Source organism: Microvirga makkahensis, assembly GCF_009830105.1.
In the GTDB taxonomy this organism is placed as follows: Bacteria; Pseudomonadota; Alphaproteobacteria; order Rhizobiales; family Beijerinckiaceae; genus Microvirga; species Microvirga makkahensis.
Map to the genome: position 1 here is coordinate 1 of NZ_WURB01000023.1, position 54,412 is coordinate 54,412.

The following is a 54,412-nucleotide window of genomic DNA, read 5'->3' on the forward strand; positions in this document are numbered from 1 at the left end:
CAAAACTGCATTACGACGGCTCGAAGGTCGCGGTTGGCAACATCGCAAACGCGTTGCTCTACAAAGGCGATTCGCGTTCGCTCATCGAGAACGCCGTCGGCGGCTCGGGCAACGACACCCTCACCGGAAATGATGCGGCCAACACGCTCAAGGGCGGGGTCGGCAATGACCGACTTGCCGGCGGAAATGGCGACGACGTCCTGGATGGCGGCATGGGAACAGATACCGTTGTATTCAGCGGACTACGCTCGAACTACAGCGTCTCGAAGCTCTCGGACGGATCGTTCCAGGTCACGGATCTGCGCTCGGGCACACCGGACGGCAAGGACAGCGTCTGCGGCACTGAGTGGTTCCAGTTCTCGGACAAAACCTACTCCCTGGCGGATATCAGCGGCAGTGCGGCTGCCCCGCAAAGTCTGACTCTTACCGGAACCGACAGCAGCGATACGCTGTCGGGCGATGTCGGTAACGATAAGCTTTATGGAAAGGGCGGCAACGACAAACTCGATGGCCTCGAGGGCAATGACATTCTGATCGGCGGCGCCGGCCGTGATTACCTCAGCGGCGGTGCTGGGTTCGACTATGCCAGTTACGCGACCGCCACGGCGGGTGTGCTGGCGGATCTGATGTATGCGTCCAAGAACAGCAGCGACGCGTATGGTGACACCTATTCCAGCATCGAAGGTCTCATCGGCAGCAATCATGGAGACTCTCTCCGCGGCAGTGATGCAGCCAACGTGATCCGGGGTGGCACGGGCAATGATTCCCTTTCCGGGCGCGGCGGCAACGATGTGCTGCGTGGCGACGGTGGTGCCGATGTCCTGTCCGGCGGGGCGGGCGCGGATGTGTTCGATTTCAACTCCATCAAGGATTCGATGCCAAGCGCTCCTGACACGATCAGGGACTTCGTGAGCGGGGCTGATCATATCGACCTGCGCACCATCGACGCGAACAGCAAGCTGTCTGGTGATCAGGCCTTTGTCTTCATCGGCAGCAAGGCATTCAGCGGCCAAGCGGGTCAGCTGAAGTTCAGCAGTAGCGTCCTGTCCGGCGACATCAACGGTGACAAGGTCGCCGACTTCCAGATCAAGGTCTCAGGTGTATCAGCCCTTGCCACTGGCGACTTCTACCTCTGAGAGGGCGACAAGGAGGGCACAATGAGCGACTGGGTCGATTTTGAACAGTGGAAGGACTGCGCTCGAATGGAGCGGCCCGGCTTTGTGTTGGAAGTGAGGAATGCGGCGGGTCAGAGCCTGTTCACACCCTGCACGCATTTTCTGCAGACGCCCTGGGACTGGACATCAGCCCCGGTGCAATTCCGGCTTGTGCAAGAGTCCAAGCCGAGCCACTCGGCACCGATCCCAAAGCCGCAGAACAAGTCTTGATACGCTTGGCTCGCATGGAGCTATGTTTGCCGCTTGTTGTGCGCCTGCTCTGAGCTCGAGCAAGTGCCTTTCGCGGCAGAACTCTTTATATATCCGATCTTATGCTCGCGGCCTCCAGAACCAGCTTACTCTACGCGGAGGGGGCAAAGGCGACACTATCTCGAAGCAAGTCTACCGCCTGCCCCCTAGCTTCAGTGGAGCAGCGGGTTGTGCCTTGGATTCTACTCGGCAATTCCCTTGCCTAGCAGGCGGTTGACCGCTTGGACGATCCGCTCGCGCTCCTCCTCCGAGAAGGGACTGAGGCCGTGCATTTCCAGGCTGTTCAGGCCCTCAATGGCCAGCCAGCCCAGAAGCGCCGCATCCAGATCGTCCGAGGTGGCCTTCAGGGTCTCCAAAGTTTCCCTGATGACCTCGCGGACAGGCTCAAGCAGGCGCGGGTTCTCGGCGGAGGCAGCTAGCATGCCATTGGCGACCTTCTTCATCTCGCCCTCGCGAAGTTTGCGCAGGGCCGCCGTGCACAGGCGCGCCTCCAGGTTGCGGCCGGGCTCGGCCTGAGATCGGAGCGCTTCCCGCTCTCCCGAAACCTCGTCGATCATGCGCTGGATCATGCCCTGCAGCAGCGCTTCCTTGGTGGGAAAGTTGTAGAGAAGCCCGCCCTTGCTGAGGCCCGAGCGCTCGGCCACGGCATCGAGCGTCAGCCGCCCTGATCCGATCTCGCTCACGAGTTCCGCGGCCGCGTTGAGAATTCTCTCACGGGAACTCTTGCGGCCTCGAACACATCCTGCCATTCGCGATTTTTGCACTAAACCATCCAGATGGAAATACGTCTACCATACCAGTGTCACTCCAATAGACGTGGAGAGGAGGACATTGTCGGGCCTGAAAGCTTCGCGGCTCTGTCTGCTGAACATTAGCGCTAAGCCGACCCTAGCATGCTCCCAATCGCCACACTATTCGAGCGGCTCATCGCTTTCTGCGCAAAGCCTTGAGGACAATGAGCGACACTCCTCCCTGTTCGATCCCGACTGACAAATTGGCTTCATATCCGAAGGCGATCCGACGCTGAGAAGGCTACCCGGTGTCCGACGTGGAGCACCGGACATAAGGCAGCGGAGCGTCGACCGAGCAAACGAGGCCCTCAGGGGCGTACTCGATTCGCACCTCGCCATTGAGGTCGTGAGCCAGGCTGCGTTCGATCAGGCGTGAACCAAAGCCTTTGTGGGACGGGGGCTTGACCACCGGACCACCCTTCTCCTCCCACCGCAGCAGCAGGAGAGCCGGGATCTCTGTAGGGTCCACCATCCAGCTCAAGTGAACCTCTCCTGACTCATCAGAGAGCGCTCCATACTTCGCCGCATTGGTTGCCAGTTCATGGATTGCCATGGAGAGGGCAAGCGCCATTCTCGGGACGAGGTGAACCTTGCTCCCCCGCCACTGGATCCGGTTTCGATTGTCGTTGTCCTGGTAGGGCTCGAGCACGTCAGAGACGATGTCGTGCAGCGAGGCGCCTTCCCAATTCTCCCGGGTGAGCACATCGTGGGCGCGGGAGAGGGCGAACAGACGGTTTTCCACGGCCTCTCGGGTCTCGCGCTGCGCCTCCGAAGTGCGCAACGTCTGGCTAACGATGGACTGCACGGTCGCCAGGGTGTTCTTCACGCGGTGGTTCAGCTCGTGGATGAGCAACTCGCGGTGTTCCTCGGCCTTCCTGCGCTCGCTGATGTCCCGCACGACGCGGATTCCGTACAGAGGCTGACCGGCCGCATCATCGACCCGGGAGGCCGCCACCTCCACCCATACCGCATGGCCATTCTTGTGGAGGTAGCGCTTCTCAAGGACGTAGGTATCTAGCTTGCCCAGCATCTGCCGAGCGAACTGCGCCAGGTCTGCCTCACGGTCCTCAGGATGGGTCACTCCCCAGAAGGTCTGCCCGAGCAGTTCCTCTTGGCTGAAGCCCGTGATGGCGCAGAGCTGCTCGTTCACGCGCAGGAAATGCCCGCTCCGGTCGACCTCGCCGATGCCCACGAAGGCATGATCGTAAGTGGCGCGCAGCCTCTGTTCGTTCTCGCGCAGCGTCGCCTCGGCCCGCCTGCGGTCGGTCAGGTCGCGCAGGTACGCCGTGAAGTGCGGACGGCCGGCGAGATTGATCGCGGTGATCGTCAGCTCGGCCGGGAACCGCGCGCCGTCGGCCCGCTGCGCCTCCAGCTCGACGCGCCGTCCGAGCACCGGCCCATGGCCTGTGGTCAGGTAGCGAGCCATGCCGCGGTGATGCTGCTCCCTCAGCTCGGGCGGGATGATGAGATCGGCCAAGTCCCGGCCGAGTGCCGCCTCCCGAGCATACCCGAAGGTGCGCTCGGCAGCAGGATTCCATTCGATGACGCGGCTGTCCTCCGTCACCGTCACGACGCAATCGAGCGCAGCCGCCACGATCGCGCTCTTCAGGGCTTCGCTGTCGCGCAGCTCCTTCTCGATGCGGGCCCGCTCGACCGCGTCCCAGGTTCGCTGGGCGACCCGCTCGACCAGTCGCACCTCCGAGGCGGTCCAGTGGCGCGGTGTCGCCTCGTGCACGTAGAGGAGGGCCCTGAACTTCCTGTCCTTGACCAAGGGAGTCACGATCAGGGAGCGGCAACTGATGCCGGCCCAGGTCGACACGTAGGCCTCGTGCCTGGTGCGTGGGTCGCTGAGGCAATCCGCGACGACCACGGTGCGCCCAGCCCGTAACTCGGCGATCACCGCCGGGCCGAACGCATCGAGAATGCGGGTCTCGCCCGCAAGGCTCGCCACGGAAGGATCTCGGGTCCAGTCCTGCTCGACCGAGACCATTTGCTCCGTGTCGTCCATCTCGCCGTACCCGGCGCGGCCTGCGGCGATATGGGTGCCAAGCGCCTCCGCGGCCGCTAGAGCCGCCGCCCGCGGCTCGGACAGGCCGCTCAGGCGTTCGCTCAGCTCGACGTGGAAGTTGGCCCGGCGGTCGGCCTGGACCTTGTCAGTGGTCTCGGTGCAGGAACAGAACATGCCGGCGACGGCGCCGTCCTCCGTGCGGATCGGCGAGTAGGAGAACGTGTACCAGGTGTCCTCCGGAAAGCCGTGGCGTTCCATGACGAGGTGCATGTTCTCATGGAACGTCGCTTCCCCTGCCATGGCCTTGGCAACGAGCGGTCCGACATCGTGCCAGATCTCGGCCCAGACCTCCCTAAAGGGACGGCCGAGCGCGCGCGGGTGCTTCGATCCCAGGATCGGGGCGTAGGCATCGTTGTAGAGGAAGGCGAGCTCCGGTCCCCAGGCGATGAACATCGGGAACTTGGAGGTTAGTACAAGGCTCGCGGCGGTGCGAAGCGACGGCGGCCAGGTGTCGGGGGATCCGAGCGGTGACGTCGACCAGTCATGGGTGCGCATGAGGACGCCCGTTTCGCTGCCATCGGCAAGGGAGGGTTGCAAGGGCGACTCCCGGCTAGCACGCGACGGAGGCGTTGGCAGCGTGCTGCGGCCGTGGATCGAGGAGGGGCTGGAACTTGGGCGGGAGAGGCAAGGAGCGGACTTCCGGATAAGCTTCGGGTAAGGAAGATAGGGATACGATTATTCTGTTCACTCGTCAGTATAGGAAGCGCTGTCGAAAGGATCTGTTTGTCATGGAAATAGGTCCAATGGACAAGGCGATGCAGCGGCATTCGATGGTAGAGCGCGAAGTTCGAGGAATACCGCGCCATGGCACGGGGACCTGAGCAGGCTCCCGGCACGGGTTCAGGGAAGCTTGGCAATGCCATTAGCGCTTACATTGGCAAGCATGTCGGCAACGCTTCTGCCGCCTACGTTCAGCTCAGGAGCGATCTCGGCCAGCGGCAGGAGGACGAAAGCGCGCTCCGCCACATAGGGGTGGGGCAGCGTCAGGGTAGGGGTGCCCACCTGAAGATCGTCGTAGGTGATGATATCGATGTCGATGACCCGTGGTCCCCACCTGACCTCCCGGACCCGTCCGAGTTCGCGCTCCACACGAAGGCACAGGGCCAGAAGGTCACCAGGTGTGAGATCCGTCTCGGCCACCGCACAGGCATTGACAAACCAATCCTGATCGATGGAGCCCCATGGCTCCGTGCGGTAGTCTGCGGAGCAGGCGACAATCCGTGCTCCGCCTTGATCGAGAGCAGCGAGTGCTTTGGCGATGTTGTCGCGCTTGTTACCCAGATTGCTGCCGAGGCTGAGCGCGATCCTAGCCATCGCGCGATCGCCTGATCTCAACCACAACGCCGTCGAGGATGAAAGGAACCGGAGCCTCAGGCTTCTCGACCCGCACGGTCACGGACGCAACCTGCGGGAAACCACTGAGTACGCTGGTGGCGATGGCCTCAGCCAAGCCCTCGATGATGTGGAAGCGGCGGGTGGTGCCGATATCATGAACCAGCTTAGCGAGGCTCGCATAGCAGACCGTTTGCCGATAATCGTCTGACTGCCCGGCGGGCCTCAGATCAAGCGAGCAGGTCAGACTGACATAAAAGCGCTGCCCCATGCGCGCCTCTTCGGCGTGAACGCCATGGTGAGCATAGAGCGCCAGACGGGAGAGCATGATCGTGTCGCTCATGGCAGTTTCCTCAGCAGGATGTCAGCTACCCGGCAGGCCTCGACATGAGCTCTAACGTCGTGAACCCGAACGATGTCGGCGCCGCGGCTCACGGCCGCCACATGCGCTCCCAAGGTGCCGAAGAACCGATCCCGCGGCGGAACCTGGGGATCATAGAAACGGCTCAGGACTGACTTGCGGGAAGCACCTACCAGCACGGGAAAGCCCAACGCCCTCAGGTCCGGCAGCCGGCGGAGGGCCTCAAGGTTCTGATCGGCCGTCTTGCCGAAGCCGATGCCGGGATCAAGGATCAACCGTGCATCCGGAATGCCAGCCTGGCGGGCCAGAGCCAGCGAGCGGTCGAAGAAGCGCAGCATGTCAGTCATGATGTCGAGCGAGGCATCGACCTCAGCCCGGTTGTGCATCACGACCGCGAAGGCCTCGTGCTCCGCCACGACCGCTGCCATCTTGGGATCACGCTGAAGGCCCCAAATGTCGTTCACGATCCTTGCCCCTGCCGCGAGGGCGGCTCGGGCGGTGGATGCCCGATAGGTGTCGATGGAGATCGGCACCGTCACGACAGGAGCAAGATCACGGATGACCGGCAGGATTCGCCGCTGCTCCTCCTCGGCTCCGACCGGTGTATGGCCCGGGCGCGTGGATTCCCCGCCAATGTCGATGATGTCGGCGCCCGTCTGCTCCATCTCTTGGGCATGCTTGACCGCAGCGGCATGATCGCTGAACAGGCCGCCATCGGAGAATGAGTCGGGCGTGACGTTCAGAATACCCATGATCAAGGTACGTGTGCCGAGGTCGTTCAGGATCGCAGTCATGGCTTTCTTCAGGTCAGAACGGGTCTCCTTCTGTCGCGGTTTGCACGAGAAGTCGAGATCTCGTCTGTAAGAGGGGGCGGATCCGTGGGGTGGAATTGGCCGCCTCCACCGCACGCTCTCGGCAATCAGCGACTTCGGACATCGCGTTCCTCAGCAGCCTGGTTGGATCTCTGTCCGGCTCGGAGGAGACACATGGTGGAAAGCATTCTCATTGACATCCGCGTATGTGTTGTCCTTTATGCCGCGCAGAAGCGGATTGGGTAAGCATTTGGTGAGTTCTGTGCTTATCTGTTCCGTCCGTTTTACGTTCATCGGCACGCAAGCCGATCCGGTCGCAGCCTACCCGGTCAAAACAAGGAACCCTGGTGAACACCATCGTCATCTGTTCCGGCGGACTTCATTCCGTCACGCTCGCGCACAAATCCGCCGCGGAGCGAACCCTCACGAGCCTCAGCTCGTCTCACGACGTCGTTCGTATCTCCACCGTAGGACGCCTCTCGACCAGATCGGCTCCGACTGCAGGTGCAGTGTAAATGAGCTACGCAGTCAAAGAGATCTTCCTGACGCTTCAGGGCGAAGGCGCTCACGCCGGCCGAACCGCCGTCTTCTGCCGCTTTGCCGGTTGCAACCTCTGGTCAGGACGAGAGAGCGATCGGGCTGCGGCGGCCTGCCGTTTTTGCGACACAGATTTCGTGGGCACCGACGGCACCTTCGGTGGCCGCTATGCCACTGCCGCCGACCTGTGCCGGCGCATCGAGGAGCTTTGGGGACCAGGGACCGATCATCGGCTGGTCGTGCTGACGGGAGGCGAGCCTCTGCTCCAGGTTGACGCAGCTCTCATCGATGAGCTCCACCGCCGCTCCTTCACAATCGCGGTCGAGACGAACGGCACAGTCGAGCCGCCGCCGGGCCTCGATTGGATTTGCGTCAGCCCGAAGGGCAGCACCGAGCTCAGGATTCGGACCGGCCACGAGCTGAAGCTTGTCTTCCCGCAGGAGGATGCCTTGCCCGAGCGGTTTGCCTCCTTGCTGTTCGAGCGGTTCTCGCTGCAGCCGATGGATGGACCGGATCAGGTCGCGAACACGGCGCGAGCCGTCGAGTATTGCCTGGCTCACCCGCAATGGCGGCTGAGCCTCCAAACCCATAAGTATTTAGGAATCCGCTGATGTGGGAACTCACCAAGTCGTTTAACTTCGAAGCTGCCCATACACTGACCGGCACCACGCTCGGGCCAGCTAGCGAGGAGATCCATGGCCACTCCTTCCGGGCCGAGGTCGCCGTGCGCGGACTGCCCGATCCCCAAACGGGCATGCTGATCGACCTGGGCCTGCTCGAGGGCAAGCTCGCTGAGATGCGTCGGACGCTTGATCACAAGTTCCTCAACCGTATCGAGGGGCTGGAGCGGCCGACTTTGGAGAACATCACCCGGTTCATTTTCGAGCGGGTCCAGCATATCGGACCTATCGCAAGGGTGACGATCTACCGCGATAGCTGCGGCGAAACCTGCACCTACTACGCGCCGGTTGACCATGACCGCCGCTGATTCCTCCGCTCTCGTGGTCTTCTCGGGCGGGCAGGACTCGACCACCTGTCTGGCCTGGGCGCTGTCGCGCTACGAGCGGGTCGAGACCATCGGATTCTCGTATGGCCAGCGCCATGCCATCGAGATGGACTGTCGGGAGCCGATCCGGCAGGCGCTTGCCAGCCTGTCGCCGCTCTGGGCCAGCCGCCTCGGACCGGATCGGGTGATCCCGCTCGACGTGCTGGGCGAGGTCAGTGTGAGCGCGCTGACCGCGGACCTGCCGGTGACCGACAGCCGCGCGGACGGGCTGCCGGCGACCTTTGTGCCCGGTCGCAACCTGGTGTTTCTCACTTTTGCGGCGATCGTCGCCTTCCAGCGCGGCCTCAAGCGCGTGGTGACGGGCGTCTGCGAGACGGACTTCAGTGGTTATCCCGATTGCCGAGACGACACGATCAAGGCGCTCCAGACCGCGCTCAACCTCGGCATGAACGCGCGGCTGGTGCTCGAAACGCCGCTGATGTGGATCGACAAGGCCGAAACCTGGGCTCTCGCACAATCGATAGGCGGGGACGCGCTCGTCGACCTGATCGTGCAGGAGACCCACACCTGCTACAACGGGGATCGCGACATCCGGCACGACTGGGGCTTCGGCTGCGACAGGTGTGATGCCTGTCGGCTCCGGGCAGCAGGATGGCAGCGTTATCTCCGACACCGGAAGCTAAAGGTGGAAGATCACGCTCTGCGTTAAGTCCGAGGCTGAGGATGGGCTCGCATGGCTCAGCGATCGAGCACGGTGCGTCCTGCGGCAGTTCTCGCCTGCCATTTGAGGCCCTCGAGCTCAGGAACCTTACCAGCCTCCTCCGGCCATCCGAGGCAGAGATAGGCGATGAACCGCCAGGATGGAGGCACGCTCAATGCGCTTGTCACTTTGGCAGGATCGAGAATTGAGACCCATCCAAGCCCGAGACCATGAACGCACGCTGAAAGCCACAAAATATGGATGGCACCAACGACCGACCAAGCCAGCGTCTCGGGCATGGTCGCGCGACCGAGGCCATAACCTTGCTCGGTTGCATCTTCACAGAAAACGGCGAGCTGCAGGGGAGCCTGGTCGAGACCTGATAATTTCAGGCCAGCATAGAGCTTGGCCTGTTCACCTTGATACCCTGCAAGTGCCTCCTGATTGCACAGCTCAAAATTGCCGCGAACAGCCCTTCGGACATTCGCGCTTTTGACCCGCACGAACCGCCAGGGTTGGCTATTGCCGACAGAAGGTGCCAATTGCACGAGATCGAGCAGATGTTCCTCTAACTGCTGAGGAACAGGATCATTTCTGAATCGACGAACATCCCGACGCCAGACCAGCAGCTCCTCGAAGCTGATACGGAAATAATCATCGAACACTGGAGGAGAGGAACAGCCGACAGGCTGGGTCATGTGCTTTTCCGGATCAGAATGTTTCGAATGGCTATAGAAGGATGTCCTGCTTGGCTACATGCGGCGGCCGCCAGCCTTTGCGAACCGCTTGTCGTGCGGCTCACGCTCATCGCCAGCCTTGGTCGTGCATGCTCGGCCTCGTGCCGCTCCGCAACGCGGACATCGAACATTCAATGGCAATGGAAGCGATGGATCCTTTTCCCTGGAGAAGTCGTCCGGGCAAGCTCTCAGGCAGTGATGTTCATCCTTGTGAGATTGCATGGAAGAAGCTTCCTGTCGTAAGCCCGATGCGATGGCCCACAATTCCTAGATCGGTGCCTTCGGCATCCGTGATTGAGGCGAAACCGGCTTCCCGGCTTGTGTCACTCCGAGTGATGGAGGCATAGTGAAATTCGTGGCCGATCAGGCGTTGCCCGGCTCGCCCGAGCGGTCCGTCATGGAGAAGCTGCGCGACGCGGTATCCCAGATGGATCTTGCGCTTGGCGTAGCTCGTGCTCACCGGCAGCAGGCCTGCCATGCGATGCACATGGCCGTCGCCGTCCTCAAGCGTTTCCCCTAGTACCATGTAGCCGCCGCATTCGCCGTGAACATGGCGCGTCTGCGCAAAGGAGCGAAGACCCTGGAGAAAGCGTTGTGCGTCCGCGATGCGCCCGGCATGGAGTTCCGGATAGCCGCCGGGCAACCAGCAGCTATCGGCGTTTTCGGGTGGAGGCTCATTTGCGAGCGGCGAGAAGGGGACGATCTCCGCCCCTGCCGCCCGCCAACCGGCAAGCACATGCGGGTAAACGAACGAGAACGCCTGATCCGATGCGAGCGCGATGCGCTGTCCGAGCGGCATCACGGCAGCGTCGGATGCGACAGTGCTGATTTGTGTAGGGCGTCCTAAGGCAAGGAGCTTGTCGATATCGACAGAGATCTCCACCGCGTCGGCCAGGTGATCCAGCCTCTGGTCGAGCTCATCCGTCTCGCCTGCCTGAACGAGACCGAGATGGCGCTCTGGCAGAACCAAGTCGTTGTCGCGCATCAGGGCTCCGAGAGCCGGCAGTCCGATGCGCTCCAAGCCATCTTCCACGAGCTTGCGGTGGCGCGCGCTCGCTACCTTGTTCAGCACAACGCCTGCAATCTCGATGCGCGGATCGAACCGTGCGCAACCCAGCGCCACAGCGGCGGCCGATTGGGCATGACCCGACACGTCGAGGATGAGAATGACCGGCCAGCCGAACAGTGCCGCGATGTCTGCGCTCGCGCCGGTTCGGCCCGTTTCCTGGCGTACGCCATCAAACAGGCCCATGGAGCCTTCGGCGATCACGATGTCCGCTTCGCCTGCGCTGTGCGCCGCAAGCGCGCTTAGGAGCGGCCGACTCATCGCGAAGCTGTCGTAGTTGAAGCTCGGTGCGCCGGTTGCCGCAGCATGAAAGGCGGGGTCGATATAGTCCGGCCCGCTTTTGGCGCCGCGCACGCGCAGCCCGCGCCGCACGAGCGCGCGCTGAAGTCCGAGCACCACCGTCGTCTTGCCTGAACCGGACCTCGGTGCAGCGAACAGCAGGCCAGGAGCGAGACTCATTGCGCGGCCTCGACGCCATAATCCAGAAGGTGGTTTTGAATCGCGCTTCGGAGCGTCGCAATGGCTCCGACGGCGACGATGGCAGGCGAGCGGATCACGCCTTCCTCCACTAGGCGCGGCAGATGCTCGAGGGTGGTTTCCACCACGTTCTCGCGGGAGGTTGTCACTCCATGCACAGCAAGAGCGGAAGTCGAGCCCGGCAGTCCGCCCTCCACCAGTTCCGCGACGATGTCGGGAAGATTGGTGACCGCCATGTAGAGCACGATGGGAACACCGGTGCGTGCCAGCGCCGCCCAATCAGCCTGCTGGTCGGGAGCCCTGTGGCCTGTGGCGAGGATCACGGCATGGTTTGTTGCGCGCATGGTGGCGGGAATGCCGTGGATGGCGAGCGAGGCTAGCCCGCTCGACACCCCGGGGACGATGCGGAATGGAATCCCGGCGCCAGCCAGGGCCAGCGCCTCTTCGCCCCCGCGCCCGAAGATGAAGGGATCACCTCCCTTCAGGCGAACGACCCGACGGCCTTCTTGCGCCAGTGTGATGAGACGTTCACAAATGTCGCTCTGGGCGGCGGAAGGCTGGCCGCCGCGCTTACCCGCATATTCGAGAACCGCGCCCTCGCGGGCTATGGAGAGAATGCCGGGATCGACGAGGGCGTCATGCACCACCACGTCGGCGTTTCTCAAGGCATTCAGGGCATGGATCGTGAGAAGGCCCGGGTCGCCGGGGCCAGCGCCCACAAGCCAGACCGTGCCCGGAAGAAATGAAGGGGACAGACCCGCAAGTGATGTCATGCATGCCTCCATGCATGACCCGTGGCTTCAAAATGGATATATGACGTCATGGCGATGAGTAGTGAGGGTGCATGGACGAACTGAAACCCGCCGGACCGTTGCGCCGCGGCTGGACGACCGGTGCCTGCGCCACGGCGGCGGCGAAGGCGGCCTATTGGGGTTGGCAGACGGGTGAATTTCCCGATTCTGTGGAGATCCTTCTTCCGGGGGGGACGCGGCCTGCCTTCTCCCTGGCTCTCGCCGAAATGTTCGAAGGCGGGGCGCGGGCAGGCGTCGTGAAAGATGCCGGCGATGACCCTGACGTGACCCATGGCGCCCTGGTGATCGCGGCTGTGCGCGCGGGCGCTCCGGATTCGGGCGTGACGTTCCGCGCAGGCGAGGGGGTCGGCACCGTCACCCGGGCCGGGTTGCCCCTTCCTCCTGGCGAGCCCGCTATCAATCCCGTGCCGCGCCAGATGATCCGCGACAATCTCATGGAGGCTGCGCGCGCCATCGGGGGTCCCATGGACATCGAGGTGGAGATCTCCATTCCCGGTGGCGAAGCCATTGCTCGAAAGACCCTCAACCCGCGCCTCGGCATCCTGGGCGGACTGTCGATTCTCGGCACCACCGGCGTGGTGGTGCCCTATTCCTGCTCGGCCTGGATCCACAGCATCTACCGCGGCATCGATGTGGCGCGCGCGGGCGGCGTCGACCACGTGGCGGGGGCGACCGGCTCGACCTCCGAGAAGGCCGTTCAGGCTCTCTACAATCTGCCGGAGCAGGCACTCATCGACATGGGCGACTTCGTGGGCGGCATGCTGAAGTACCTGCGCCGGAATCCGGTGCCCAAGGTGACCGTCGCGGGCGGCTTCGCCAAGATGACCAAGCTCGGGCAGGGCCTGCTCGATCTCCATTCGCGCTCGGGCTCGGTTGATCTCGATTGGCTGTCGCTGCGCCTGGGTGAGGCAGGAGCCGAGCCTTCCTTTGTGGCGGCGGCGCGCAGCGCCAACACGGCTCTGGAAGTTTTGGAAACCGCGCAGGAACTCGGATTGCCGCTCGGCGACGTGGTGGCGCAGCACGCGTGGAAAACCGCCGCCAAGGCCCTGCAGGACTCCGGCATCGCGCTCGAAATCGTCGTGTTCGACCGCAACGGCGTTCTCGTCGGCCGTGTGCCTTTCCATCCGGTCACCTGAGCCCGCGCACATTATCGGCCGCCCTCGCGGGCGCTAGGCCGGAAGCGCCGATCGTAATCCGCTGAATAGAGGGCGCTGTCGCGGAAGTCCCTCGCAGCAAGCGTTTGCCCCACCAGGATCAACGCCGTGCGCTCCAGCTTTTCTGCGCGCACCATGGCGGCCAATGTGCCGAGCGTACCCTTGATCACCCGCTCGTCCGGCCAGGACGCGCGCCAGACCACCGCCGCCGGACAATCCTCGCCATAGAACGGCAGCAATTCCTCGACGACCTTGTCGATCACATGGATAGAGAGGTGAATGGCAAGTGTCGCCTTGGTCCGGGCAAAGACGGCAAGCCGCTCCGTCTCCGGCATAGCCGACGCCCGGCCCGAGGTGCGGGTGAGGACCACCGATTGGCCAATCTCGGGCACTGTCAACTCGCGCCCGATGGCGGCGGCGGCGGCGGCAAAGGCGGGAACGCCGGGCGTGATCGTGTAGGGAATGCCGAGCGCTTCGAGGCGCCGGATCTGCTCGCCCATGGCGCTCCAGATCGAGAGATCGCCGGAATGGAGGCGCGCCACGTCCTCGCCGTTCCCATGCGCGCGCGCATATTCCGCCGTGATCGCGTCGAGATCCAGAGGCGCCGTGTCGACGAGGCGCACGCCGGGCGGGCACCAGGAAAGAATTTCGGATGGAACGATGGAGCCCGCATAAAGGCAGACGGGACAGCGCTCGACGAGCGCGCGTCCGCGCACGGTGATCAGATCGGCGGCTCCGGGGCCAGCCCCGATGAAGTGAACGGTCATGAATGGATCTCCCGTCGCGCCAGGGCGCAGGTGGCGGAGGCTGAAGCGATGCGCTCCAGGATGAGTTCCGATTGCGGCCCTCCCGCCGCGAGCGCTGCGGCTTCCGCCACTGACCCGACCCCATGCGCCGCCAGGGAACGTGCGGAATGCGTGCTCACGCGCGGCGCTGCCTCCATCAGGGCAGGTCCGGTCACGCTGACGGCCGGAATGGACAGGCGGCGGGCCGCTTCTGTGAAGGCCGGCAGGGCAGCAAGGGGCTCGATGGTCGCGAGCCGATCCAAGACATCGCCCATCAAGTCGGCGCGGGCAAGGGCCTGCTCCACGAGGGCCACGATCTCGTCGGCGGCGGCATTGCGCCTGAACCCCACACCGGCCACGATCATGGTTTTATCACCACCCATTGCGTCACCGGCATCGCTCCCCGCCAGCCATGCATGCTGCCGACGCGCTCCAGGCGCGAGAGCGCTAGGCGCCGCATCGCGCCGCCATAACGGGCATGGAGCGTGCCGAGGAGGGTCTCGGTTTCAAGGGTTATCGCATTGATCACGAGGCGTCCGCCGGATTTGAGCGCCGCCCATGCGGCATCGAACACGCCAGGTTCGGACGCGCCGCCGCCGATGAACACTGCATCCGGCGCGGGCAGGCCGCCAAGCGCTTCGGGAGCGCGGCCAAGCCGGATGTCGAGCGCCATCGCGCCAAGCTCGGCGGCGTTGCGCCGTGCGCGCTCGGCCCGCTCCTCGCGCTCCTCAATGCCAATACAGCAGTTTCGCGGATGACGCAGGCACCACTCGATGCCGACGGAGCCCGCACCCGCGCCAATGTCCCACAACAGCTCGCCCGCCTTGGGGGACAGCGCCGCGAGGGTCAGCGCTCGCATCTCCGCTTTGGTGAGCTGACCGTCATTCTCGAACCAGGAATCGGGAAGGCCCGGCGCGAGGGGCACAATCCGGGCATCACCTGCCGCTACAACCTCGATGGCCACCGTGTTTAGCGGGTCGATCTCTGCGAGACCGAAATCGGAGGCCGTCGCATGGCGGATGCGCTCGCGCGGCCCACCCATGGCTTCGAGCACGGTGATCGCTGAAGCGCCGAGCCCGCGCCTCATCATCAGGTCCGCGAGCTTGCCCGGCGTCGAGCCGTCCCACGACAGGGCCAGCAGGCGCGCTCCCGGTTGCAGATGAGGAATAATACGTTCCAGCGCCCGACCATGAAGGCTCACGCACTCGCATTCCGGCAGCGACCAGCCCATGCGGGCAGCGGCCAGGCTGAAGGCCGAGGCATGCGGGAAACTCACGATCTCGTCCGCTGGGATCCGGCGTGCGAGCTCCGCGCCGACGCCATAATGGAAAGGATCGCCGGTTGCGAGCACGCAGGTAGGTTGTCCTCTGCGCGCCAGGATCATGGGATAGCCCTCGGCAAAGGGGCTGGGCCAAACGAGCGCGCGCACGGCAAGCGGTGCCGCGAGCTCCAGGTGGCGCGCACCACCGATCACCAGTTCCGCCCCATCGAGAGCGGCGAGCGCCGCAGCCGAGAGACCCGCGCGCCCATCCTCGCCGATGCCGATAATGGTCAGCCAGGGGCGGCTGGGAGTCGTGCTCGACTTCGGATCAGAATTCAGGGTAAAGGGGCTCATGCGCATTCTCGTTCTGGGTGGCACCACCGAAGCCTCCGCGCTCGCGGCGCGGCTGGCGGGTCGATCCGAATTCAACCCCGTTCTCTCCATGGCGGGCCGCACCAGCGACCCGCGCCCCTTGCCGATTCCCACCCGCATCGGCGGCTTCGGCGGCGTGAAGGGCTTGGCCCGTTATCTCCGTGACGAGCGGACCGAGGCGGTTGTCGATGCGACCCACCCCTTCGCCGGCATCATGTCCCGCAACGCCGCCGAGGCCTGCGCGCAGACCGGTGTTCCGCTGCTCGCCTTGCGCCGTCCGCCTTGGATACGGCAGGCGGGTGACCGCTGGATCGGCGTGCCGAATACAGAAGCCGCCGTAACCGCGCTTGGGGAAGAGCCGCGCCGGGTGTTTCTCACCGTAGGCCGCCTCGAACTCCCGCCCTTCGCAGCCGCCCCGCAGCACACGTATCTGGTTCGCACCATCGAGCCCGTGGGCGACGCGCTGCCCGTGCCGAACCTCCGCGCTATTCGCGACCGCGGGCCTTTCGACGAGTCCGCCGAGCGTAGGCTCATGGAGTGCGAGCGCGTCGAGGTGGTGGTGACGAAGAACTCCGGTGGGACCGCGACCTATCCGAAGATCGCCGCTGCACGCGCTCTGGGGCTGCCCGTCATTCTCGTGGCGCGGCCCGCAAAGCCCGCAGGGGTCGAGGAGGTCACGAGTGCCGAGGAGGCGCTCGATTGGCTCGAACGGCGTCACGGGCGCACTCCGTAGAAGCGGGGCGTATAGACGTAAGGCGTGTCGCCATCGGCCTTTTCGATCAGTCGCGTGGTGCTCGCGCCGATGATCACCACAGTGGACATGTCCGCCATGGAGGCCTCGACCTCGGAGAGCGGCACAATTCTGATGCGCTGGTCGGGCCGCCCCACCGCGCGGGCGAAGATGATCGGTGTATCTGGGCCGCGAATCTCCGCGACGACCTTGAAGGCTGCTCCAAGCTGCCAGGGCCGGGCGGCGGAGATCGGGTTGTAGAGCGCCACCACGAAATCCGCCGTGACCGCCGCTTTCAGGCGCCTTTCCACAACTTCCCAGGGCTTCAGGTTGTCGGAGAGAGATATGGCGCAAAAGTCGCCGCCCAGCGGCGCGCCCACGTGGGCAGCTGCGGCGAGCATCGCCGTGATACCGGGCTCCACGCGAATGTCGATATCGCGCCAGCTCGGGTCGCCGTTTTCAAGCGCTTCGAATACCGCTGCCGCCATGGCGAATACGCCGGGGTCGCCGCCGGAGACTACTGCAACCTGTCCGCCCTTCGCGGCAAGGTCGAGAGCTAGGCGCGCGCGGTCGAGTTCAACCCGGTTGTCGGATCCATGGCGACGCTGACCTGGCCTCTCAGGCACGCGGCCGACATAAGGACCGTAGCCGATGAGATCCGTGGCCGAAGCGAGCACTTCGGAGGCTGCCGGCGTCAGCCAGCGTGGATCGCCCGGGCCGAGACCCACGATGGTCACTTGGCCCGTCATACGCGTCTCCCCTGGCCAGGTACGATGATGAGAGAGAAGTAGGGGGCTTCCATGCTCTCCGGGATCTCGGGCAGCGGGACGATCTTTTCCTCGGCCATGGTGGCGCGTTCTATATAGATCGCCCGCTCCAGAAGACCGGCGGAGGCGAGCGCGGTCCGCACCTTCGGGAGGTTGCGCCCAAGCTTCATCACGACGGCGGCATCGGTGTTCGACAGACGCCGCGTCAGCTCCGCCTCCGGCAGCGTTCCGGGTAGCACGGTCAGCACATCGTCGCCCCAGGTGATCGGCGCGCCAGCGCGGGTCCAGGCACCCGACATACCGGAAACCGCTGGCACGACCTCAGTGGGCACCTTCTCCTTGAGGCGCCACCAGAGATGCATGAACGAACCATAAAAGAAGGGATCGCCCTCGCACAGCACACCAACAATGCGGCCGGCCTCAACCTCAGCGAGCAACTGCATCGCGGCTGCTTCGTAAAAAGGGCTCAAGGCCGCGGCATAATCCGGGTGATCCGACGGGATCTCCGTCGTCACCGGATAAACGAGAGCTATTTCGCGCGCCGGGTTCATGCCGACAATCGCATCCGCGATCGTGCGGGCGTTGCCGCGCTTGCCGCGTTTGCAGAAGTGGACGAGCCGGTCAGCGGTCTCCAGCACCTTGCGGGCGCGCACCGTCATGTAATCCGGGTCGCCGGGGCCGAGTCCTAAGCCGAAGAGGCGGATCGTATCCTGGGTCATGCCTATCTCACTCGATCGGGTTCGCGAGGGCATTCACCGCCGCAGCTGCCATCGCGCTGCCGCCGCGTCGTCCATGAACGACGAGGTACGGCACGCGGCGATCCCGAGCAAGCGCCTCCTTCGACTCCGCGGCGCCGATGAAGCCGACGGGAATGCCGATCACCGCAGCGGGCTTCGGCGCACCGGCATCAAGCATTTCGAGCAGATGGAAAAGGGCGGTGGGCGCGTTGCCAAACACCACGAGCGAGCCTTCAAGACGCTCGCGCCACAGCTCCATGGCCGCCGCCGAGCGGGTATTGCCGAGTTCGGCGGCAAGCACGAGCACGCGCGGGTCGTCGAGGGTGCAGATCACTTCGTTGTTCGCAGGCAAGCGGGCGCGGGTGATGCCGTTCGCAACCATCTTAGCATCGCACAGGATCGGTGCCCCGCGCTGAAGGGCCTCCTCCGCGGCTTCCGCGAAGTCGGGCGAGAGTTCGACATCCCGCGGGAGGTCCGTCATGCCACAGGCATGAATCATGCGCACGACCACGCGCTCGGCGGTACCGGAAAAGCGGGACAGGTCGGATTCGGCACGGATGATCGCGAAGGATCGGCGATAAATCTCCGCGCCTTCGCGGATGTAATCACGAGCACGGCTCATCGGACGTTCTCCGCGAATGCACGGCTCAGATCATCCACAGTGTTCAAGGGCAATAAACGCGTCATGAGTTCTTCGACAGAAAGGTGATGGGATGCCGTCTCCCGGGGAGTGCCGTTCGGTACGACGTCATAGCGACCATCATCGCGGCCCACCAGCGTAAGGTCGGCCTTGCCTGGATGAGCGCAGCCCTTGGGACAGCCTGAGACATGAAGAGTAAAGCCCTGCGAAAGCAGGCCTTCGCAGGCGTGAGCGAGTTCCAAGGCATCGTCAGGAGCAGGCGTCCGGGCACTGGCGCAATCTGGCTTACCGGGACATGCGGCCAGGGAGAGACGATGATCGTCTGCTTCGATGATGAAACCAGATTGCGCAGCCGCTTGGAGCAGCTCCGCCAAGTGCTTTTCCGCAACTCCCGGCAGCAGAATTCCCCGCGTGAACGACAGGCGGATCTCACCCGTACCGAATTGCTCACTCCATTCGGCAGCCTGTTCCAGCTGCGGGCTCTTGCAACGGCCGAAGGGCAGGGCGAGGAGAACAGCTTTGGCACCGACGACATCCAGGATGCCGGCTCGCGGCGCTGGATTGCGCGGAGATGCCGCCGCGGCTGGCCCGAGCGCTGCCTTGTCCGCGAGTTCTCCGACCATGTTCGGGTGAAGATCTCGCAGCCGCCGTGCTTCTGATCGTCCTGAATCTCTCATCTCGGCATAGCCAGATAGAATGGTGACGGCTGTCTCGGTTGCTCGACTGGAGTCCGTAGCTCCAATCCATTGCAGTCCGTTGAGCGATGAAAGGCCGAAGGCAACCGCATTGCCGTCATCAAGCGCCGCCAAATGAAGATCGGCGCCGATGGTATCGAGCGGCAGCAAGCCGCCGCCGTCGATAGCAATGAAGAACTTGGCAGGAAGCCCAGTGATGGAGCGGGCTTTCTCCTCGATGGCTTGTGCAAGTGCCAGCGCGTCGAAGCGTTCCCGCATGTCGACGCCAGCGAGCGGTGAGACCATGGTGACACGATAGGGGCCGTCACCTTCCGGTTCAGTCAAGCCCACACGATTCAGAAGCGTCATCAATGCAGGATAGCTCTCGTCGCGCACGCCGCGAATCTGGAGATTGCCCCGTGCGGTGATATCGAGGTGACCATTGCCATGTTGGCGCGCCGCCTCAGCGATGAGGCGCACCTGTGCAGCCGTGAGCCTCCCAGCGGGCGGATGGAGGCGGACGAGCAGCCCATCGCCCGTCGCCATCGGGCGGCGTACGCCCGGGCACCAGCCCTTGCGCATGATGCGGCTCGACGTTGTCATCCTGCCGCCTCCTGCCGATCGTCGTCGAGCAACGCTGCCACGGAATTAAGGCGGCTTTGCCACAGTCCGCGCCGTCTTGCTTCTGCGAGACGATCCCGGATCGCCCGGGCGGCAGCCGGGTTGGCAACAACGATCTGCTCGCGAACGGATTGATCAGCGAGAAGGGCATTGAACAGGAGATCGAAAGCCGTATTCGGGACGGCATCCGTCGTGGCCGCGAAGGCAAAGAGAGCGTCAACTCCCTGGGCGATCTCGGCCGCTCCACGCCACCCATGGCGGAGTTGGCCCGCAATCCAGTGCGGGTTCGTCAGACGGCCGCGCACGAGCCGGTCCACATCTTCGACAAGGGTGCGAGCCTTCGGATTCTCAGGGCGGCTCGTGTCGAGGCTATAGACGGCAGGAGTGGAGCCTAAGGCTTCGGCCGCTGCCGCGAACCCGCCGATGGAATCGGCGGCAGAGTCGCCGTCCAGGATGTCGCGTTCAGCCACGTCGCTCACATGCACGAAGGCTTCGGCCTGTTGGACGCGTTGCGGAAAGCTTTCATCCGCACTGGCATTTCCTAAGGCACCAAACGCATGGGAGGTGCTTTCGAGGTAGGTGCGGCCAAGATCGTGCCTTGTGCTCCATTCTCCGTCCAAGGCGTGAGCGGATACGCCAGCGCCATAGGTGCCTGGTGCTGATCCGAACACACGCGAAAGCATCTCGCCACGCCTGCGGGCGGCGGCGAGTTCGTTCCACTCGTTATCCTCGTCGAGCGCGGCCACGGCTCGGGCTGCTTGATCGAGGAGAGCGATCTGGTCGGGGAAGGTATCCCTGAATGCGCCGGAGACGCGAACGGTCACATCGGCGCGGGGACGGTCGAGCAGCGGTTGCGGCACGATCTCGAAGCCTGTCACGCGCGTGGAGGCATGATCCCATGTGGGACGCACGCCCATGAGCGCGAGCGCCTGGGCGATATCCTCGCCGCCGGAGCGGAGCGTGGGAGAGGCCCACAGATCCATCACGATCCGGCGCGGCCAGTCGCCTTCTTCCTGGAGGTGGCGGCGCACGATCTCCCGTGCGGCCCGCCAGCCGAGTTCGGTGGCAGCGCGAGTGGGAAACGCGCGTGGATCGAGTGTTGCGAGATTGCGGCCGGTCGGCAGAACGTCCGTCTGTCCACGTGAAGGCGAGCCTGCCGGACCCGGAGTGACAAAGCGGCCGTCGAGGGCGCTCAAGAGGCCGTCATGCTCGCCCACTCCGCAGGCCTCGAAACCTTGGGGTGGGTGCCCGAACACGTGAAGACCTTCACGAATTGTCACTTCGCCGAGATCGCAGAGATGAGCATCGAGACGCGTCAGGGCCTCGTCCATGGGCGTGCTGTCATCAATGCCGCAGGCAACGGCAAGCCCGCTGGTGCGTGCGCGCTCCAGGATCTCGCCAGCGACGAGTTCGGCCCGTCCTGGATGGAGCACTTGCGCGGATGAAAATTCCTCCACCAGCTCGCGAAGCGCCGCAGCTTCACCATGCAAGCCGGCCTCGCAGGTCTGCGGCGTAAGATGCCCGATCGTCACCGCGCCAATCCGGCGCTTGGCAGGTGCTGCCTCTCCGGGATCATCGACGATGAAAGGATAAATGACCGGAACAGAACCGGTCACGAGGCGCGGCCAGCAGGTGGCTGAGAGCGCGACTGCCTTGCCGGGAAGCCATTCGATCGTGCCATGCGTCCCCAGATGCACGAGCGCGTGGATGCCTTCCAGGCTCCTCAGGCCAAAATAGAAAGCTAGGTAGCCGTGGCTCGGAGGACAATCGGGATCGTGGTAGAAACCCTTGCGGTCTTTGCCATGGCCTCGGTCAGGCTGAAGGACAACGAGGATGTTGCCGGCGCGCACCGCGCGAAAGCGGAAGACGTTTCCGTCCAGTGTTGGGTCACTCTCGGGATCTCCCCATCGCTCGGCGATGGCGGATCGCTGCTCCGCAGGCACGCTGTCGAGCCACGCGCGATAGGTGGAAAGCGGAACCTCGAACGCGTGTTCGCCTGCTGTCAGGCGCAGCATCAGGTCGTCGGAGGTGAAGCGCCTCTGCGCATCGTAGCCAGCCTCCCGCAGCAGATCGACGATTGCGCAGGTGCTTGCCGGAGTATCGAGCCCCACCGCGAAACCGGCCCGGCCACCGCGCGCCGGGTAGTCGGAAAGAACGAGGGCCAAGCGCCGGTCATGGCGCGGGGTGCGAGCGAGCCGTATCCAGGCAGCGGCCACGTCTGCCACCATGCCGATCCCGGTCGGATCCGGCGCCTGCACGCGATGGGCGAAGCAGATGGGCGGGGCGGCGGGCTTCTCGGCCTTGAACGAGATTGGACCGGCTGCAATGCGCCCGTCGAATTCAGGCAGGGCAATCTGCATGGCAAGATCAGCGGCAGACAGGCCGCGTGGGGAGGCTTCCCAGGCCTCCTTCGCGCTGCCGACGGGGATTGCCTGCAGAACTGGACAATCGGCTTCATCAAGCACGAAACTGGAATCATCGCGCGCCGAGAAGGCCGTTGTCGTCACGATCATGTCGGGGCGGCGCGCACAGATTGCGCTGCGGACGATATCGACCGCTTCCGGATCTTTCAGGCTTGAGACGGCCAGCACGAGCGGGGCGATACCGCGTTCAAGGAGGGCAACTGATAGAGCCTCGACGGGCTGTGTGTCGCCCGCAAGCACAGACGAGCGATAAACGAGGATATACGCCAGCGGATCCCGATCGGAGCATCGGGCGAGCAGCGTCTCAGGCTTGGCGATCCCGTTCTCCGGAGTCCAGGCGAAGGCACGGGGAGCTGCTTGCGGCGGCTCCACAGGTGAATTCCTTTCGCCGATCTCATGGCCGATGCGCGCAAGCAGGCGGCTCATGTTGTCGATGCCGCCCGCCCGGAAATAGGCTTCCAACTCATCGCAGAGACCAGGAGAAACCGTGGCATAGGCCGAGAGCCGAGGATCTGGGCGGTCGTCACCTGGTATTACCGCCAGCTTCACGCCTTCTGAGCGGCACGTTTCGGATAAACGCTCCAGACCGTAACGCCAGTAGTCGCGCCCGCCGAGGCACCGCACGAGAATGAAGCGCGCCTTCGCGGCCGTCTTGTCGATATAGAGATCGATGGAAAAAGGATGGCGCAGGCGCCGGAGCGAAGCCAGACGGAGCGATAGCCCGTCTGACCTGCGTTGTTGGGCGGCCGCCAGCGCACCGAGGTCACTGTCCGCGAAGGAGAGGACCACGATATCACCCGGAGGCTGCTGGAGGTCGATAGCCTCAGAGCCGTCGTCGAGGGAAATCGCTGTGATCGGAAGAAGGTGCATCTCACCCGTTGTGCAAAGCGGCCTCGACGGCCTTCACGTCGAACCCCTTCAAGCCGATCACCACCATGCGTCCATCCTGCGCCTCGCCGGCCTTCCAGGGACGGTCGAAGTGATACGCCACGCGCTGGCCGACACCCTGGACCACGAGGCGCATCGGCTTGCCATCGACCGGCGCAAAGCCCTTGATCCGCAGCACACCTGCGGCTTGCGCGGCGCGCTCGACACGGGCGACGAGAGCTTCCGGCGTGGCGACTGGAGCGACCGAGATCGCGATGCTCTCGAAATCGTCGTGATCGTGATCCTCAGCCGTCTCGTGATGGGAGGGGCGAGCGTCCAGATCGGCCTCGGCGGCGGCGCTAAGGCCGAGGAGCACGGCCGGATCTACTTTACTATGGGCGGTCTCGATGACCTTCACGGCACGGGGCAGATGTTCGTTGATCTCGGCGAGGACCGTGGTCTTGTCGTCAGCTGCCATCTGGTCGGTTTTGTTGAGAAGGATGAGATCCGCGCAAAGCAGCTGATCCTCGAACACCTCTTCAAGCGGGTTCTCGTGGTCGACGGAGGTGTCGGCGGCGCGCTGGGCTTCTAGCGCATTCGGGTCCTCGGCGAATGCGCCGGAGGCGACTGCGGGGCCATCCACCACGGCGATGACGCCGTCGACCGTGACGCGGGAGCGGATGTCGGGCCAGTTGAAAGCCCGCACGAGCGGCTTCGGCAGGGCAAGGCCCGAAGTTTCGATCAGGATGTGCTCGGGTGGGTTCGGCCGGTTGAGAAGCGCATTCAGGGCGGGCACGAAATCATCCGCCACTGTGCAGCACAGGCAGCCGTTCGGCAGCTCTACGATATCTTCCTGTGTGCAGCCCTCGATGCCGCAACCTTCGATGAAGGAGCCGTCGAAGCCGAGATCGCCGAATTCGTTAACGAGAACGGCGAGGCGGCGGCCGCCGGCATTCTCCAGCAGGTGGCGTACGAGCGTGGTTTTGCCGGCGCCAAGGAAGCCCGTGATGATCGTGCAGGGAATCTTGGTGATATCGCTCATGAGGCGAGCCTTTCAGCGGCTTGGGTCAAGCCGCGCTGTCTTTCTTGAACGGGGGAATGCGGGCGACGACACCTTTACGAAAGGCCTCCGGCCGCTCACGCCAGGGCACGAGGCCATCGGAGGTCGCCGCATAGCGGCGAAGCCCCTCGATAATGGTGTCCGCCGATGTGTCGGCATTCAGGTCGCCGTAAATGTAGGTCCAGCGTCCTGGGCTTGAAACCGCGATGGTGCACGGACGCTTACAGACGGAGAGGCACTCGACTGCCTCCACCCGCACCGCAGGGGTGCCGGGCTGGGCGAGCGCCTCGGTGAGGGCCCGATGGAGAACCGCGCCGGGCCGGAGCGCCTTGTCGTCCGGACCACCCGCCTCACGACAGGTGACGCAGACATGAAGGCAGATCTCCTCAGGAGTTGAGGTCATGAGCCGAGGCCCGTCCGCTTAGGCGAATGCCGGAAAGACCAGGGCCGCGGCTCCCGTCACGGCGACGGCAAGGCCAGCCAGGCGCAGCTGGAGGGAGGGTGCCGCAAAGGAGGTCTTCTCGAACCGGCGCGCCGCCAGCGCGATACCCGTGGTGACAGCAGTCTGGATTGCGACGAGGCCCACCAGATAGGCACCGATCGGAGTGGTTTCAGCGCCGACGACCGTTTCGGCCAAGGCATAGCCGTGCAGGGCGCCGCCGGTTGAGAACAGTGCCGCGACCAGCGCATAAGGAAGGGTAACGCTCATGGTCATCGCAAGGCCGATAATGACGACACTCAGCCCCACGAGCAGCTCTGCATGGGGAATGGTTGCGCTTGCGAGGTGGAGGCCAATACCTGCCGCCATGGCGATGATCCAGAAGGCGGGTAGCGTAAGGCCGCGCGAGAAGCGGGTGGACACGAGGCCGACGCCGATCAGGGCGGCCAAGTGATCGAGGCCAATGAGCGGGTGGGCCAGGCCCGACAGAAAGCCCTGAACGAAAGTAGCCGGGGTCGCGCCGCCCATCGGGTGGTGGGCGAAGGCCGGTGTTGCCGCGACGAGGCCGCCGAGGGTCAGAGCAAGGAGGCGAGTCTTGGGCAGGCTGGATGCAGGCATCGTTCTCTCCGTCGGGAGACCATGAGGTCTGTTGAGCTTCCACGGACGGAACCGAACGACTGCCAATCGTTCGACTACGGTCCCCATCGGCACACCCCGTCCGACAGACCCGATAGAAGCTTGTGATGACGGCAGGTCTCCTGGCTCACGGGTCGATACTTTGCGCAATCGCCTTCCCGGGCTTTGAGGCCCAGTGGCATGTCGAGCGCAAGCTCGCCGTTTACAGTTGCGGGGGCAGCCGCGGTGTCTCACCGCATTCCCTTTTCACCCCGTTGCCGGGGCACCGTCCCGTTCTTGTTTAAACAGCCAAGGGATATCTTTCAAGCCTGAGCGTGGATGGACTTGGCCTTGAAATTCGGCTTGCCGGTGTTCATGGTGCGCGTCTCTCAAAGGCAGCAGGACGCCATGACACCGGACGAAGAGGCGCGCCACCGCGCCAAGATGATCAAGCGCAAGGAAGTGCAAGACCGCGAGGTGGCCTCGAAGACGGTTGAGAAGGGGCTTCTCATCGTTAATACGGGGCCGGGCAAGGGCAAGTCGACGGCGGCCTTCGGCCTCATGCTCCGGGCGCTCGGGCGCGGCTTTGGCGTGGGCGTGGTGCAGTTCATCAAGGGAGCCTGGGAAACGGGCGAACGTCTCGCTTTGGACCGGTTCCCCGATCAAATCGAGTGGCACACCATGGGCGAGGGCTTCACCTGGGAAACGCAGGACCGGGCCCGCGACGTAGCGGCCGCCGAGCGGGCCTGGGCCAAGGCGAAGGAGCTGATGGCGCGAGAGGACATCCGCCTACTGGTGCTGGATGAACTCAACATTGCCCTGCGCTACGAGTACCTGCCCCTGGCCGAAGTCGTGGAAGCCCTGCGTGGGCGCAGGGCCGATCTCCACATCGTGGTCACCGGGCGTAATGCCAAGCCGGAACTGATCGAGGCCGCCGATCTCGTCACGGAGATGGCCCTGGTGAAGCACCATTTCGCAGCCGGCGTCAAAGCGCAGGAAGGCATCGAGTTCTGATGCGCGCGCTCATGGTGCAGGGCACCGGATCGAACGTCGGCAAGTCGCTCCTCGTCGCGGGTCTCTGCCGCGTCTTCGCACGGCGCGGCCTCCAGGTCCGCCCCTTCAAGCCGCAGAACATGTCGAACAACGCCGCAGTGACTGCGGATGGCGGCGAGATCGGGCGGGCGCAGGCTCTGCAGGCGCGCGCCGCAGGCGTAGCTCCGAGCGTGCACATGAACCCGGTGTTGCTCAAGCCGCAGAGCGAGATCGGATCGCAGGTGGTCGTCCAGGGCCACGTCGTTGGGACGGTGCGGGCGCGCGAATACCAATTCTGGAAACCGCGCCTCCTCGAGGCTGTTCTCGACAGCTTCGGCCGCTTGTCCGACGAGGCCGATCTTGTCCTTGTCGAAGGCGCGGGCTCGGCCTCCGAGGTGAACCTGCGAGCCGGCGACATCGCCAATATGGGCTTCGCCCGCGCGGCGGACGTTCCCGTAGTGCTCGTAGGCGACATCGATCGGGGCGGCGTCATCGCCAGCCTCGTCGGCACGAAAGCAGTGCTCGACGAGGCGGATGCGGCCATGATCAAGGGGTTCATCGTCAATCGTTTCCGAGGCGACCCGGCGCTGTTCGACGAAGGCATGCGTATCATTGCAGAACGCACGGGGTGGACGGCCATGGGCCTCGTGCCGCATTTTGCCGATGCGGTCCGCCTGCCTGCCGAAGACGGACTTGGGCTCCGGCGGGCGGGCACGCGCCGGAGAAACGCTTCCGTCGTCATCGCCGTGCCGGTGACGCCCTGGATCTCGAATTTCGACGATCTCGATCCCCTACGTGAGGAGCCGGGCATCGATGTGGTGCTGGTCGAACCCGGCGAGCCGCTTCCCGTCGATGCCGCGCTCGTGCTCCTGCCCGGGTCCAAGACCACCATCGACGATCTTCTCTACATCCGCGCCCAGGGCTGGGACATTGACCTCAAGGCACATGTGCGCCAGGGAGGGCAAGTGCTGGGGCTCTGCGGCGGGTATCAGATGCTGGGGCAGCGCATCGAGGACCCCTTCGGCATCGAGGGCGAGGCGGGCCGCTCCGTCGAGGGGTTAGGGCTTCTCGATGTGGCGACGACGCTCACGGCCAAGAAGCACCTGGAGGCGGTGACCGGCGTCACGATTCCCGACGGAACGCCGCTCTCAGGCTATGAAATACATATCGGCCAGACCTCCGGGCCGGACGCTTCCGACCGCGCCTTCGCGCGGCTGGATGCGGGCCGCCTCGACGGCGCGGTCTCGGCGGATGGGCGGGTGGCAGGCACCTATGTGCACGGTCTATTCACCGATGATCGCCAGCGGAAACGTTGGCTTGAGCGGCTCGGGGCCGAAAGCAGCGGCCTCGCCTACGAGGCTCTGGTCGACGATATCCTTGACCGCTTCGCGGATCACCTGGAGGCGTACCTCGATTGCGACCGGCTGTTTGCGATCAGCGCACGATAAGGTAGACGACGAGGGCCAGTCCCGCAGCCAGTCCGAACTGCAGCCCGCAGGCTGTCCGATAGAGGGCAAGCGCGCGCTCGATATCCTGCGCCGTTGCTTCTGCGCGTCCATCCCCCATCCAGCGATCCTCCACCTGCACATCCCCATAGACGCGCGGCCCGGCGAGCCGCAGGCCCAGCGCCCCCGCCATTGCGGCCTCGGGCCAGCCGGCATTGGGTGAGCGGTGATGTGGGGCATCCCGCCACACTGCATTGAAGGCTTGGCGCGGTGAGGCGTCTCGGTTCAGGGCGGCAGCGGCGATGATGAGGAGGGCCGTGAGGCGCGAGGCTGGCAGATTCACGAGATCGTCGAATCGGGCCGCCGCCCAACCGAAGGCCTCATGGCGGGGTGTGCGATGCCCGATCATGCTATCGGCCGTATTCGCCACCTTATAAAGTGCGGCGCCAACGAGCCCACCCACTCCCAGCCAGAAGGCGGGCGCAACAACCCCGTCGGAGAAATTCTCGGCAAGGCTCTCGATGGCGGCGCGGGATACTCCTGCCTCATCCAGGCTCTCGGGGTTGCGGCCCACAATCAGTGAAACCGCCTTGCGTCCGCCGTTGATTCCATCCTCGCGCAAGCCGGCGGAGACGGTCGCCACATGATCATGAAGGCTGCGCTGTGCGAGAAGGCTGCTAGCCAGAACAGCCAGCAGACCAAGACCGGCCATTCCAAGAGAAAAAGCAGCGATTTCCAAGAGCTTGGCTACGGATACAGCAACAGCCAGAAGGAGCAAGAGCGCTAATGCCCCGGCGACGCGGCGTCGGCTGGGCGACCAGGTTTCCCGATTCAATGTACAGTCGAGCTTTGCAATGAGCCACCCGATCCAGGTGACGGGATGCCTGATCAGCATATAAAGGCGATTAGGATAGCCGAATGCGGCCTCTGTTGCGAGGCCTAGGACCAGGATCAACAGGGTGTCGGACCAAAGCATGGGTAGAGTCGGATGAGTAAGGAGCGTATCTGGCACGGAGGCGATCTTGATAAAGCACGGCGGCTTTTCCCCGAAGCGCCCGAGCCGTGGATTGATCTGTCGACGGGGATCAACCCCATACCTTATCCCTTGCCCGACTTGCCACCTCATTTGTTCGAGCGGCTTCCTTCGCCCAGAGCCCAAATGGATCTCGAGGTCGTCGCAGCGGAGGCCTACGGTGCTGTGGATGCCGCGACGGTTATGGCGGCTCCGGGCACTCAAGTTCTCATCAATCTGCTGCCAGTTCTATGGCCCCGCTCCCAGGTCGCTGTCTTGGCTCCCACCTATGCGGAACATGCACACGCCTGGCGCATGGCAAGGCATCAGGTTACCGAAGCCGCATCCTTAGAGCAGGCAGAAAATGCCGACATTGTCGTTTTGGTGAATCCCAACAACCCTGACGGCAGGGTTCTAAAGCGGTGTATGCTGCTCGGGTTGTCCGAACGCCTCAGGCAACGCGGCGGCTGGCTTGTGATCGACGAGGCTTTCGCGGACTTCGAATCTGACGAGAGCTTGGTTCCCCATCTGCCAGAGAATGCAGTCATCCTACGCTCCTTCGGCAAAACCTATGGGCTGGCGGGTCTGCGGCTTGGATTTGCCATTGCAGCGAGTGAAACCGTCATGAGGCTGAGGAGGATCCTCGGTCCCTGGGCGGTGTCTGGGCCAGCAATTGCGGTGGGGAAGCAAGCACTTCTGGACCGGGACTGGCGTGACGCGGCCCAACAGGCACGAGATGCCGATGCCCGCCGCCTTGATGCTCTCCTCGGGCCTGTTTCGGATCAAGTCCCGCGAGGGACTACCCTCTACCGCCTCATCGAAAGCCGGCATGCATCGGATTTATTCGCCCATTTAGGGCGCCGTGGCATATGGGTGCGGCGTTTCGAATACAACCCGAGGATCCTTCGGTTGGGGCTTCCTGGATCAGAAGCGGCTTGGACCCGCCTTGGCGAAGCGATCGCCGCTTTTCGGAACGCCAAAGAGAGCGAATGATCCTGTGGCGCGCATGATCTTGTCGCCTTGCGGAGTGACGGCGATCGGGTAGACCGATCCGGCATGAGCCATTTCCTGAATCAGCTGCGTGCCTGAGCCTTTGTCCTCGATCAACACTGCGTGCGGACGATGCTGATGATAGAGATCGAGCACATGACGCCTCAAAGCCGGATAGCCGAGCCGGTCGCGGTCCGCGTCGAGAAGATCGTAGCTGCCGTTGCGGATCAGTCAGGTCGTTCAGACCGAGTACTCATTCAGCTCGCCCGCTGTCGAGGCCGCGCCCCAGTTTTGGACGATCTGATCCTCCGGCTCGCGGGCGGGAGCAACCTTAAACCGCTCAAACCATGACCATTTGATCAGGCCGCCGTCGACCGCCACCGATCGCTGCTGGTACTGGGGTGCAAAGTCATAGGCGCCGAGGTTTTGCCGCGTCTCGTCCAGCACGTCGGCCTCGGTGATCGCCGGCAGGTTCAGGGGCTGCCAACCGCCTCTCTCCAAGAGATGACCTGCAAGATCATCCACGTGCATGCGCCACATCACCGGGATGATCGCGCCTTCCGTCTTTTCGTCGAGCCGGGACAGCACCGTGCCGTCAAATCAGCGCCGTGCCCGGTCAGAACGCCGTTGACCGAGGTGGCGAGCCGTCCACCGCCCTGAGTGATCTTGCGCCCTGGGTGATCTTGAGCTCCGACTCGGTATTCTTGGCTGGACTGAACCGTGTTCGGGGCCAGAGCTCCAAGTACCAGGACGACTGCATGAAGCTGCGGCACAGGTTGTGCAGCTCAACAGAGAGGTCCTGAGCATGGCTGGCGCAGATCGATATGAGATGGCGCGGCGTTACCGTGATGATGAGCCGCCGGATCCGGCCTTCTGCCACCTGCTGCAGATCCCAAGTGATCGCCTCGACGAGCCAGTTCGGCTTGAACGGATCACCGGGCCGAATCGTCGCAAAAGTCTTGTGGGTGAAGGAGCCGAAATCCTCCCGCAATAATTTGAAGGAAGGATCTGGCGGAGAGGGGGAGATTCGAACTCCCGATACGGTTGCCCGTATGCCGCATTTCGAGTGCGGTGCATTCAACCACTCTGCCACCTCTCCGGAGGGCGGAAGCTTTGGCCCCGCTGGTTGAGGCCGGGTGGATATCATGGGCTTGTCGGCTCTTCAAGCACCCTGGTGCATGTTTTTGCGGGGTTTTTGGTTGACAAAGCCGGAGACTGTCCGTAGGTACACATCCTCTACAAGCGGGTAAGAGTGCCTGCTTGATCCATGCGGCTGCGCCAAGCGGCCGTGAAACGAAGCCGGAAACTGCCAAAAAGCCAATCCTGCGGGCCAAGTGCCTCGTTGAGATTTGGGTTTGAACACGAGGATCAAGATGTTCGCAGTGATCAAGACCGGCGGCAAGCAATATCGCGTTGCCGCCAACGACGTCATCACCGTCGCCACGCTCGCAGGCGAGCCGGGCACCGCCGTTACGTTCGACCAAGTTCTCATGGTCACCAACGATGGCGAGACCCAGGTTGGCGCTCCCCTCGTTGAGGGCGTGACCGTGGCAGGCGAAGTGGTGGAGCACACCCGCGGCGAGAAGGTCATTTCCTTCAAGAAGCGCCGCCGCCAGAATTCGCGCCGCAAGCGCGGGCATCGCCAGGACTATACCGTCGTGCGGATCACCGAGATCCTTGCCGGTGGCGCGAAGCCCAAGAAGGCTGCGGCCAAGAAGACCACCAAGGCTGCGGCGGACGACGCTGCGCCGGCCACCGCTGAATAAGCGTAGGCAACTGACACAGAACACGGGAGTAGACCCATGGCTCACAAAAAAGCAGGCGGTTCGTCTCGCAACGGTCGCGATTCCGAAGGCCGTCGTCTGGGCGTCAAGAAGTTCGGCGATCAACAGGTTGTCGCCGGCAACATCATCATTCGTCAGCGCGGCACGAAATGGCATGCGGGCGCGAATGTCGGCATGGGCAAAGACCACACGCTCTTTGCTACGGCCGACGGCCGAGTCCGATTCCTTACGCGTCAAGGCCGAGCCTTCGTATCGGTCGTACCGGCCCAAGAGGCCGCAGAGTAAACGGCGAGAGCAAAGCGAAGGAGCTCCCGCCGGCATCGCACCGACCCGGCGGATCAGAAGCTCCAGATGGCCCCTCAAGGCCAAGCTCAGATCCGAAAACCAGCAGGGGAGGTGGGATGTCCACCTCCCCTTCGCGTTTTCCGGGCCAGGGAGGCCCACTTCGGATCGGAGCAAGATCATGTTTCCCGACCTCACCCGTGACGATGTTTTCCGTCTCGAGACCCGCCGCCTGTGGCTGCGCTGGCCTCGGCTCGCGGATGCTCAAGCCGTCGTACGCCTTGCCGGTGAGAAAGCTGTCGCGGACATGACGGCCCGAATTCCGCATCCGTACCACCCGGAACAGGCAGAGCGGTTCATCTTCGGGTCCAGGCGGTCCAATGCCAACGGCGAGGGCCTGCAGCTGGCGATCACGCCCAAGGGCAAGCCGAACAGCCTTATCGGCATGGTCGGCATCATCCCCGACCCGGATACCGGCAAGCCCAGCCTGGGCTATTGGCTCGGCATCCCCTCCTGGGGGCAGGGCTACGCCACCGAGGCGGCTCGCGCGCTGATCGATGCCTTCTTCGCCTATGGCGACGGACGCGAGGTCACCGCCTGCGCCCGGGTGATCAATCCGGCCTCCCGGCGCGTGTTGGAAAAGTGCGGCTTCGCCTATCAGGGGGCCGGGCTCTCCGAGCTGCCGGCCCGGTGCGGCCTCTATCCGGTCGACCACTTCCGCCTCGACCGGCGGACCTGGGAGAGCCTGAAGGCCTGGGGTCACACGGGCTTCGTCCCCGAGCCCGCTTCCGTCGAGGTGGAGCTGGATCGCTCAATCTCGCTCGCGAGCTAGGCGGCGGCCCTTGAGAACCGAGGCGCTCCCGAACCATTCGGGGGCGCTTCTCATTTATCTGCGTTGTTCGTGTGCGAGCGTTGCCCATGGGCATGTTGTCCCGTAAAGGACACGGGTTATGAAATTTCTCGATCAAGCCAAGATCTATATTCGCTCGGGCAATGGCGGCGCAGGCGCCGTATCGTTCCGCCGTGAAAAGTTCATCGAATTCGGAGGGCCGGACGGAGGCGACGGGGGCCGTGGCGGCGACGTGTGGGCGGAGTGTGTGGAGGGGCTCAACACCCTCATCGACTACCGTTACCAGCAGCACTTCAAGGCGAAGACCGGCGGTCACGGCATGGGCAAGAACCGCGCCGGAGCCAAGGGCGCCGACGTGGTGCTGAAAGTACCCGCCGGCACGGAGATCCTGGAGGAGGACGGCGAGACCGTCATCGCCGACATGACCCATGTGGGCCAGCGGGTGCTGCTCGCCAAGGGCGGCAACGGTGGCTTCGGCAACGCCTATTTCACCACCTCCACCAACCGGGCGCCGCGCCGGGCCAATCCGGGCCAAGAAGGTCAGGAGCGCACGCTCATCCTGCGCCTGAAGCTGATTGCCGATGCCGGCCTCGTGGGCCTGCCCAATGCGGGAAAGTCGACGTTTCTTGCCACCGTCACGTCGGCGAAGCCCAAGATTGCCGATTACCCGTTTACTACCCTTCACCCGGGCCTCGGCGTGGTACGTGTGCATGGACGCGAATTCGTGTTGGCGGACATCCCGGGGCTGATCGAGGGTGCGTCGGAGGGGGTCGGGCTGGGCGACCGTTTCCTGAGCCATGTGGAGCGCTGTCGCGTGCTGCTGCACCTCGTCGAGGGCACGAGCGAGGATGCGGGCGAAGCCTACAGGACCGTGCGCCATGAGATCGAGACCTATGGCCACGGCCTCGTCGAAAAGCCCGAGATCGTCGCTCTTTCGAAGGCGGATGCGCTGGACGAGGAGAGGCTCGGGGAGCAGCTTGAGAGGCTGAAGAAGGCGTGCAAGCGCACACCTCTCGTGATCTCCTCCGCGTCGGGCCAGGGCGTGCAGGAGGTCCTGCAGGCTTTGCTCACCGTCATCGACGAGGCTAAGGTCGAGGAAGAGACCGTCGACACCCAAGAAGAGTGGCATCCGTGAGCCCCCAGATCAGCCAGTTCCGCCGCGTCGTTCTGAAAGTCGGCTCCGCGCTCCTGGTGGATCGTACCCGCGGACGCCTCAACCATGCGTGGCTTGCCGCCCTTGCTGAGGACATTGCCGATCTCCATGCGAAAGGCGCAGATGTTCTCGTCGTCTCCTCCGGCGCGATCGCCATGGGGCGCACGGTCCTGGGGCTTCCCTCAGGTCCGTTGAGGCTGGAGGAAAGCCAGGCCGCCGCCGCCGTCGGCCAGATCACCCTCGCGCGCACCTGGTCGGAGGTCCTCGCCCATCACGGCATCACGGCGGGACAGATCCTGGTGACGCTCTCCGATACTGAGGAGCGGCGCCGCTACCTCAATGCCCGCGCGACGACCTTGAAGCTGCTTGAGATGCGTGCCGTGCCTGTGATCAACGAGAACGACACGGTGGCGACGTCCGAGATCCGCTACGGCGACAACGATCGTCTGGCGGCGCGGGTCGCCACCATGATCGGCGCGGATCTCCTGGTGCTCTTCTCCGATATCGACGGGCTCTATACGGCGCCGCCTGCATCCGATCCCCAGGCCCGGCACATCCCCATCGTCGAGCGCATCACGCCGGCGATCGAAGCCATGGCGGGAGGAGCCGCGTCCGAATTGTCCCGCGGCGGCATGCGCACGAAGATCGAAGCGGGCAAGATCGCCACGTCCGGCGGCACGCATATGATCATCGCCGACGGACGTGCGAAGAACCCGCTCAGGCGCGTGACCGAGGACGGGCGCTGCACCTGGTTCCTCACGCCTTCCAACCCCGTGACTGCGCGCAAGACCTGGATCGCCGGTGCCCTAGAGCCGCGCGGAACGATCGTCGTCGACGAGGGCGCAGCGCGCGCCTTGCAGGGCGGCGCGAGCCTTCTGCCTGTGGGCGTGCGCCGCATCGAGGGCACCTTCCATCGGGGGGATGCGGTGACGATCCGCGACGAGAACCGCGTTCTTGGCCGCGGCCTCGTGGCCTACGACGCCGAGGAGGCTGCGCGCATCATCGGCCGCCCGAGCCGCGAGATCGAGGCCATCCTCGGCTACCCTGGACGGGCCGAGATGGTTCACCGGGACGACATGGCGCTGAGCGACGGATCGTCGGCCAGGAGCCTCAGCAGGGTCTGAGCGTCGCCGGGCGCTGCGCTTTTGATGTCGTTGTCGAAATAGGCGTAAACGTCGCGTCCCTCCCGATGCCATTCCGCGATCCGGCGGGCCCAGGCGCGCAGGGTTTCCTCGCCGTAGCTGCCGGCGTAGCGTCCGTCGGTGCCATGGGCACGCACATAGACGAATTCGGCGGTGGTCACCCAGGGGGCCGGCGCATCGGCGTGATCGGACAGGCAGAGCGCAGCATTATGATCGCGCAGGATCCGGAAGGTCGTCTCCTCGTACCAGCCCGGATGGCGGAACTCGAAGGCGATGCGCCGGTTCCGCGGCACGAGAGACAGGCATCGCGCCACCCGCTCCCGCGTTTCGTCGCCGGCCCTGAAGATGGGGGGCATCTGGAACAGGACGGGACCGAAAGTATCGTCTAGGCCCTCCATGCGGCCGAACACGAGATTGATGCTCTCCTCGATGTCCTTGAGCTTCTTCATGTGTGTGATGAAGCGGGAGGCTTTCCAGGCGAAGAGGAACCCATCCGGCGCGCGCTCCCGCCATGCCCCGACGGCCTGCTCCGTCGGCAGCCGGTAGAAGGAATTGTTGATTTCCGCCGTATCGAAGCGCTTTGCGTAATAGGAGAGGAAGTCCTTGATCTTTAAGTCCTCCGGGTAGAAAGGTCCGTGCCACGATTTATAGTGCCAGCCGGACGTCCCCACCCGGATCTCAGGGGGCACAGGGGCGCGCCTCGCCGAACGGCTTGGCCCTGGCGCGGCCTGGCGTGCTATGGATCGCGGATGGTAGGTTGCCCTCCGGTCAGAGGAGGGATGGGACTTGGACATGGACGATACTCGAGCCTTGAGCGACAATTCTTACGCGGGACATCTCAACGCGTCAGGGGCAACTTCGGTTGGATATTCCGATGTCCCAGCGCTCATGACCGGGCTGGGCCGCCGCGCTCGCCAGGCCGCCCGGCGCATGGCCCTGGCCTCGAGCGAGCAGAAGAATGCGGCCCTGCGCGCCATGGCCGCCTCGATTCGCACGCGGGCCGCCTCGATCCTCGCAGCCAATGCCGAGGATCTCGCCGAGGCCGCAGCCACGAGTCGGACGCCGGCCTTCATCGACCGTCTGACGCTCAATCCCGAGCGGCTGGAGGCCATTGCCGAAGCGGTGGAAAGCGTTGCCGCCTTGCCCGATCCGGTCGGACGCGTGCTGGCACGGTTCGAGCGCCCCAACGGTTTGCGGATCGAGCGCATCGCAACGCCGCTCGGCGTGATCGGCGTGATTTTCGAGAGCCGTCCGAATGTCACGGCGGATGCGGGCGCGCTCTGCCTCAAGGCCGGCAATGCCGCGATCCTGCGCACAGGTTCGGAGAGCTTCCGCAGCGCGCTCGCCATCGCGGACGCAATGGGAGAAGGTCTGGAGAGGGCCGGTCTTCCCGCCGATGCCGTCCGTCTTGTCCCGACGCGCGACCGCGCAGCCGTGGGCGCCATGCTGACCGGGCTCGACGGTAATCTCGACGTCATCGTGCCGCGCGGGGGCAGGAGCCTCGTGGCGCGCGTGCAGGAGGAGGCGCGGGTGCCGGTCTTTGCGCATCTCGAAGGTCTCAATCACGTCTTCGTGCATGAGAGGGCTGATCTCGAGATGGCGAAGGCCATCGTGCTGAACGCCAAGATGCGCCGCACCGGCGTCTGCGGCTCGGCGGAGACGCTCCTCGTGGATGGTGCCTGCGCCGCGACGCATCTGAAGCCGTTGGTGCTCATGCTTCTCGATGCGGGCTGCGCCGTCCGCGGCGATGCGGCCACTCAGGCTGTCGATCCGCGCGTGACGCCTGCGACGGAGGAGGACTGGCGCACGGAATATCTCGACGCGATCATCTCCGTGCGTGTCGTGGGCGGCCTGGATGAGGCCGTCGCACATATCGAGACCTACGGCTCCCATCATACCGACTCCATCGTGACCGACGATGCGGCGGTGGCGGAGCACTTCCTCAGGCAAGTGGATTCGGCCATCGTGCTGCACAACGCCTCGACCCAGTTCGCCGATGGGGGCGAGTTCGGGTTCGGGGCCGAGATCGGCATCGCCACGGGCCGGATGCATGCGCGGGGCCCCGTCGGCGTGGAGCAGCTGACCTCGTTCAAGTACCATATCCACGGTTCGGGTCAGACGCGTCCGTGAGTTCTCCACCCTCTCCCTTCCGTCTCGAGCCCTCGGGCCTCGCACGTCTGCCGCTGACGACGCCTGGCATGCGGATCGGGCTTTATGGGGGCTCCTTCAATCCGGCCCATGCCGGGCACCGGCATGTGAGCCTCATGGCGCTCACGCGTCTGCGGCTCGACCGGCTCTGGTGGATCGTCACGCCCGGCAATCCCCTGAAGGATACGGGCGAGCTCGCCTCCACGGAGGCGCGCGTGGCACAGGCAAAGGACATCGCCGACCACCCCCGCATCGATGTGACCGCCTTCGAAGGCGAGATCGGGGCACGCTACACCGTCGATACTCTGGCTTACCTCAAGCGGCGCTTTCCTGGGGTCCATTTCGTATGGATCATGGGAGCGGACAATCTCGCGGGCTTCCATCGCTGGCGCGGCTGGCGGCGCATTGCCCGGCTGATGCCGATCGCCGTCGTGGACCGCCCGGGATGGACCCTGAAGGCGATGCGCTCACGCACCGCGGCGGTCTTCTCGGACGGGCGCATCCGCGAGGCCAGGGCTCCTGCCCTGGCGGGCCTCAGGCCGCCCGCCTGGGTGTTCCTGCACGGGCCGCGCTCGCATCTGTCCTCCACCATGCTGCGGCAAATGGGGCGAACTTCTCCATCCGGGGGACGTTGAAATATCGGGGCATCCGATCTTATCTTAAGGGCGGCGCTCCGTATGAGCGCTGCTTAGAAAGGGCTTGAACCTGAACCGACTGAACTCTCTCGAAGCGGATACGAACACGCTTCCCCCTCTCTCCGGAGCGACTGCTCCGCAGGATGAGGACATCCGGGCCGTCGCCCTGGCTTCCATCGAGGACATGAAGGCCGAGAACACGGTCGAGATCGACCTGGCTGGAAAGACCTCGCTTGCAGACACCATGATCGTCACATCGGGCCGTTCCCATCGCCATGTGGGCGCGATTGCCGACCGCTTGGTCAAGGACCTCAAGGACAAGGGGTTCGGCACGCCGCGCGTGGAGGGCCTGCCTGCCTGCGATTGGGTGCTGATCGACGCCGGCGACGTTCTCGTTCACATTTTCCGTCCCGAGGTGCGTGGCTTTTACAACCTCGAGAAAATGTGGGGTGCCGATCGGCCTCAGGATCGCGCGAGCTGAATGAAAGCCTGAACCGTTGCGATTGAGCTTGCTGGCCGTGGGCCGTGTCAAGAGCGGCCCCGAACGGGAGCTGGTCGAGCGGTACAGGCAGAGGATCGACGGCATAGGCCGGACCTTGGGTCTAGGTGGCCTCGACATTGTCGAGTTGCCGGAAAGCCGGGCGCGCCGGGACGGCGACCGCCGCGCTGAAGAGGCCGCGGCCCTCCTGGAAAAGGCCGGATCCTCCGTGCTGATCGTCTTTGACGAACGCGGCAGGACTCCCTCGAGCGAAGCCTTCGCCGAGCGAATCAGGCGGTGGCGCGACGAGGGCCGCTCCGGAGTGGCCTGCGTCATCGGCGGGCCCGACGGGCTCGATCCCAAGATCCGCCAGCGTGCCGAGCTCGTCGTGTCCTTCGGTGCGCTCACGATGCCGCATCAGATCGTCCGGGCACTCGTCGCCGAACAACTCTATAGGGCGCTGACAATCATTGCCGGGCACCCTTATCATCGTGCGGGTCACGATGATTCCTGAAGAATGGTCCGTTTCAGCTCTTTCCCCTCCCGCAAGGCTCTGAGCTTTGCCGCATGCCTGGCCGTCTCCGCCCTGGGGCCCGTATGGGCCCAGCAGGTGCCTGCACCCATGCCCGGGGCACCCCAGGTATCCCCGGAGACGGAAGAGGAGAAAAAGAAGCGCCAGAACGACCTCAAGGTCCTGGAAGAGGCGATGAACGCGAGCGCCGAGGCCCAGAAGCGCCTCGCGGCCGAGATCGAAGAGATCAAGAGCGACCGGGCCAAACTCAATGCGACCCTGATCGAAACCGCAGGCCGGGTTCGGAACACCGAGGACCGGATCCGGGGTCTGGAGCAGCGGCTCCAGACCCTGACCGCGTCCGAGACAGCCATCCGCCGTTCTCTCGAGAGCCGCCGGGAGGTGATCGTGGAGGTGTTCGCGGCGCTCCAGCGCATGGGCCGCCGCCCGCCACCCGCAGTCCTAGTGCGCCCGGAAGACATGCTTGAGGCCGTGCGGGCCTCCATTATGCTGGGCGCGGTGCTGCCCGAGCTCAGGGCCGAGGCAGAGATCCTCGCCTCCGACCTCGCCGAGCTGGTGCGCCTCAAGGACGCCATCGCCACCGACCGCTCCACTCTCGACAAGGAGCTGACCGCCTTGAACGGCGAGCAGCAGCGCCTGACCGCGCTGATGGCCGCCCGCCAAAGCCGGATGGCCGAGGTGGAGCGCAGCATCGGGGCGGAGCGCGGCAAGGCGGCGGAGCTGGCCCGCGAGGCGGACACCCTCAAGGAGCTGATCGATCGGATGGAGGCGGAAATCGCCGGAGCCCAGAGGGCTGCCGAGGAGGCCCGAAAGGCCGCCGAGGCCCAGGAGCGCGAGGCCAAGGAGCGTTTTGCGCAGGCAGCGTTCCGCGATCCGGCTCGTCTGGCTCCGAAGGTTCCGTTTCCCGAGACGAAGGGCTTGCTTCCCAGGCCCGTCAGCGGTGAAGTTTCCCTGGACTTCGGGGCGGATGACGGCTACGGCGGAACGACGCGCGGCATTTCGATCACGACCCGTCCGAAGGCGGCTGTTGTATCACCGGCGGATGGCTGGGTCGCCTTCGCCGGACCCTTCCGATCCTATGGTCGACTCTTGATCATCAACGCAGGCGGGGGATATTATATTCTTCTGGCCGGTATGGACCAGATCAACGTCGATGTTGGGCAATTCGTGCTCGCTGGCGAGCCAGTCGCAACCATGGGGGATGCTCCTCTCATGAGTTTGACCGGATCCGCCATAGAAAAGAACAATCCCGTCCTCTATGTTGAGTTCAGGAAAGACGGCGGTTCGATCGACCCAGGTCCCTGGTGGGCGAAATCGCAAAGCGAAAAGGTTCGCGGATAATGCGCAAACTCTCCCTATTGATTCTCGGTGTGGCTATCGGCGCAGGCAGCGCGACCATGGTGTCGCAGACGAGCCTGATGACGTCGGGCGCGGTTGCCGCCTCGGCCGATACCTATCGTCAGCTGAGCCTTTTCGGAGACGTCTTCGAAAAGGTCCGTACGGATTATGTCGAGAAGCCCGACGAGTCGAAGCTCGTCGAATCGGCCATCAACGGCATGTTGACATCGCTTGATCCGCATTCGAGCTTCATGGATGCCAAGAGTTTCCGTGACATGCAGGTGCAGACCCGCGGCGAGTTCGGAGGCCTGGGCATTGAGGTCACGATGGAAGACGGGCTCGTGAAGGTGGTCGCGCCCATCGACGACACCCCGGCTTCTCGCGCCGGGATCATGGCCAATGACATCATTACCCAGATCGACGGGGAGCAGGTTCAGGGCCTCAACCTGAATCAGGCGGTCGACAAGATGCGCGGCCCGGTCAATTCCTCCGTCACGCTGAAGATCCAGCGCAAGGAGGCCAAGGATCCCATCGAGGTGAAGCTCACCCGTGAGACGATCAAGGTTCGTCCGGTGCGCGCTCGTGTCGAGGGCGATATCGGGGTTCTGCGCGTCACGCAGTTCAACGAGCAGACCTACGAGGCCCTGCGCACGGGCATCGAGAAGCTCACCCAGGAGATCGGCGCCGACAAGGTGGCGGGCTTCGTCATCGACCTGCGCAACAATCCGGGCGGCCTGCTCGACCAGGCGATCATGGTTTCCGATGCCTTCCTCGACCGCGGTGAGATCGTCTCGACCCGCAGCCGCAACGCCGAGGATACGCAGCGCTTCAGCGCCAAGGCAGGCGACCTGACCAAGGGCAAGCCTCTCGTCGTGCTCGTGAACGGCGGCTCGGCTTCGGCGTCGGAGATCGTGGCCGGCGCACTGCAGGACCACAAGCGTGCGACGGTGCTGGGCACCCGCTCCTTCGGCAAGGGCTCTGTGCAGACCATCATTCCGCTCGGGGGCAACGGCGCAGTGCGCCTGACGACGGCGCGCTACTACACCCCGTCGGGTCGCTCGATTCAGGCCAAGGGCATCGATCCGGACATCGAGGTGTTGCAGGATGTGCCTGAGGAACTGAAGGGCAAGGACGAGACCAAGGGCGAAGCCGGCCTGCGCGGTCATCTTCAGAATGGCAGCGACAAGGAAGAGCGTGGCGGCTCCTCCGCTTACGTTCCGCCGGATCCGGCCAAGGACAAGCAGTTGCTCGCGGCCTACGACCTCCTCCATGGCGTGCGCAAGGGCGCTGCCAACGCGACGACGGCTCCGAACTGAGCCGAAGGACAGCGCGAAAATCATCTGGCCTGGCGGCACGACCGCCAGGCTTTTTCATTCGGGCTTTGACAACCGCGCGGAATAGCTTGTGCGGGCCTCTCCGAAGCGGCACTCTTGAAGCTCGACCTTTGGAACCATCGACCGCAGCCGACGATGATTGAATGATCGGTGAACGAGGGGGCAAGGCAAAGGAGTGAGTGTCCGATGAGAAGCGCCAAAAGCCAGCAGAGCCGGAAGGAGCTGCCCTATCGCTCCTGCGTTGGCGTCATGCTGCTCAACAAGCAGGGTCAAGTTTTCATCGGACGGCGTCACTCCGATGCCAGCGATCAGGTCGCCGACGGTTATGCGTGGCAGATGCCCCAAGGCGGCATCGATCCGGGCGAGGATCCTTACCAGGCCGCCTTGCGTGAATTGTATGAGGAAACCAGCGTTCGCTCTGTAAGCCTGCTCGCAGAGGCGCCTGATTGGTATTCATACGACCTGCCGTCCATGGTGGCCGGACGCGCATGGCGTGGTCGCTACCGCGGTCAGACACAAAAATGGTTCGCCTTCCGCTTCGAAGGCGACGAGAGCGAGATCAACATCAGCCAGCCGGGTGGCGGGCACCACAGACCCGAGTTCAATGAGTGGCGCTGGGAAGACATGCACCGTCTGCCGGAGTTGATCATTCCTTTCAAGCGCGGCGTTTACGAGAATGTCGTCGCGGCATTCAGCCATTTGGTGCCGCAAGTTACGAGAGCCTGATCCTAGAGGATCGTTCTCGCTCCCGCTTCACGCTGCACAAACAGCGACGAGGCGCGAGTTGCTTGAGCGCTTTCAGACAATTGCTGTGATCGATCAGGAGGAACGCACTCTCCGCCTGAACCGAGCACGCCCCCTGTCAAAGATCTCCGCCTCTGTCCGATGCTCCATCATAGGAATAGAGCATCGCTTGGTGCGAGAACCGGATCCGCATTTTCGCACGATGCTCCAAACCTGACGTTGCTGCGCCGGAGGGATTGCTGTCGCTCGCCTGTGCTGAAGTCGTATTCTCGACGTCACCCGAAACACGAAGGCATGTCCGTGTACCACATGTCCGTGTACCAACCGCACCGTGCAGCATTAGGAATGGAACCCTCACCGACACTGCCCCGTTGATACGATCATCAACGGGGCAGGGGCTGCCCCTCGACATATGGAGGGTTTTTCAATGCGTGTAGCTTTGTTGACGACGGTTGCTGCGGCTGCGCTTTCCTTAAGCGTAGCAGCCATCGCTCAAACGAGCGGTAGCACCGGTGGAACGTCTGGCGGCGCATCGGGCAGCGTTTCCGGCAGCACCTCCGGCGGAACGTCCGGCACGACCTCGGGAGGTATGTCTGGAACGAGTTCTGGCACCACGTCAGTGGAAACCTCGGGAGGTACATCTGGGGGAACTTCGACCGGTATATCCGGCGGAACGTCAGGCACGTCCAGCGGGACGATGGGTGGCACCTCGGATAGCACATCCGGCTCGGCCAGCGGAGCGGCGAGCACGCAGAGCGGCGCAGCCAGCACCACCGGCAGTACGACCAGCTCCACCAACATCAACGTAACGAGCGAGCAGCGCACGGAAATCACACGCGCCTTCAGCAGCGTGAACGTGGAGCCGGTCACGAACGTGAACTTCTCGGTGAGCGTAGGCACCGTCGTTCCGGACACTATCGTCACTCGCCTGAATGCATGCCCGAGCGAGGTGGTGCGCATCCTCAGTGGATTGCCGGAATGCCGCTATGTGATCGTGCGCGATCAGGTTGTGATCGTCGAACCCAAGACGCGAAAGATCGTAACAGTCATCGAGCGTCGAGGTTAAGGTTATCGTTCAAGACCAATACGACAGCGCCCGTGGCCAATACCCGGTCACGGGCGCGTGCTTTCAAGGTACCTTCACTCAGGCGGCGTGCGAGAACTCGTCCTTGCACCCTTGCGATTCCTGCTGGGATATCATTGCAATGGCGATCCGGGCATAGTGGCGGAATTCCTCTTTCAGAAACTCCGGCTCTGCATCCCACAGCAGCGCATCGTCCTCGGCCTCGTAGAGCGCGCGAGCGACATATTCGACTTCCTGGTCCATGATAGTGCCCCTTGATGCGTAGGTGATTACTTCTTGCGGCCCCTTGCGACGCGCTGCCGCGGGAGCGCCAGCGCGTGGAAGGGATATGGCCGTGTAACGAAATCCATTTGCCTAAAAAGTTCCCGATTCGGCAAAGGTGCAAAAGGGGTAACTCAACAGAGCTAACACTTCCGGTCCGATCAAGCCCTGCCACATGCCACCGCCCATGGCTCCCGGCAGTCCTAGGAGTCTCAGCAGACGAAGCGGAGCAATTGGAGCTGATCGGCAAGTGATGATGTCCCTGGTTCCAAGCGCATCGTGCGGCCCTTCGGCTTCGCATCAAGCGTATGCTCCCGGTCGGCAGAGACGGCCGGTGGGGCTGAGCGAGCACAGACGAAACTCAGTGAGGACTTGACCCCATTAGGGTGCCGAGAGCGCGACCGGTGAAGTCTCGCGGGACTGCACCGCCTCGTCGGGACGAAGAGGTGCAGCAATGCGGATCCCGGTTCGTTAGACGATGTAGAGATAGCTCATGTCGGCAGCGTGACCGGCACCGGTCAGAATTATACCTGCCTCAAACTGATCGTCGTCGTTGAGATCCGACAGCAGGTATCCGGTGTCGGTTCCGGAGTTGTACAGAAACACGTGTGTCATGCTTGTGCCTGGGAATAGTGCTTCGGCGTCGCGGGCCGCAGCGGCAATCGAAGTCGCGCTTGTGCTGGCTTCACGGTAGTTGGCCGAGGTCGCCTGAATGCTCATGTCGATCCAGTCGTCGAATGCGCTCCAGTCGGAAATTCTGTCGGCGGTCGCGGTTGTGATGCCAGAGGTGCCGGAATAGAACACGAACACATCGTCCCCCGTCCCGCCGCTGAGCAGATCCCGGCCGCTTCCCCCGTCGAGAATGTCGGCACCGGAATAGCCGGAGAGGTAATCCTGGCCCGAGCCTCCATACAGGTCGTCGTAGCCTGAATCGCCATAGAGGCTATCGTTGCCGCTCTCGCCGAAAAGCCAATCCGCGCCGTATCCGCCGACCAGGGTGTCGTTCCCGGAGCCGCCGTAGAGATCGTCGATGTCATTCTCGCCGTTCAGGTAATCGTTGCCGTCGCCGCCGAAGAGAATGTCGTATCCCCATCCCCCATAGATGTCGTCATCCGCACCGAGGCCATAGATGTCGTCATCGCCGTCGAATCCCTCGATCAGGTCAGAGGCTGCCGTGCCGTAGATCAGGTTAGGCCAGTCGTCGCCGTAGATTATCGCCATTGTCTCCTCCGCAATCCTGCCCCAGTCCCCTGCTTGCTCCTCACGACTGCTTGGCCGGCGCCACCGCTCGTTCCCGGGCGCGCGTTGAGAATAGCCGGATGACAGTATGAAACGAGGACCGAATTGTGACCGGGCGGACTGCGCCCGGACGTGGGTCAGGGGGACGGGAGCCGGGGAGCGGCGGCGCTCGTCCGAGCGAGCATGGCGCCGAAACGGATATCTCAGCACAAAGGCTCCAGAAATTGGAGCCGACTTCATCGAGGATGTCGGAATGGTGCCCATCGCCGGGGCAAGTCTATACAGGAGGTTCAATCGGTTACGTCGAGTGGGACAGTCGAAACGTTCCACACAGTTCCAGGACTTTTTGCCTCGATTGTCCCACCATCGATCGCGCTGGATACGCTCAAAAGAGAACCGCCGCACCGGCTGGTCCCCGGAACCGCGGAACCTGCCAGGCTCCAAGTATCTAAACGTCGTCTGGGGCCGCTTTTGCAGCTACAGCATCGGCTATGCTGACGCTGTCGAAAATGAGGTCGCGGGGGTTGTTCAAAAGCATCGACCCCAAGCTGACCTTCCGATGAGCGACGTCAGGCTCGGAGATCGTCAGACGCTGAAGCGTTGGCGGTATTCTTGTGGTGTCAGGCCGACGATCCGGCCGAAGACCTTCCGGAACGCGCTCGCGTCCCTATAGCGGACATCCCAGGCGATCCTTTCGACCGGTGTCTCCGTAAACTGCAACAGCTCACGCGCCTTTCCGACGCGAAGGCGCTGGATGTACTTGCTGGTTGTCAATCCCGTCGCCTTTTGGAAGCGCCGGATGAAGGTCCGTGGCTCCAGCCCGGCCCGAGCGGCGAGGACGGCGAGGTTGGTTCCCTTGCCCTCGGTCGCCTGAAGCCAGTGTTGGACCTTCAGGATGGTCGCGTCGCCGTGATTGAGCTTCGGCGCGAAGGCGCTGGAGTAGCTTTGCTCCCGGCCCGGCGGGTCCACCAGGAACGTGCGGCCTCGACCATGATCGTCGGCCCGAGGAACCTGTCCACAAGTCTTAGGCTCAGATCGATCCACGCCATCACCCCTCCTGCCGTGACGATGTCCCCGTCATCGATGAGCCTGTCGGTTTCCACCTTGGCCTCAGGAACCGGGACAGGAGCTGCTCCTCGTACGACCAATGCGTCGTCACCGTCCTCCCTGCCATCAGTCCGGTTTCGCCGAGCAGGAAAGCCCCCTTGCAGATCGACGCGAGGGAGGTGCCCTGCGCATGCCGACCCTGGAGCCATTGGGCGTATCTCGCTGCCTGCTCCTGGGGCAATGGTGGGCCGAGTCCGGGCGGAATGGCGAGGATGGACGGGTTCCCCTCAGTCCCCGGGAGGTGTCGAAGATCCGCACCAGCTCCCCGGCCTCATCCTGCCATTCCCATGGCTGACCCGCAGGAGCCGGCGGTCGCTTTCCCGTTTCCCTCGCGCGTGCTCCTCAGCATAGGTGAGAAGGTCGGTCATGCCCAGGACCGCGGCCGCCTGGGAGCCCGGGTACAGGATGATCCCGACCTCGGGGATGCGTGTGGACATTGGCAATATCGCCTCGGAGTTTGTCACTTTCGCCGATCATATCGTGGGGCGGAGCGCCGTATCTAGGGATCACCCTCAACGGCAACAAAGGGAAGAGCCCCGTGAGCAAGCGCGCGATCATCGTCGTCGACCTTCAGAAAGATTACCTCGCCACCGGCACCTTCGCCCTCGTCAGGATCGATGCGGCCGCTGCCAATGCGGCCAAGGTGATCGCGGCGGCCCGCTCCGCCGGAGACAAGGCCATCCATATCCGCCACGAGAACTCGGCCGATGCGCCGTTCTTCGTGTCCGGCACCGAGGGGGCCGAGATCATCCCGGCCGTCGCGCCCGCCGAGGGCGAGCTGGTGATCACCAAGAACTACCCCAATGCCTTCCGCGGGACCAGGCTGAAGCAGGCTCTGGACGCGGACGGCATCAAGGATGTCGTGGTCGTGAGCGCGATGAGCCACATGTGCATCGATGGGACAAGCCGCGCGGCTGCGGATCTTGGCTATGCGACGACCATCGTCGAGGATGCGTGCGCCACGCGCGACGTGGAGTTCAACGGCAAGACGGTTCCGGCCGCGCAGGTCCATGCCGCCGATATGTCTGCCCTGGCATTCGCCTATGGCAAGGTCGTGGCGACGGGCGACCTGACGGCCTGACTTCCCTCCTCGTCACGAATGGATTGCTCGCCGAACCCGGCCTTCCGGCCGGCACGGGTCCGCTTCGACCTGTAAGGATCCCCTTCATGAAGATCACGCAAGTCCGGAACGCGACGCTCCGCATTGACTTCGGTGGCAAACGCTTCCTCGTCGACCCTTATCTCGCGGTCAAGGGGGCCTATCCCGCGCTTCCGGGTACGGCCAGCGGTGACAGGCGCAATCCACTGGTCGAGCTGACCGTTCCGATGAGTGAGATCCTCGATGTGGACGCGGTGATCGTCACCCACACCCACTTGGACCACTGGGACGAGGCGGCCAAGAACCTGATCCCCAAGGGCATGCTGGTCCTCGTACAGAACGAGATGGACGCAGCAGCCATTCAGGCCGCGGGGTTCAGCAACACCCGCATCCTTACCGACAACACGACGTTCGACGGCATCACCCTCATCAAGACACCCGGACGGCACGGGTCCGACGAGGCTTATGCGGCTATCAGGGACCGATTGGGGGAGGTCTGCGGCGTCGTCTTCCGGCACCTCGATGAGAAAACGATCTATCTCGCCGGTGACACCATCTGGAACGGGTATGTCGAGGATAACCTGCGGACGCATAAGCCGGACGTGATCGTCCTGAACTGCGGTGACGCCCAGATCATTGGCCTTGGCTCTATCATCATGGGCAAGGAGGACGTCTACAAGGTCCATCGGGCCGCCCTCGGGGCAATCCTCGTCGCCAGTCACATGGAAGCCGTGAACCACGGCATGCTGTCGCGAAGGGAACTGCGGGAATTCATTGCGGAGAAGGGCATGACGCCACGTGTGCTTGTGCCTGACGATGGCGAGGCGGTCTCTTTCTGAGGGACTCCAAATTCTAACACTGAGGCGGCGTGGCCAGATGAGCGGCCAAGCCATAAGGGCAGCCATTGGCACATCTGCGAAGTGGATCGAATATCCGCTTGAGCGGAGAGTAGCAGACTTTCCCAAGGCACCTGCAATTTCCCCGATGATCCGAAGCTGACATTTCGCTCCAGGTTGCAGCATTGTTTTACAAGCCTTGTATTTGAGCTTTCGCCGCTTCTCTGAGCAGATACCATCGCCTTCCGAACTCCCCCAGTCATCGTCCTCTGAGGCCGTTATCTCCCGGGCGATAGTGGCATGCTTCTTGCATAGTGGTTCCTCGCTGCACCTGAACCAGGGCAAGCAAGGGAGAAGGACCTATGTCAATATTCGACATAACGCGCAGAAACCTGATGACGTTGGCAGCAGCGGCATTGGTTTCGAGCGCCACGGCGCAGGCCGCACGAGCAGAGGAAACGATCAAGGTAGGGGTTCTCCACTCATTGTCGGGCACGATGGCGATCAGCGAAACGACGCTCAAGGACGTCATGCTGATGCTCTTGGAGGAGCAGAACAAGAAAGGCGGACTGCTCGGCAAGAAGCTTGAGGCGGTCGTCGTCGATCCGGCGTCCAACTGGCCGCTCTTCGCCGAGAAGGCCCGCGAGCTCATCAGCCAGCACAAAGTTTCCGTCGTCTTCGGCGCCTGGACATCCGTCTCTCGCAAGTCGGTGCTGCCTGTCTTCAAGGAACTCAACAGCATTCTGTTCTATCCGGTCCAGTATGAGGGCGAGGAGAGTGAGCGGAACGTATTCTACACAGGCGCTGCCCCTAACCAGCAGGCCATTCCGGCTGTCGACTACCTGGCCAAGGAGGAGAAGGTCGAGCGCTGGGTTCTGGCTGGAACGGACTACGTCTATCCGCGCACGACCAACAAAATCCTTGAGGCTTATCTGAAGTCCAAAGGCGTGAAGGCCGAGGACATCATGATCAGCTACACGCCGTTCGGACATTCCGACTGGCAGACCATCGTCGCCGATATCAAGAAGTTCGGCTCGGCGGGCAAGAAGACGGCCGTCGTCTCCACGATCAACGGCGACGCCAACGTGCCGTTCTACAAGGAACTCGCCAACCAGGGCGTGAAAGCCACCGATATTCCGGTCGTCGCCTTCTCGGTCGGTGAAGAGGAACTCGCAGGCATCGACACGAAGCCCCTCGTTGGGCACCTCGCGGCCTGGAACTATTTCCAATCGGTCGAGACGCCCGAGAACAAGGCCTTCATCGAAAAATGGAAGGCTTTCACCAAGAATGAGAAGCGCGTCTCTAACGATCCGATGGAAGCGCATGTGATCGGCTTCAACATGTGGGTGAAGGCCGTCGAGAAGGCCGGCACAACCGATCCCGACAAGGTGATCGATGCGATCGTCGGCATCAAGGTCCCGAACCTCACCGGCGGCGTTTCGGAGATGCTCCCGAACCACCACATCACCAAGCCGGTGCTGATCGGCGAGATCAAGGAAGACGGACAATTCGATACCGTCTGGCAAACCGATGGACTTGTGGCGGGCGATGCCTGGTCGAAGCACCTCGAAGGCTCGAAAGACCTGATCGCCGATTGGCAGACCCTCAAGTGCGGCAACTACAACACCGTGACGAAGAAGTGCGGTTCCTGACCCTTTGAAGATGAGGGCGGCGGTTGCCGCCCTCGCTGCCCCTCCTTTCAAAGTTCATTTCATGTTTTGCTTGCGCAACGTCCTGCACGCATTCGTCCTTCTGCTCGGCATGGCCTCTGCTGCCCTGGCGGGACCATATGAGGAGGCGCTGCTCAAATTCACCAATGACAGCTATGCGGATACGGACGCCGCAATCGGTTCCGTCGCGCGCAGCGGCAATCCCCTGTCCCTGGATGTCATCGAGGCCCTGCGCGATGAGCGGCTCCTCATTGGATCCGGGCAAGTCTTTATTCGTCGGACTTCCGGAGAGCTCATCAATGCGGCCACAGGTCAGGCATGGGGAAATCAGGTTGGCGAGATGAAGCCGGTTCGAGTCAACAACCGGGTGCGCCGCGCCATCGAGGCTGCACTCGGCGGCCTGACATTGCTCAGCTCCGATGCCGCAAGGCGACTGGAGGCTGCTCGCGCCGTATTCCGCTCACGGGATGAGGCAGCGCTGCCGACGCTGGAGAAAGCCATCGCACAGGAGAGCCTGCCCCATGTCAGGGATGCCCTGGAGAGCGCCCGCGCTGCCATTCTTCTGATCAGGCCGGATGCCCCGCCCATGCAGAAGCTCGCCTCCATCGAAACGCTGCGGATTCGAGGTGATCAGGAGGCGCTCGCCCTGCTGTCAAACCTTCCGTCAAACGCGCCGTCCGAAGTCGTGGCGGCTGCAGGAAAAGCGGCCGACGGCATCAGGACCCACCTCGCGTTCTGGGAGGCGTTCCAGAGCGTCTGGTACGGCATCTCCCTCGGCTCCGTCCTGCTTTTGGCGGCTATCGGTCTTGCCATCACCTTCGGCACGATGGGTGTCATCAACATGGCCCACGGCGAGATGGTGATGCTGGGGGCCTATACCACGTTCATGGTGCAGGAACTCATCCGCACCTATGCGCCCGGTCTGTTCGAGGCATCGCTGCTGATCGCGCTGCCGCTCGCCTTTCTGGTTGCGGGCTTGGTCGGTGTTATCCTCGAGAGGACGGTGATCCGCTTTCTCTACGGACGTCCTCTGGAAACGCTGCTCGCGACATGGGGGGTTTCCCTCATCTTGCAACAGGGTGTGCGCACGATCTTCGGCCCCACCAACCGGGAGGTCGGTACGCCGGCCTGGATGAGCGGAGCACTCGACATCGGGGCGATGAGCCTGACCTACAATCGCATCGCCATCGTGGTCTTCGCTTTCTCGGTCTTCGCAAGCCTTCTCCTCGTGCTGCGATACACGTCGCTGGGGCTCTATGTGCGGGCCGTCACGCAGAACCGGCGTATGGCAGGCTCCATGGGTATCCGGACCAGCCGCATCGACGCGCTGGCCTTCGGGCTCGGATCAGGTGTGGCGGGCATTGCCGGCGTCGCGCTCTCCCAGATCGACAATGTCAGCCCCAACCTGGGGCAGGGCTATATCATCGACAGCTTCATGGTGGTCGTGTTCGGCGGGGTCGGAAACCTGTGGGGCACGCTGGTGGGCGCGATGACGCTGGGCATCGCGAACAAGCTGCTTGAGCCCTATGCGGGCGCGGTCCTCGGCAAGATCGCGCTGCTTATCGCCATCATCGTCTTCATCCAAAGGCGTCCGCGCGGTCTGTTCGCGCTCAAAGGCAGGGCGGTCGAAGCATGAGAACTCAACCCCTGTTCGACCGGCAGACAACTCTCGTTCTGTCGCTCCTGACCATTGCGGCCATCCTGGTGCCGGCCATGAACGGACTGGTTCCGCGCGGATCGGCGCTGCACCTTTCGGATCACCTCGTGCCGCTGCTCGGAAAGTATGTCTGCCTCGCCCTTCTGGCGCTCTCTGTCGATCTGATCTGGGGCTTCTGCGGCATTCTCTCTCTCGGACACGGGGCATTTTTCGCTCTGGGCGGCTATGCCATGGGCATGTATCTCATGCGGCAGATCGGGGCGCGAGGCGTCTATGCCGATCCAGTTCTTCCCGACTTCATGGTGTTCCTGAACTGGAAGGAGCTGCCCTGGTTCTGGCATGGGTTCGAATGGTTCCCCTTTGCTGCGCTGATGGTGCTTCTGGTGCCCGGAGCGCTCGCCCTCGTCTTCGGCTGGTTTGCTTTCCGGTCGCGGGTCACGGGCGTGTATTTCTCCATCATCACTCAGGCCATGACCTTCGCACTGATGCTGGCCTTCTTCCGCAATGACATGGGATTGGGCGGCAATAACGGGCTGACCGACTTCAAGGAACTCCTCGGATTTCCAGTCCAGGCAGGCTCGACGCGGATCGTGCTGTTCGTGCTCTCGGTCCTCGCGCTTGCGTGCGGCTATCTTCTGTGCCGGTGGGCTGTGGGTTCAACGTTCGGCAAGGTGCTCGTGGCTGTACGCGATGCGGAGAGCCGCACGCGGTTTCTGGGATATCGGGTCGAGCACTACAAGCTTGCCGTATTTACCTTGTCCGCCATGCTGGCGGGTGTCGCCGGCGCGCTCTACGTGCCCCAAGTCGGCATCATCAACCCGAGCGAGTTCGCTCCAGCGAACTCCATTGAGGTGGTGATCTGGGTCGCGGTCGGCGGACGAGGAACGCTCGCGGGAGCCATTCTCGGCGCGCTGCTGGTCAATGCGGGCAAAACCTGGTTCACGGCTGCGCTGCCGGAATTCTGGCTGTTTGCCCTGGGCGGCCTCTTCGTCTTTGTCACGCTCTTCATGCCCCGGGGGATGATCGGTGCCGCCGGAGATCTCTGGGAGCGTTCCAGCCAAAGGCTGCGAGCAGGCCGCTCGCCCGAGCCAGCCACCCATGCGGCGGAGTGAGCCATGACCGTACCGGTTACGCCGACCCTGCTTTATCTCGACAACGTCACCGTCTCATTCGATGGCTTCCGCGCGTTGAACGCCCTGTCGCTTGCGATCGATCACGCGGAGATGCGCGCCATCATCGGCCCTAATGGCGCCGGCAAGACGACCATGATGGACGTGATCACCGGGAAGACGCAGCCCAATGAGGGCACGGCTCTGTTCGAGGGTACCCACGATCTCACCGCTCTCGACGAGACGGCCATCGCGGAACTCGGCATCGGGCGCAAGTTTCAGACCCCGACCGTTTTCGAGCTGCACACGGTCGAGGACAACCTGCTCCTCGCGTTGAAGAACAAGCGCGGCCCCCTCGCGACCCTGCTCTCGCGCCGGACGAACCGGGAGCAGGAGAGAATCGACTCTCTCCTGGAGCGGGTTCGCCTCCCGGCTCAGCGTCATCGCAGGGCGGGTGAGCTGTCCCACGGACAGAAGCAATGGCTCGAGATCGGGATGCTGCTGGCGCAGGAGCCCAAGCTCCTTCTGATCGATGAGCCTGCCGCCGGCATGACGGACCAGGAAACCGCCGACACCGCAGACCTTCTTCGCGACATCGCCAAGTCCAAGGGAGTGATCGTGGTCGAGCACGACATGTCCTTCGTGCGCGCTCTCGGCGCCAAGGTCACGTGTCTGCACGAGGGATCCGTGCTGGCCGAGGGGTCGCTCGATGCGGTGAGTGCGAACGAGCGCGTGGTGGAGGTTTATCTGGGTCGATGACGATGCTTGCGGTGGAAAACCTGTCTCTCCATTACGGCGCGGCCCAGGCCTTGCGCGGCGTTTCCGTCGCTGCAAACGTAGGAGAGGTTACATGCGTGCTCGGACGCAACGGCGTGGGCAAGACATCGCTGCTCCGGGCCATAGCAGGTCATCGGCCGATCTCCGGCGGCAGCATTCTCTACGAGGGGCAGAACATTGCACGGCTGAAGCCCTTCGAGCGCGCGGCACGAGGCATCGCCTATGTGCCCCAAGGACGGGAAATCTTTCCGCTCCTGACGGTGAAGGAGAACCTCGAGACGGGCTTCGCGCCCCTCAAACGCGGTTCACGACAGATCCCCGAGGAGGTGTTCGAGCTTTTCCCGGTGCTCAAGTCCATGCTGGGGCGGCGGGGCGGTGACCTGTCGGGCGGGCAGCAGCAGCAGCTCGCCATCGGACGGGCGCTGGTGATGCGCCCACGGCTCCTGGTGCTCGATGAACCGACCGAAGGCATTCAGCCATCGATCATCAAGGACATTGGCCGCGCCATCGCTTACCTGCGCGATCGCAAGGACATGGCGATCCTGCTCGTTGAGCAGTATTTCGACTTCGCTCGTGATCTGGCAGACCACTTCGTGGTCATGGAGCGCGGCGAGATCGTTCAGCATGGCGACCGTGCAGCGCTGGAGGGGGACGATGTTCGTCAACGCCTTGCCATTTGACGGCGCTCCCGCGCTGCGCCAGCGGGCTGCTGGTCGTGTTTCGTTCGCTGCAGCCGCCCTCGACGGGCGGACCCGGCCGATGCGCATCGAGGAAAGCGGTTCCATGCGTATCCGCCTCCCGAAGGGAGAGGGTGCGGGGCTCGACGCGGTGCTCGTCAACACGGCAGGGGGAATCGCCTGTGGAGACCGGTTCTCAGTGGAGGTCGAGGCGCAGGCGGAAGCGTCCGTGACGGTTTCGACACCTGCTGCGGAGAAGGTTTACCGCTCGGACGGGCCGGTTTCCAATCTGTCGGTGAAGCTCACCGCAGGAGCGGGGGGGCGGCTCGAATGGCTTCCGCAGGAAACGATCCTGTTCGACAATGCAAGGCTCGACCGGAAGCTCGAGGCAGCCATGGCCGCGGATGCGAGCCTCACCCTGCTCGAGGCGGTCGTCTTCGGGCGTGAGGCGAGGGCGGAGCACGTCGTTGACGGTCTGTTCATCGATCGCTGGCGCATCCGCCGCGGATCGCGCCTCGTCTACGCTGACACATTGTGGCTCGACGGGCCTATCGCCGATCTGCTGCGGAAGCCGAGTATCGGCAACGGCGCACGTGCCTTCGCCACCTTGATTCACGCGGCGCCGGATGCCGAGGCCCGACTGGAGTCGGTGCGCGAACAGCTATCCCCCGGGCATTGCTGCGACGCGGCGGCGAGCGCATGGAACGGCCTTCTCGCCGTGCGCTTTTG

At 63.7% G+C, this 54,412-nt stretch carries 59 protein-coding genes, 1 tRNA gene, 2 pseudogenes and 1 riboswitch (1 of these 63 cut by a window edge); of the genes and pseudogenes, 33 read left to right on the forward strand and 29 right to left on the reverse strand.

Annotation, left to right across the window (positions count from 1 at the left end; genetic code table 11):
* Together GR328_RS20930 and GR328_RS20935 are read left to right on the forward strand one after the other, a co-directional pair.
* Nucleotides 1-1,136, forward strand: a 1,136-nt coding sequence (locus GR328_RS20930; RefSeq protein ID WP_160887306.1) for a calcium-binding protein, incomplete at its 5' end; no start/stop codon positions are given.
* Nucleotides 1,137-1,157: 21 nt separating this feature from the next.
* Nucleotides 1,158-1,385 carry a hypothetical protein gene (locus tag GR328_RS20935; protein WP_160887308.1) on the forward strand — a complete coding sequence of 76 codons (228 nt, stop codon included), beginning with the start codon at nt 1,158-1,160 and terminating at the stop codon, nt 1,383-1,385.
* Between the two features lie 221 nt (nt 1,386-1,606).
* On the opposite strand, the gene GR328_RS20940 is transcribed toward GR328_RS20935, so the two are convergent.
* Nucleotides 1,607-2,173: a TetR/AcrR family transcriptional regulator gene (locus tag GR328_RS20940; protein ID WP_160887310.1), complete on the reverse strand. Its 567-nt coding sequence runs from the start codon at nt 2,171-2,173 to the stop codon at nt 1,607-1,609.
* A 164-nt stretch (nt 2,174-2,337) separates the two neighbouring features.
* Here GR328_RS20940 and GR328_RS28620 point away from each other — a divergent pair, with 164 nt between their 5' ends.
* Nucleotides 2,338-2,451 (forward strand): DDE-type integrase/transposase/recombinase, encoded by a 114-nt coding sequence (locus tag GR328_RS28620; RefSeq protein ID WP_425487062.1) that lies wholly within the window; start codon nt 2,338-2,340, stop codon nt 2,449-2,451.
* A gap of 5 nt (nt 2,452-2,456) precedes the next feature.
* Here GR328_RS28620 and GR328_RS20945 read toward each other — a convergent pair whose 3' ends face one another.
* The 4 genes from GR328_RS20945 to folP all read right to left on the reverse strand — a co-directional run bounded on the left by GR328_RS20945 (nt 2,457) and on the right by folP (nt 6,770).
* Nucleotides 2,457-4,820: a PAS domain S-box protein gene (locus GR328_RS20945; RefSeq protein WP_160887312.1), complete on the reverse strand. Its 2,364-nt coding sequence runs from the start codon at nt 4,818-4,820 to the stop codon at nt 2,457-2,459.
* 303 nt (nt 4,821-5,123) lie between these two features.
* Nucleotides 5,124-5,597, reverse strand: a complete 474-nt coding sequence (gene folK / locus GR328_RS20950; protein WP_160887314.1) for a 2-amino-4-hydroxy-6-hydroxymethyldihydropteridine diphosphokinase — start codon at nt 5,595-5,597, stop codon at nt 5,124-5,126.
* Nucleotides 5,590-5,958 (reverse strand): dihydroneopterin aldolase, encoded by a 369-nt coding sequence (folB, locus tag GR328_RS20955; protein WP_160887316.1) that lies wholly within the window; start codon nt 5,956-5,958, stop codon nt 5,590-5,592. The genes folK and folB overlap by 8 nt, the downstream gene beginning before the upstream one ends.
* Nucleotides 5,955-6,770 carry a dihydropteroate synthase gene (gene folP, locus GR328_RS20960; RefSeq protein ID WP_160887318.1) on the reverse strand — a complete coding sequence of 272 codons (816 nt, stop codon included), beginning with the start codon at nt 6,768-6,770 and terminating at the stop codon, nt 5,955-5,957. The genes folB and folP overlap by 4 nt, the downstream gene beginning before the upstream one ends.
* A gap of 365 nt (nt 6,771-7,135) precedes the next feature.
* On the opposite strand from folP, the pseudogene GR328_RS27640 reads away from it, so the two are divergent.
* From GR328_RS27640 to queC, 4 genes and pseudogenes are all read left to right on the forward strand, one after another.
* A pseudogene (locus GR328_RS27640) lies at nt 7,136-7,214 on the forward strand (7-cyano-7-deazaguanine synthase QueC); the annotation flags it as partial.
* A gap of 89 nt (nt 7,215-7,303) precedes the next feature.
* Nucleotides 7,304-7,936 (forward strand): 7-carboxy-7-deazaguanine synthase, encoded by a 633-nt coding sequence (gene queE, locus GR328_RS20970; RefSeq protein ID WP_160887320.1) that lies wholly within the window; start codon nt 7,304-7,306, stop codon nt 7,934-7,936.
* On the forward strand, nt 7,936-8,313 hold the full coding sequence (locus GR328_RS20975) for a 6-pyruvoyl trahydropterin synthase family protein (protein ID WP_160887322.1): 378 nt from the start codon (nt 7,936-7,938) through the stop codon (nt 8,311-8,313). Before queE ends, GR328_RS20975 begins: the two co-directional genes overlap by 1 nt.
* Nucleotides 8,300-9,040, forward strand: coding sequence for a 7-cyano-7-deazaguanine synthase QueC (gene queC, locus GR328_RS20980; protein ID WP_160887324.1), 741 nt, complete (start codon nt 8,300-8,302; stop codon nt 9,038-9,040). Before GR328_RS20975 ends, queC begins: the two co-directional genes overlap by 14 nt.
* 29 nt (nt 9,041-9,069) lie before the next feature.
* Here queC and bluB read toward each other — a convergent pair whose 3' ends face one another.
* The 4 genes from bluB to cobA are packed head-to-tail and all read right to left on the reverse strand — an operon-like array spanning nt 9,070 to nt 12,084.
* Nucleotides 9,070-9,729, reverse strand: a complete 660-nt coding sequence (gene bluB / locus GR328_RS20985; RefSeq protein WP_160887326.1) for a 5,6-dimethylbenzimidazole synthase — start codon at nt 9,727-9,729, stop codon at nt 9,070-9,072.
* Between the two features lie 54 nt (nt 9,730-9,783).
* Nucleotides 9,784-9,990, reverse strand: a complete 207-nt coding sequence (locus GR328_RS28625) for a zinc finger domain-containing protein (RefSeq protein ID WP_425487061.1) — start codon at nt 9,988-9,990, stop codon at nt 9,784-9,786.
* Entirely contained in the window at nt 9,971-11,293 is a 1,323-nt protein-coding gene (locus GR328_RS20990) for a cobyrinic acid a,c-diamide synthase CobB (RefSeq protein WP_160887328.1), read from the reverse strand. Before GR328_RS20990 ends, GR328_RS28625 begins: the two co-directional genes overlap by 20 nt.
* Nucleotides 11,290-12,084 (reverse strand): uroporphyrinogen-III C-methyltransferase, encoded by a 795-nt coding sequence (gene cobA, locus GR328_RS20995; protein WP_160887330.1) that lies wholly within the window; start codon nt 12,082-12,084, stop codon nt 11,290-11,292. Before cobA ends, GR328_RS20990 begins: the two co-directional genes overlap by 4 nt.
* 71 nt (nt 12,085-12,155) lie before the next feature.
* On the opposite strand from cobA, the gene GR328_RS21000 reads away from it, so the two are divergent.
* Nucleotides 12,156-13,259 (forward strand): cobalt-precorrin-5B (C(1))-methyltransferase, encoded by a 1,104-nt coding sequence (locus GR328_RS21000; protein ID WP_160887332.1) that lies wholly within the window; start codon nt 12,156-12,158, stop codon nt 13,257-13,259.
* Between the two features lie 11 nt (nt 13,260-13,270).
* Here the strand turns inward: GR328_RS21000 and cobM are convergent, their stop codons facing one another.
* From cobM to cbiE, 3 genes are read right to left on the reverse strand one after another with little or no spacing between them, the layout of a single operon-like run.
* Nucleotides 13,271-14,044, reverse strand: a complete 774-nt coding sequence (gene cobM / locus GR328_RS21005) for a precorrin-4 C(11)-methyltransferase (RefSeq protein WP_160887334.1) — start codon at nt 14,042-14,044, stop codon at nt 13,271-13,273.
* Nucleotides 14,041-14,445 (reverse strand): cobalamin biosynthesis protein, encoded by a 405-nt coding sequence (locus GR328_RS21010; protein ID WP_160887336.1) that lies wholly within the window; start codon nt 14,443-14,445, stop codon nt 14,041-14,043. The genes cobM and GR328_RS21010 overlap by 4 nt, the downstream gene beginning before the upstream one ends.
* Complete coding sequence (cbiE, locus tag GR328_RS21015; protein ID WP_160887338.1) at nt 14,424-15,677, reverse strand: precorrin-6y C5,15-methyltransferase (decarboxylating) subunit CbiE; 1,254 nt, start codon at nt 15,675-15,677, stop codon at nt 14,424-14,426. The genes GR328_RS21010 and cbiE overlap by 22 nt, the downstream gene beginning before the upstream one ends.
* On the opposite strand from cbiE, the gene GR328_RS21020 reads away from it, so the two are divergent.
* Complete coding sequence (locus GR328_RS21020) at nt 15,676-16,428, forward strand: cobalt-precorrin-6A reductase (protein WP_160887340.1); 753 nt, start codon at nt 15,676-15,678, stop codon at nt 16,426-16,428. The two genes, cbiE and GR328_RS21020, sit on opposite strands and share 2 nt — an antisense overlap.
* Here GR328_RS21020 and cobJ read toward each other — a convergent pair.
* From cobJ to GR328_RS21060, 8 genes are read right to left on the reverse strand one after another with little or no spacing between them, the layout of a single operon-like run.
* Nucleotides 16,410-17,174 (reverse strand): precorrin-3B C(17)-methyltransferase, encoded by a 765-nt coding sequence (cobJ, locus tag GR328_RS21025; RefSeq protein ID WP_160887342.1) that lies wholly within the window; start codon nt 17,172-17,174, stop codon nt 16,410-16,412. The genes GR328_RS21020 and cobJ overlap by 19 nt on opposite strands.
* Nucleotides 17,171-17,911 carry a precorrin-2 C(20)-methyltransferase gene (locus GR328_RS21030; protein ID WP_246216016.1) on the reverse strand — a complete coding sequence of 247 codons (741 nt, stop codon included), beginning with the start codon at nt 17,909-17,911 and terminating at the stop codon, nt 17,171-17,173. Before GR328_RS21030 ends, cobJ begins: the two co-directional genes overlap by 4 nt.
* Nucleotides 17,912-17,918: 7 nt before the next feature.
* Nucleotides 17,919-18,551, reverse strand: a complete 633-nt coding sequence (locus tag GR328_RS21035) for a precorrin-8X methylmutase (RefSeq protein ID WP_160887346.1) — start codon at nt 18,549-18,551, stop codon at nt 17,919-17,921.
* Entirely contained in the window at nt 18,548-19,846 is a 1,299-nt protein-coding gene (gene cobG, locus GR328_RS21040) for a precorrin-3B synthase (RefSeq protein ID WP_160887348.1), read from the reverse strand. Before cobG ends, GR328_RS21035 begins: the two co-directional genes overlap by 4 nt.
* Nucleotides 19,843-23,157: a cobaltochelatase subunit CobN gene (gene cobN, locus GR328_RS21045; RefSeq protein WP_160887350.1), complete on the reverse strand. Its 3,315-nt coding sequence runs from the start codon at nt 23,155-23,157 to the stop codon at nt 19,843-19,845. The genes cobG and cobN overlap by 4 nt, the downstream gene beginning before the upstream one ends.
* A 1-nt stretch (nt 23,158) precedes the next feature.
* Nucleotides 23,159-24,196, reverse strand: a complete 1,038-nt coding sequence (cobW, locus tag GR328_RS21050) for a cobalamin biosynthesis protein CobW (protein ID WP_160887352.1) — start codon at nt 24,194-24,196, stop codon at nt 23,159-23,161.
* 25 nt (nt 24,197-24,221) lie between these two features.
* Complete coding sequence (locus GR328_RS21055) at nt 24,222-24,617, reverse strand: DUF1636 family protein (RefSeq protein WP_160887354.1); 396 nt, start codon at nt 24,615-24,617, stop codon at nt 24,222-24,224.
* A gap of 18 nt (nt 24,618-24,635) precedes the next feature.
* Complete coding sequence (locus tag GR328_RS21060; RefSeq protein WP_160887356.1) at nt 24,636-25,271, reverse strand: HupE/UreJ family protein; 636 nt, start codon at nt 25,269-25,271, stop codon at nt 24,636-24,638.
* A gap of 113 nt (nt 25,272-25,384) precedes the next feature.
* Nucleotides 25,385-25,574, reverse strand: a riboswitch (cobalamin riboswitch).
* 102 nt (nt 25,575-25,676) lie between these two features.
* Between GR328_RS21060 and cobO the strand changes: the two genes are divergently transcribed.
* Nucleotides 25,677-26,282 (forward strand): cob(I)yrinic acid a,c-diamide adenosyltransferase, encoded by a 606-nt coding sequence (cobO, locus tag GR328_RS21065; protein ID WP_160887426.1) that lies wholly within the window; start codon nt 25,677-25,679, stop codon nt 26,280-26,282.
* A gap of 11 nt (nt 26,283-26,293) precedes the next feature.
* A complete protein-coding gene (locus tag GR328_RS21070) occupies nt 26,294-27,748 on the forward strand; it encodes a cobyric acid synthase (protein WP_160887424.1) in 1,455 nt (484 codons plus the stop codon).
* Here the strand turns inward: GR328_RS21070 and cbiB are convergent.
* A complete protein-coding gene (cbiB, locus tag GR328_RS21075) occupies nt 27,735-28,721 on the reverse strand; it encodes an adenosylcobinamide-phosphate synthase CbiB (protein ID WP_160887358.1) in 987 nt (328 codons plus the stop codon). The genes GR328_RS21070 and cbiB overlap by 14 nt on opposite strands.
* 12 nt (nt 28,722-28,733) lie before the next feature.
* On the opposite strand from cbiB, the gene cobD reads away from it, so the two are divergent.
* A complete protein-coding gene (gene cobD / locus GR328_RS21080) occupies nt 28,734-29,750 on the forward strand; it encodes a threonine-phosphate decarboxylase CobD (RefSeq protein WP_160887359.1) in 1,017 nt (338 codons plus the stop codon).
* 237 nt (nt 29,751-29,987) lie between these two features.
* Here the strand turns inward: cobD and GR328_RS21085 are convergent, their stop codons facing one another.
* From GR328_RS21085 to GR328_RS21095, 3 genes are all read right to left on the reverse strand, one after another.
* Nucleotides 29,988-30,335: a hypothetical protein gene (locus GR328_RS21085; protein WP_160887360.1), complete on the reverse strand. Its 348-nt coding sequence runs from the start codon at nt 30,333-30,335 to the stop codon at nt 29,988-29,990.
* Nucleotides 30,336-30,363: 28 nt separating this feature from the next.
* Nucleotides 30,364-30,738 (reverse strand): hypothetical protein, encoded by a 375-nt coding sequence (locus GR328_RS21090; protein ID WP_160887361.1) that lies wholly within the window; start codon nt 30,736-30,738, stop codon nt 30,364-30,366.
* Nucleotides 30,739-30,756: 18 nt separating this feature from the next.
* A tRNA-Ser gene (locus GR328_RS21095) sits at nt 30,757-30,846 on the reverse strand.
* 274 nt (nt 30,847-31,120) lie between these two features.
* Between GR328_RS21095 and rplU the strand changes: the two genes are divergently transcribed.
* From rplU to proB, 5 genes are all read left to right on the forward strand, one after another.
* Complete coding sequence (gene rplU / locus GR328_RS21100) at nt 31,121-31,513, forward strand: 50S ribosomal protein L21 (protein WP_160887362.1); 393 nt, start codon at nt 31,121-31,123, stop codon at nt 31,511-31,513.
* Between the two features lie 36 nt (nt 31,514-31,549).
* Nucleotides 31,550-31,816 (forward strand): 50S ribosomal protein L27, encoded by a 267-nt coding sequence (gene rpmA / locus GR328_RS21105; protein ID WP_160887363.1) that lies wholly within the window; start codon nt 31,550-31,552, stop codon nt 31,814-31,816.
* A gap of 178 nt (nt 31,817-31,994) precedes the next feature.
* The gene (locus tag GR328_RS21110) at nt 31,995-32,645 is read left to right on the forward strand and encodes a GNAT family N-acetyltransferase (protein ID WP_160887364.1); all 651 of its coding nucleotides are present in this window, start codon (nt 31,995-31,997) and stop codon (nt 32,643-32,645) included.
* A 118-nt stretch (nt 32,646-32,763) separates the two neighbouring features.
* A complete protein-coding gene (gene obgE, locus GR328_RS21115; RefSeq protein WP_160887365.1) occupies nt 32,764-33,798 on the forward strand; it encodes a GTPase ObgE in 1,035 nt (344 codons plus the stop codon).
* A complete protein-coding gene (gene proB / locus GR328_RS21120; RefSeq protein ID WP_160887366.1) occupies nt 33,795-34,940 on the forward strand; it encodes a glutamate 5-kinase in 1,146 nt (381 codons plus the stop codon). Before obgE ends, proB begins: the two co-directional genes overlap by 4 nt.
* Here the strand turns inward: proB and GR328_RS21125 are convergent.
* Nucleotides 34,880-35,647 carry a DUF72 domain-containing protein gene (locus GR328_RS21125; protein WP_343039443.1) on the reverse strand — a complete coding sequence of 256 codons (768 nt, stop codon included), beginning with the start codon at nt 35,645-35,647 and terminating at the stop codon, nt 34,880-34,882. The two genes, proB and GR328_RS21125, sit on opposite strands and share 61 nt — an antisense overlap.
* 199 nt (nt 35,648-35,846) lie before the next feature.
* Between GR328_RS21125 and GR328_RS21130 the strand changes: the two genes are divergently transcribed.
* The 7 genes from GR328_RS21130 (at nt 35,847) to GR328_RS21160 (ending at nt 42,149) form a co-directional block, all read left to right on the forward strand.
* On the forward strand, nt 35,847-37,088 hold the full coding sequence (locus tag GR328_RS21130; protein ID WP_246216021.1) for a glutamate-5-semialdehyde dehydrogenase: 1,242 nt from the start codon (nt 35,847-35,849) through the stop codon (nt 37,086-37,088).
* Nucleotides 37,089-37,156: 68 nt separating this feature from the next.
* On the forward strand, nt 37,157-37,741 hold the full coding sequence (locus GR328_RS21135) for a nicotinate-nucleotide adenylyltransferase (protein WP_205790195.1): 585 nt from the start codon (nt 37,157-37,159) through the stop codon (nt 37,739-37,741).
* A 151-nt stretch (nt 37,742-37,892) separates the two neighbouring features.
* Nucleotides 37,893-38,222, forward strand: coding sequence for a ribosome silencing factor (gene rsfS / locus GR328_RS21140; RefSeq protein ID WP_343039446.1), 330 nt, complete (start codon nt 37,893-37,895; stop codon nt 38,220-38,222).
* 16 nt (nt 38,223-38,238) lie between these two features.
* Nucleotides 38,239-38,733 carry a 23S rRNA (pseudouridine(1915)-N(3))-methyltransferase RlmH gene (gene rlmH / locus GR328_RS21145; protein WP_160887370.1) on the forward strand — a complete coding sequence of 165 codons (495 nt, stop codon included), beginning with the start codon at nt 38,239-38,241 and terminating at the stop codon, nt 38,731-38,733.
* 3 nt (nt 38,734-38,736) lie between these two features.
* Nucleotides 38,737-40,092 (forward strand): murein hydrolase activator EnvC family protein, encoded by a 1,356-nt coding sequence (locus tag GR328_RS21150; RefSeq protein ID WP_160887371.1) that lies wholly within the window; start codon nt 38,737-38,739, stop codon nt 40,090-40,092.
* Nucleotides 40,092-41,405, forward strand: coding sequence for a S41 family peptidase (locus GR328_RS21155; RefSeq protein WP_160887372.1), 1,314 nt, complete (start codon nt 40,092-40,094; stop codon nt 41,403-41,405). Before GR328_RS21150 ends, GR328_RS21155 begins: the two co-directional genes overlap by 1 nt.
* Nucleotides 41,406-41,609: 204 nt before the next feature.
* On the forward strand, nt 41,610-42,149 hold the full coding sequence (locus tag GR328_RS21160) for an RNA pyrophosphohydrolase (RefSeq protein ID WP_160887430.1): 540 nt from the start codon (nt 41,610-41,612) through the stop codon (nt 42,147-42,149).
* A gap of 510 nt (nt 42,150-42,659) precedes the next feature.
* Here the strand turns inward: GR328_RS21160 and GR328_RS28345 are convergent.
* The gene (locus tag GR328_RS28345; RefSeq protein WP_160887373.1) at nt 42,660-43,067 is read right to left on the reverse strand and encodes a hypothetical protein; all 408 of its coding nucleotides are present in this window, start codon (nt 43,065-43,067) and stop codon (nt 42,660-42,662) included.
* Here GR328_RS28345 and GR328_RS28350 point away from each other — a divergent pair.
* Entirely contained in the window at nt 43,054-43,233 is a 180-nt protein-coding gene (locus GR328_RS28350; RefSeq protein ID WP_160887374.1) for a DUF1236 domain-containing protein, read from the forward strand. The two genes, GR328_RS28345 and GR328_RS28350, sit on opposite strands and share 14 nt — an antisense overlap.
* Before the next feature lie 78 nt (nt 43,234-43,311).
* On the opposite strand, the gene GR328_RS21175 is transcribed toward GR328_RS28350, so the two are convergent.
* The 3 genes and pseudogenes from GR328_RS21175 to GR328_RS28630 form a co-directional block, all read right to left on the reverse strand.
* The gene (locus GR328_RS21175; RefSeq protein WP_160887376.1) at nt 43,312-43,494 is read right to left on the reverse strand and encodes a hypothetical protein; all 183 of its coding nucleotides are present in this window, start codon (nt 43,492-43,494) and stop codon (nt 43,312-43,314) included.
* A 489-nt stretch (nt 43,495-43,983) separates the two neighbouring features.
* The gene (locus GR328_RS21180; protein WP_160887378.1) at nt 43,984-44,733 is read right to left on the reverse strand and encodes a calcium-binding protein; all 750 of its coding nucleotides are present in this window, start codon (nt 44,731-44,733) and stop codon (nt 43,984-43,986) included.
* A gap of 603 nt (nt 44,734-45,336) precedes the next feature.
* Nucleotides 45,337-46,335: pseudogene (locus GR328_RS28630) on the reverse strand (GlxA family transcriptional regulator).
* A 61-nt stretch (nt 46,336-46,396) separates the two neighbouring features.
* Between GR328_RS28630 and GR328_RS21190 the strand changes: the two are divergent.
* The 8 genes from GR328_RS21190 to GR328_RS21225 all read left to right on the forward strand — a co-directional run.
* On the forward strand, nt 46,397-46,939 hold the full coding sequence (locus GR328_RS21190; protein ID WP_160887380.1) for an isochorismatase family protein: 543 nt from the start codon (nt 46,397-46,399) through the stop codon (nt 46,937-46,939).
* An 86-nt stretch (nt 46,940-47,025) separates the two neighbouring features.
* Complete coding sequence (locus GR328_RS21195; RefSeq protein WP_160887382.1) at nt 47,026-47,796, forward strand: MBL fold metallo-hydrolase; 771 nt, start codon at nt 47,026-47,028, stop codon at nt 47,794-47,796.
* Between the two features lie 392 nt (nt 47,797-48,188).
* The gene (urtA, locus tag GR328_RS21200; RefSeq protein WP_160887384.1) at nt 48,189-49,445 is read left to right on the forward strand and encodes an urea ABC transporter substrate-binding protein; all 1,257 of its coding nucleotides are present in this window, start codon (nt 48,189-48,191) and stop codon (nt 49,443-49,445) included.
* Nucleotides 49,446-49,506: 61 nt separating this feature from the next.
* Nucleotides 49,507-51,099: an urea ABC transporter permease subunit UrtB gene (gene urtB, locus GR328_RS21205; protein ID WP_160887386.1), complete on the forward strand. Its 1,593-nt coding sequence runs from the start codon at nt 49,507-49,509 to the stop codon at nt 51,097-51,099.
* A complete protein-coding gene (gene urtC, locus GR328_RS21210) occupies nt 51,096-52,232 on the forward strand; it encodes an urea ABC transporter permease subunit UrtC (protein WP_160887388.1) in 1,137 nt (378 codons plus the stop codon). Before urtB ends, urtC begins: the two co-directional genes overlap by 4 nt.
* Nucleotides 52,233-52,235: 3 nt before the next feature.
* Nucleotides 52,236-52,988, forward strand: a complete 753-nt coding sequence (gene urtD / locus GR328_RS21215) for an urea ABC transporter ATP-binding protein UrtD (RefSeq protein WP_160887390.1) — start codon at nt 52,236-52,238, stop codon at nt 52,986-52,988.
* 2 nt (nt 52,989-52,990) lie between these two features.
* Nucleotides 52,991-53,686 carry an urea ABC transporter ATP-binding subunit UrtE gene (urtE, locus tag GR328_RS21220; RefSeq protein ID WP_160887432.1) on the forward strand — a complete coding sequence of 232 codons (696 nt, stop codon included), beginning with the start codon at nt 52,991-52,993 and terminating at the stop codon, nt 53,684-53,686.
* A protein-coding gene (locus tag GR328_RS21225) for an urease accessory protein UreD (RefSeq protein ID WP_160887392.1) crosses the window boundary here: on the forward strand, nt 53,661-54,412 show its 5' portion. 91 nt of this gene lie beyond the right edge of the window; 752 of the gene's 843 nt are visible here — the first part of the coding sequence; it begins with the start codon at nt 53,661-53,663; its stop codon lies off the right edge, out of view. Before urtE ends, GR328_RS21225 begins: the two co-directional genes overlap by 26 nt.

What these genes read in the sequence shown, in the direction of transcription:
- bluB (WP_160887326.1), bottom strand. Translation starts at nt 9,729, where the DNA reads ATGACCCAGCCTGTCGGCTGTTCCTCTCCTCCAGTGTTCGATGATTAT.
- cobD (WP_160887359.1), top strand. Translation starts at nt 28,734, where the DNA reads ATGAGTAAGGAGCGTATCTGGCACGGAGGCGATCTTGATAAAGCACGG.
- rplU (WP_160887362.1), top strand. Translation starts at nt 31,121, where the DNA reads ATGTTCGCAGTGATCAAGACCGGCGGCAAGCAATATCGCGTTGCCGCC.
- GR328_RS20990 (WP_160887328.1), bottom strand. Translation starts at nt 11,293, where the DNA reads ATGAGTCTCGCTCCTGGCCTGCTGTTCGCTGCACCGAGGTCCGGTTCA.
- GR328_RS20935 (WP_160887308.1), top strand. Translation starts at nt 1,158, where the DNA reads ATGAGCGACTGGGTCGATTTTGAACAGTGGAAGGACTGCGCTCGAATG.
- cobM (WP_160887334.1), bottom strand. Translation starts at nt 14,044, where the DNA reads ATGACCGTTCACTTCATCGGGGCTGGCCCCGGAGCCGCCGATCTGATC.
- GR328_RS21175 (WP_160887376.1), bottom strand. Translation starts at nt 43,494, where the DNA reads ATGGACCAGGAAGTCGAATATGTCGCTCGCGCGCTCTACGAGGCCGAG.
- cobW (WP_160887352.1), bottom strand. Translation starts at nt 24,196, where the DNA reads ATGAGCGATATCACCAAGATTCCCTGCACGATCATCACGGGCTTCCTT.
- GR328_RS21135 (WP_205790195.1), top strand. Translation starts at nt 37,157, where the DNA reads ATGCGGATCGGGCTTTATGGGGGCTCCTTCAATCCGGCCCATGCCGGG.
- GR328_RS21030 (WP_246216016.1), bottom strand. Translation starts at nt 17,911, where the DNA reads ATGACCCAGGATACGATCCGCCTCTTCGGCTTAGGACTCGGCCCCGGC.
- GR328_RS21070 (WP_160887424.1), top strand. Translation starts at nt 26,294, where the DNA reads ATGGTGCAGGGCACCGGATCGAACGTCGGCAAGTCGCTCCTCGTCGCG.
- GR328_RS21010 (WP_160887336.1), bottom strand. Translation starts at nt 14,445, where the DNA reads ATGGGTGGTGATAAAACCATGATCGTGGCCGGTGTGGGGTTCAGGCGC.
- cobO (WP_160887426.1), top strand. Translation starts at nt 25,677, where the DNA reads ATGACACCGGACGAAGAGGCGCGCCACCGCGCCAAGATGATCAAGCGC.
- GR328_RS21000 (WP_160887332.1), top strand. Translation starts at nt 12,156, where the DNA reads ATGGACGAACTGAAACCCGCCGGACCGTTGCGCCGCGGCTGGACGACC.
- GR328_RS21130 (WP_246216021.1), top strand. Translation starts at nt 35,847, where the DNA reads ATGACCGGGCTGGGCCGCCGCGCTCGCCAGGCCGCCCGGCGCATGGCC.
- GR328_RS21195 (WP_160887382.1), top strand. Translation starts at nt 47,026, where the DNA reads ATGAAGATCACGCAAGTCCGGAACGCGACGCTCCGCATTGACTTCGGT.
- GR328_RS21020 (WP_160887340.1), top strand. Translation starts at nt 15,676, where the DNA reads ATGCGCATTCTCGTTCTGGGTGGCACCACCGAAGCCTCCGCGCTCGCG.
- urtB (WP_160887386.1), top strand. Translation starts at nt 49,507, where the DNA reads ATGTTTTGCTTGCGCAACGTCCTGCACGCATTCGTCCTTCTGCTCGGC.
- folB (WP_160887316.1), bottom strand. Translation starts at nt 5,958, where the DNA reads ATGAGCGACACGATCATGCTCTCCCGTCTGGCGCTCTATGCTCACCAT.
- GR328_RS21110 (WP_160887364.1), top strand. Translation starts at nt 31,995, where the DNA reads ATGTTTCCCGACCTCACCCGTGACGATGTTTTCCGTCTCGAGACCCGC.
- queC (WP_160887324.1), top strand. Translation starts at nt 8,300, where the DNA reads ATGACCGCCGCTGATTCCTCCGCTCTCGTGGTCTTCTCGGGCGGGCAG.
- GR328_RS21160 (WP_160887430.1), top strand. Translation starts at nt 41,610, where the DNA reads ATGAGAAGCGCCAAAAGCCAGCAGAGCCGGAAGGAGCTGCCCTATCGC.
- GR328_RS20975 (WP_160887322.1), top strand. Translation starts at nt 7,936, where the DNA reads ATGTGGGAACTCACCAAGTCGTTTAACTTCGAAGCTGCCCATACACTG.
- cobJ (WP_160887342.1), bottom strand. Translation starts at nt 17,174, where the DNA reads ATGACGGGCCAAGTGACCATCGTGGGTCTCGGCCCGGGCGATCCACGC.
- cobN (WP_160887350.1), bottom strand. Translation starts at nt 23,157, where the DNA reads ATGCACCTTCTTCCGATCACAGCGATTTCCCTCGACGACGGCTCTGAG.
- cobG (WP_160887348.1), bottom strand. Translation starts at nt 19,846, where the DNA reads ATGACAACGTCGAGCCGCATCATGCGCAAGGGCTGGTGCCCGGGCGTA.
- urtE (WP_160887432.1), top strand. Translation starts at nt 52,991, where the DNA reads ATGCTTGCGGTGGAAAACCTGTCTCTCCATTACGGCGCGGCCCAGGCC.
- cbiB (WP_160887358.1), bottom strand. Translation starts at nt 28,721, where the DNA reads ATGCTTTGGTCCGACACCCTGTTGATCCTGGTCCTAGGCCTCGCAACA.
- GR328_RS21035 (WP_160887346.1), bottom strand. Translation starts at nt 18,551, where the DNA reads ATGAGCCGTGCTCGTGATTACATCCGCGAAGGCGCGGAGATTTATCGC.
- cbiE (WP_160887338.1), bottom strand. Translation starts at nt 15,677, where the DNA reads ATGAGCCCCTTTACCCTGAATTCTGATCCGAAGTCGAGCACGACTCCC.
- cobA (WP_160887330.1), bottom strand. Translation starts at nt 12,084, where the DNA reads ATGACATCACTTGCGGGTCTGTCCCCTTCATTTCTTCCGGGCACGGTC.
- GR328_RS21180 (WP_160887378.1), bottom strand. Translation starts at nt 44,733, where the DNA reads ATGGCGATAATCTACGGCGACGACTGGCCTAACCTGATCTACGGCACG.
- urtC (WP_160887388.1), top strand. Translation starts at nt 51,096, where the DNA reads ATGAGAACTCAACCCCTGTTCGACCGGCAGACAACTCTCGTTCTGTCG.
- GR328_RS21155 (WP_160887372.1), top strand. Translation starts at nt 40,092, where the DNA reads ATGCGCAAACTCTCCCTATTGATTCTCGGTGTGGCTATCGGCGCAGGC.
- folP (WP_160887318.1), bottom strand. Translation starts at nt 6,770, where the DNA reads ATGACTGCGATCCTGAACGACCTCGGCACACGTACCTTGATCATGGGT.
- GR328_RS21055 (WP_160887354.1), bottom strand. Translation starts at nt 24,617, where the DNA reads ATGACCTCAACTCCTGAGGAGATCTGCCTTCATGTCTGCGTCACCTGT.
- GR328_RS20940 (WP_160887310.1), bottom strand. Translation starts at nt 2,173, where the DNA reads ATGGCAGGATGTGTTCGAGGCCGCAAGAGTTCCCGTGAGAGAATTCTC.
- obgE (WP_160887365.1), top strand. Translation starts at nt 32,764, where the DNA reads ATGAAATTTCTCGATCAAGCCAAGATCTATATTCGCTCGGGCAATGGC.
- urtA (WP_160887384.1), top strand. Translation starts at nt 48,189, where the DNA reads ATGACGTTGGCAGCAGCGGCATTGGTTTCGAGCGCCACGGCGCAGGCC.
- rpmA (WP_160887363.1), top strand. Translation starts at nt 31,550, where the DNA reads ATGGCTCACAAAAAAGCAGGCGGTTCGTCTCGCAACGGTCGCGATTCC.
- folK (WP_160887314.1), bottom strand. Translation starts at nt 5,597, where the DNA reads ATGGCTAGGATCGCGCTCAGCCTCGGCAGCAATCTGGGTAACAAGCGC.
- GR328_RS28625 (WP_425487061.1), bottom strand. Translation starts at nt 9,990, where the DNA reads ATGCAATCTCACAAGGATGAACATCACTGCCTGAGAGCTTGCCCGGAC.
- urtD (WP_160887390.1), top strand. Translation starts at nt 52,236, where the DNA reads ATGACCGTACCGGTTACGCCGACCCTGCTTTATCTCGACAACGTCACC.
- queE (WP_160887320.1), top strand. Translation starts at nt 7,304, where the DNA reads ATGAGCTACGCAGTCAAAGAGATCTTCCTGACGCTTCAGGGCGAAGGC.
- GR328_RS21150 (WP_160887371.1), top strand. Translation starts at nt 38,737, where the DNA reads ATGGTCCGTTTCAGCTCTTTCCCCTCCCGCAAGGCTCTGAGCTTTGCC.
- GR328_RS21060 (WP_160887356.1), bottom strand. Translation starts at nt 25,271, where the DNA reads ATGCCTGCATCCAGCCTGCCCAAGACTCGCCTCCTTGCTCTGACCCTC.